Below are 54910 nucleotides of genomic sequence, written 5' to 3'. Positions count from 1 at the left end.
GGAGAACGTCGAGGAGACGCTGAAGACCGAGGTCGACGCGGTCATCGAGCGCCTCGAGGCGGTAAACGAGCGCGTCGACCGCCGCCCCCGCGCCGACGAGGTCGAGGAGGCGGTCGACCAGAGCGTCGGCAAGGTGTCCGAGGACGTCGAGAAGACCGTCGAGGCGAAGGTCGGCGAGGTGACGAAGGACGTCGAGGAGACCGTCGAGAAGGTGTCCGAGGACGTCGAGAAGACGGTCGAGGAGACCGTCGAGGCGACGGTCGGCGAGACGGTAGAAGAAACGGTCGAGGAGACGGTAGAAGAAACGGTCGAAGGGACGGTCGAGGAGAACGTGAAGGAAACTGTCGAGGAGACGGTGGAAGAGACCGTCGAGGAGACCGTCGAGAAAACCGTCGCCTCGACGGTGGACGACACCGTCGAGCAGCGGCTCGACGAAGTCGTAGACGGCGACGCTGATGGCGGCGACGGCGGCGACGATGGCGGCGACGGCGGCGACGGCGACGCTCCCAAATCCGACGACACGAAGTAGGACCGATCGGCGCGGTGTCTATCGTCCGCGTTCGATGTCGTCCGGGACGCCGACTGCGACCGCCGCGACGACCATGAGGAACCCGACCGGCTGAACGACGACGCGTTGTGCGACGACGGATCCGGGTTCGCGCTCGACCGACCGGGTCCAGAACTCGTAGTGGGTCCCGCCGTGGGCGACGACGAGCAACCCGTTCCCGAGCGTGGGGCCCGACGGGTACGACAGCGACTCGGCCCGCTCGTCGGGGTCCTCCACTGTGAACCCGCCATCGGCGGACTCCCGTGCCCGATCGAAGGCCTCGCGGGCGTCCGGGCCGAGGTCGTCCCGCTCGACCACGTCTCCGTCCCCGTAAGAGGGCGTCTCCGGGCCGACCGGCTCGACCGCGTGGGCGTAGGCAGTCGTCGTCTCAGCGGTCGCGACCGGCAGGTACAGCGGGTTCGCCAGCAGCAGGCCGCCGACGGCGAGGAGGACGAGGGCGGTGGCGGGCCGGGACATGGGACGGGTATCGGCGGGCGACGACAAGAGGGTTTCCGACGACGTCGGGCCCGTTCCGCCGCCCCGGAGCGTCGCGGAACGCCTATCCGACCCGAACCCGCGATACGAGACATGACCGTCGACCTCGACACGCCGGTGCTGGACAACCACCTCCACCTCGACCCACGACACGGCCGCGGTATCGACGCCGTCGAGGACTTCGTCCGTCTCGGCGGCACCCACCTCCTCGTCGTCAACAAGCCGTCGTGGCTCCTCGGCGTCGACGTCGAGGAGCCGGACGACTTCCGGGCAGTCTTCGAGGAGACGCTCGACGTCGTCGCCGAGGCGACGGAGGTGCTTCCCGGCCGCGCGTGGCCCGTCCTCGGCGTCCATCCGGGACTCGTGAGTCGGCTGGTCGACGACCGCGGCTTCACCCCCGACGAGGCGCGCGAGTTGATGTGTGGCGGCATCGACGTCGCGAGCGAGTACGTCGGTGACGGCCGGGCGCTGGCGCTGAAGTCGGGCAGGCCCCACTACGACGTGAGCGACGCGGTGTGGGACGCCTCGAACGCGGTGACGCGTCACGCCTTCGAACGGGCTGTTGCGGTCGACTGCGCGGTTCAACTCCACACGGAGGCGAGCGAGGACCTCACCGACCTCGCGGACCTCGCCGAATCGGTCGGGCTCGCCCCGGACAGGGTGGTGAAACACTACGCAGCCGGACGGCTCGCGGGGCCGACCCCGAGCGTGATGAGCGAGAAGGACAGACTCGAACGCGCCGCGGAGTCGGGCGAGCCGTTCCTGATGGAGACGGACTTCGTCGACGACCCCGACAGGCCGGGGATGGTGCTCGGACCGAAGACCGTCCCGCGGCGGGTCCGGTGGCTACTGGAATCGGGATACGGGACGGCCGTCCGGCGCGCACACGTCGAGACGCCCGCCGCGGTGTACGGGATCGACACCGTGGCGACGTTGGACACGTGAGATCGGTTCTCAGCCGAGTGTCACGGCGTCTCTCGGGGGGACAGATAAGAAAGGCCTTTGAGTCGTCCGGGAGAGGTATGGGGTATGACCGAGGACGAGGCGGTTGAGACGTTCTACTCCGAGGAGCGCTGGCAGAACTGGCTCGACAGGCTCGCCGACGAGGAGCTCGATCCGGAAAACGAAGACTCCGCGCGCCTGCTCTTGAACCTCCAGGACGACGCCGCGATCGCGATCGCGAAGGTCCTCGCAGCGCTGGAGGAGGGGCGCATCGACGAGGAGCGCGCCGTCGAGGAGATCCGGGACGTCAGCGACATCGTCCTCGCGGAGGTCTCCTTCGAGGACGAGGACAAGACCATGCTCATCGACGGGGTCCAGACCTCGCTCGTCCCCGTCTTCTACGCTGCGGAGGAGTTCGTCGTCGGTGGCGTCGTCGAGGGCGACGTCGACGAGTTCGTCCACGCGGCCGCCGACGCCGAGGCCGACGAGGACCTCGACGCCGCGTTGGGGTACGTCGTCCAGGCCGGCACGCGCGTCATCGACGGCGAACGGCTCGACATGGCCCTCGTCGACGAGCTGGAGTACGGCCTCGTCTCCGAGTGGGTCAACGGCCTCGACTCGCTCCAGTCCGCCATCGAGGACCCCGAGGTCGTCGAGGAGGACTGAGCCGCCGCCGTTCCCCGGGACTGCCCCCGTCCGATCCCCGCTTCCCGGACCCGTTCGCCGGGCCCGTCTTCCCGGACCCGCGCTCCGGGACCGTCTCGTTTTCCGCCGACCGCCGCCGACCTCGCGGAGCGTCGACGATCCACGACCCTCCGCGTGAGCCACGGCATCACCGTCAGGCGGTGACGGTGAACAGAAGCAGGTTGTGTACGGCCGGACCGAGCCCGACGGCGGCGACGAATCCCAAGAGGAGCAGTCCCTCCGCGGGTTCATCGCGGACGTACGGGACGAAAAGGGAGACGACGGCGCTCGCGACGGCCAGCTTGACGAGGAGGAACAGCCACCCCTCGCCGAGAACCGGCACCGACGGCACGCCGCCCAGCTCGAGGATGACCCGCGAGAGCGGGCTACGCTCGCCGAAGCCGAGCTGGGTCACCCCGATCGCCGTCGAGACGCCGTCGAGTGCGTGTCCGTACACGGCGAGCGCGCCGACGCCACCGGTCACGGCGGTCCCCGGTTCGAGCCGACCGAGCGTCCACCAGACGAGCGCCGCGATCGGAACCGACGCGAGCACCGCGACCGCCGACCACGACGCCCCCGACCCGGAGACGCCGGTGCCGAGCGCGGCCGCGACGGCGGGGACGACGAGGCATGTCCCGACGGCGGCGACGGCGACCGGGACGCGTCCGTCGTCGACGGCCGACCCCACAGCCAGCCAGGTTGCACCCGCGAGCGTTCCAACCGTCAGGTACACCGTTGGCGACCCGCCGAGCGGGGCGAGGAGACCGGGGAGGGCGCCGACGACGTACAGGACGTGGAGCGCGGACCCGAGAACGACCCACGGGGTCAACGCGAGCACGTGTACAGCGGTGACGGTAGGTCGGCTGTGGCGGATCGCGATCGCGACCCCGCCGCCCGCGACGAGGACGACGAGGAGGTACGGGAGCGGGGGGAGCGTCGTCCCCGCCGGGAGGAACGGGAGGTCGACGAGCGTCGCGGGGAGCACGGCCGTCGCCGCCGAACGCGTCGCGATCACACCGAGAGGACCGGCTGGCTCGCGTACAGCAGGACGTACTCCGCGGCCTTCTCGAGCACTTGTCCCGGTTCGCCGGTGACCGGCTCGCGCGGGACGACGATGAAGTCCGACTCGAGCTCCTCGGCGGTGTCGAGGACGACGCTTCCGGGGTGGACAGTCTTCACTTCGGTCGAGAAGCCGTACGCCATGGAGTTGCTGTGGTCGACGCCGGCCTCCTCGGCGCGGTCCGCGACCGACGCGGTGAAGGCCGCGGTGTCCTCGGCGACGTCGCGTTCGTCTACCGCTCCGGACTCCAACGCCCGGACGACCCCCTCGTCGAGCACGTACAGCGCGTGGACGCTCGCGCCGTACTCGCTCGCGATCCCGATCGCGTAATCGACGGCCTCGTGGGACGCCTCGCTGCCGTCGACGGGCACGAGAACGAGATCGATGTCGAGCTTCGTCATACCCGACCCGACGGCGGGGAAGGTCAAAAAGCCCGTCGAATGGCGGACCTCGACTGTTTCGTCGGGTCAGAGGGGGCGTCGGCGGGCGACGGATGGGTCACCGGCCATCGAACGTCGACAACGCGCGCTGTCCGGCGTCACGGCGGGCGGGTTCGGAGACGTTCGTCGCGATCACCTCGTCGACGGCGTCTCGGCCGTCGGCGTCGCTGTTGATCGCGCGGGTCGCGTCCACGGTGTCGACGTGGAACCCGGCCTCGACGTAGCGGTCGTACGTCACGCCGCTGTTCGAGACGAGGACGTTCACGCCCCGGTCGTCGAGCGTTCTCGCGACTTCGAGCAGGCGTTCCTGGTCCTCGCGATCGAACCCGTCCGCGCTGTACGCGGTGAAATCGGCGGTCGGGCTCATCGGCTCGTACGGGGGGTCGAAGTACACCAGATCGCCCGGCTCGGCGGCGTCGAGGACGTACTCGAAGTCGCGGTTGGATACCGCGACGTGCTCGAGCGCCTCGCTCGCCCGTCGGATCCGGCCGCCGTTGACCCAGTTCGGGTCCGCGTACCGGCCGATCGGGACGTTGAACCCGCCGTCGGCGTTCTCACGGTAGAGGCCGTTATAGCAGGTACGGTTCAGGTACACGAAGAGTGCGGCCTCCTCGAGGGGGTCGTACTCGCCGGTGTACGGCCGGTCGTTGAACCGCGCACGCTGCTGGTAGTAGTAGTTCCCCACCTCGCGGCCGCGCTGGGTGGTCTCCGCGTAGGGGAGGTCCGGATCGGGGGCCGACTCGGGGTCCGCGAACTCCTCCAGCCGCTCGATGAGACGGTCGGGCTCGTCGCGGACCCGCTCGTACAGCGAGACCAGTCGGGGGTTCACGTCGTTGATCGTTCCCGACGCGGGTTCGAGGTCGAAGAAGACCGCCCCGCCGCCCACGAAGGGCTCGTGGTACCGGTCGAACGACTCGGGGAACCGCGCGTACAGCGCGTCGAGGAGCTGTCGTTTCCCGCCGGCCCACTTGAGTATCGGCTCGACCATGCGATGTCGACGGTCGGCTCCGGTCGAAAATAAACACCCGGGAACGCTCCCGAGACCATCCACGGGGGATACGTTCATGTCGTTAGAAGACGTTACGGACCTAATGACACGAACGATCAGGTTAAATCGACTCGACGGCGTCCTCTCGGAACTCGAGTACCCCACGGATCCCTCGACGGTCGCAGCGGCGTGTGAGGACGTGACGGTTCGGCTCGCGGACGGCGAAGTCAACCTCGGCGAGACTGTGAGCGGGTCGGACGCGGCCGAGTTCGCGTCCGCAGAGGAACTCAGAACGGAGCTGATGAGTCGGCTTCCCCGACGTGCGGTCGGCGAACCCTTCCAGTCCGACGGGGACGCGTGAGCACCCCCGATCGGGCGGGGGACGACGGCACTCGTCGGATCGTCGACGTCACCGGGACGCGATACGCGATGTGGCGGTGTGGCTCCTGTGGCGAGATGGGTCGTCTTCGCGGACCGCTTCCGTCGACGTGTCCGGGCTGTGACGCCGACACGGAGTCGTTGTTCTACTGGGCGGAAGACTAACCCTCCCGGAGGAAGCTTCGACGGCCCTCAGATCGTCACGACGTTGTCGCCGATGAAGTAGATGTACGCCCACCAGAGGTAGCCGAGGGCGAGAACGATGGCCGTGAGCACCTCGAAGACCGTCACGTAGGTGTCGCCGTGCGTCTCACGGAACTGCTGGATCAACTCGATCCGCTTCCAGACGGGCATGAGCGGTTCCGGAACGATCTCTTCGAGGCCGCCGACCTCCGAGGTGTCGATCTGGTCCTCGGTGGAGTCCTTCGTCGAGCTCATTGGTTCACCCCCGATCCGAACGGCAGGTCCATTCCGCGCACCATCACCTTCTCGCCGACGAAGACGGCGACGAAGACGGCGATCCCGCCGAGCTTCACCGCGAGCATCGGGAACGTCATGATCAGGACGCCGAGCACCGTCAGTCCGACGCGAACGAGCGTGATCCGGCCGATGGACAGCTCGAACGGGTAGTTCAACCCGTAGATGATCGCGATCGCGCCCAGCATCACCAGCGCGCCGAGGAACAGCGTGTTCCCGTCCGGCGACATCGAGATCAGCCCCGGGTTGTAGACGAACGCGACGGGTAACACGAAGAGCGGCGCGGCGATCTTCAGGGCAGCCCCGCAGGTCCGCCAGAAGTTCGCCTCCGCTATCCCGGCCGCGACCACCGCCGCGGTCGCGACCGGTGGCGTGATCCCGGCGAGGATCGCCGCGTAGAACATCGTGTAGTGTGCCGTCTCGCGGGCGATCCCGAAGTCGGCGACGAACGTCGGAACGATGAGGATGGCCACGATGACGTACGCGGCGACCGTCGGCATGCCGACGCCCATTACGATGGCGACCGCCATCCCGAGCAGGACGGCGAAGAGCAGGACGCCGCCCGAGAGGTTGATCATCAGGAGCGCGATCTTCGCGGGGACGCCGGTCGTCGAGAAGAGGTTCACGACGCCGCTCACCACCACGAGGATGATCGCGATCGGCGCGAGGATGATGGCCCCGCGGCGGAACCCGTGGATCGTGTTCTTGACCTGCGCGACGAACTCCGCGCCGGCGGACGTCTCCGAGCCGTCGACGAGCCGCTGTACTGGCGGCATCAGGACGCCGGTGAGGACCATCGCGAAGACGGTGTACATCGCCGAGGTCATCACCGTGTACTGGGCGATGCCGAGGTAGTAGATCAGGACGCCGAACGGGATCCCGAACCTGAGTCCCTCGACGACCTTCTGGCTCGAGGTCATCTCCTCGTCGAAGAACTCGGAGAACTCCATGTCCTGGTCGCTCGCGTCGCTGATCGCGGTGTAGTGGACCGCGATGGCGATGGACGCGACCAGGATGGCCGCGGGAACCATCCCGGCGATCACGATGTCGAGGTACGCCACGCCGAGGTACGACGCCATCACGAACGCGGACGCCCCCATCACCGGCGGGAGCACCTGTCCCGCCGTCGAGGCGACCGCCTCGATGCCGGCCGCCCGATGGCCGGCCATCCCGCTCTCCTTCATCGTCGGGATGGTGAACGAGCCGGTCATGGCGGCGTTGGCCGTGTAGGAGCCGTTGATCGAGCCGATGACCGCCGAGGAGAGCACGGCCGTCTGTGCCACGCCCGACCGGATCCGGCCGGCCGCGACGATCGCGAGCCGGAGGATCAGATCGAACGCGCCGTACGCGAACAACAGCCCGGCGTACAGGAGGAACGGCGCGATCCACGACGCGGTCAGCTGTGTGAGCGACCCGTAGAACCCGTACAGGTCGGTGACGAGCGCCTGGAGTAGCGTCAGTTCGGTCATCCCCGCGTGTCCGAGGACGCCGGGAACGCCGTCACCGAAGATGGCGTACAGCATCACGCCGACGACGAGCCCCAAGAACAGGTTCCCGAACTCGCGCCAGGTGAGGTACAGAAGCGAGACGATGATGAGTCGCGCCAGCATGTACTCGTGTGGCGTGGCGAACCCCTGTCGCAGCAGGTAGACGGTGTCGAAGTTGGCGAAGAAGTACGCCGACGCCGTGATCAACACGCCCGCAGACGGGAGTAACACCGCGGCGTCGACCCAGCTACCGTCCTCGAGCGATTCCCTCGTCTCGTTGAGCGCGTACACCGTCATGATACCGCCGACGAAGATCACGCCGTACCTGACGGTCGACCACGTCTGTGTGTACATCCACCCGAGCGATATCGCCCAAAAGGCGATAGCGGCGAGCGTGACAGTGATATCGAGTCCGCGAAGCCAGCCCGTCGGTCCGGTCGTGTGTTCCGCTTGTGTATCCATTTGTTGTATCGTATAGAAATGTCGTGTCGTTCGTCGGCTACGTCATCGAAGCGGGGCAATCAACTCGGGAGGCGTTACTCGCCTTCCTCGAGGCTGTCGTCCCACGCGTCGTTGTCCTGGTAGTACTGGACCGCGCCGGGGTGAACGGGGATCCGCTCTTGAGCGTATCCGAGCATGTCGGCCGTCGACTCGTAGTCGTTGAACTGCGCTTCCCCCTCGTTCACGACGTCGTTGTGCTCGTCGACGACGCGGCACAGCTCGTAGACGGCGTCGGCGTCGGCCTCCGGGTTGAACGTGTAGAGCACCTCCAGGTCCCAGGTGAACACCTCGTCGGTGCCGATGTCCGTGTCCACGATGGGCCAGTCGTCGTAGCTCGTCGTCGTCGTCCCGGCGCCCGAGAAGGACTCCGCGGACTCGATGAGCGCGTCGGTCGGCTCGACGTAGTGGAGATCGACGCGGGAGGCCATCTCCTGAACGAAGCCGGTGTACCGCACGCCGGGCGTCCCGTAGGCGATGCTGGCGTCGATCGTCCCCTCCTCCATCGCGCCGGGGGCGTCGCCGACGCCCATGTCCTGGATGTTCATCTCCTCGTAGACGTCGGCGGTCGGGTCCTGCGACCAGACGTCGAGGGTGGTTCCCCGGGTCGAGTACCCCGGCTCGGCGGGGTAGACGTTCGCGCCCGCGAGGTCGTCGAACGTCTCGATGTCCGTCCCGTCACGCGCGACGATGTAGATGCTGTACGGGAACGCAGAGAAGCCGTAGTACGGGATCCGCGACACCGACTGTTCGTCGAACTGTCCCTCCTCGTCGAGCGCCTTGTTGAGGGAGTTGTTGTCGGTGATGCCCGCGTTGAACTGCTCCTGGGCCATCCGATAGATGGTCCCGATGTATCCCGGGCTCTCGATCGTCGAGTACTCGAGGGTGTCGCTCTCCTCACTGACCGCCCGCTCAACGGCCAACCCGACGTCCTGGGTCCCGCCGGCGGACGTCCCGACACGAAGCTCCAGGGTCTCGTCGCCGGAGCCGTCGTCACCGGAGCCGTCGTCGCCGGAGCCGTCGTCACCGGAGCCATCGTCGCCGGAGCCGTCGTCACCCGAACCGTCGTCGCCGGAGCCGTCGTCGTCCACGTTCGTCTCCCCGTCGCCGCTACACCCGGCCAGTCCGGTTACCCCCACTGCTGCCGTGCCGTACAGGAACTTGCGTCTGTTTACGTCTTTGTCAGCCATGTTCGAACGTGATCATCACGTGGATACATAATAATGCAACTGTTTGTTCCAATATTAAATAGTTAATTAATAACACAGTGAACTAAACAAACAGTCACTTCCTCTGGTTTTCATTTCATTTCGATCGATTCGACAGCGATAACGGTCCCGCGGGCGCGGACGTCACTCGACGAGCACGACCGTCACGGGACAGTCCGCCGAGAGCATCACCGACTGGGTGGTGCTTCCGAACAGGGCCTTCCCCGTGGGGCTCCGCTTGCGTCCGCCCATCACGATCCCGTCGGCGTCGATCTCGTCGGCGACGGCGAGTATCTCCTCGGTCACCTCGCCGTGTTCGCGGCGCTTCGAAGCGGTCACGCCGGCCGATTCGAGGCGTTCGACGACCGCGTGGACGCTCTCGGGGAAGTTCGCCTCGTCCCAGACGTCCTCGGAGTCCACCTGACCGCCCTCGCCCGTGACGTCGAACTCCTCGAAGACGTTCACCACGACCGCCTCGACCGCCTCGTCGGCGTTCGGGAGGTCGCTCACGGCGTCCGCCGCGGCCATGGACCGTTCCGTGTCGTCGCCGACGGGGATGAGAACCCGGTACATACGCGTGACTGGTGTGGGTTCCCGAATAAAGCTTCCTGCGTGTTCGAGCGACGGTTCCGGGGGGCCGTTCGGACCGCTACCGCGTCACCGGCGCGTCGACCGACCCGATCGACTCCACGACCGCGCGAACGTGATCGCCGGGTTCGATGGGTGCGGCGCCGGGGGTCCCCGTGCTGAACACGTCGCCGGGTTCGAGCGTCATCACGCCGGAGTGGAACGACACGATCTCGGCGGGCGGAAACAGCATGTTCCGGATCTCGTTTTCGGCCTCGACCTCGCCGTTGACCTCGGTCCGTACGGACAGCGACGACAGCTCGAGGGGTTCCTCGGGGACGACGAGGACGGGACCGGGGACGAGGAACGTGTCGAAGCTCTTCGCCCGGGTGAGAAAGCGCGGGTTCCGCTGGAGTACGTCCTCGGCGGTCATGTCGATCACGGGCAGGTAGCCGGCGACGACGTCGTCGACGTCGGCCTCCGCGACGTTCCGGCACGTCCGACCCATCACGACGGCGAGTTCCGCCTCCGCGGTCACCCGTTCGCTCCGGTCGGTCGGCGGCAACCGGATCGGGCCGCCCGGGCCCGTGAGGACCGACGAGGGCTTCATGAAGCTGGCCGGCTCCTCGGGGCGGTCCTCGTCGAGGTCGCCGGCGTGCTCCTCGTAGTTCAAGCCGATCCCCCAGAGCTTGCCGAACCGCTCGAGCGGCGCGGCGAACGTCAGGTTCGCCGCCGGGATCCGGTCGGCGGTCGCGTCGTCGACGTCCCCGAGCGTCCCGACAGCCGCCCGCGGGAGCGCCTGACGGACGCGTTCGAGGTCGGGCTCGACCGAACCGAGCGGCACGAAGCCGTCGTCGTCGCCGAGCAACGGCTCCCCCGTCGAGGTGCGTGCGAGGTACTTCACGCTCACTCCTCGCGGTCCGTCCAGAAGTCGAAGGACCGACCCGGCGCGAACACGTCGAGGCCGACCGCGCGCTCGTCGCCCGTGTTCTCGACGCGGTGGGTCTCGTTCGACTCGAGCAGTACCGAGTCGTTCGGGGCCAGCGTGACCGAGTCGTCCTCCGTCGCCACCGTGAGTTCGCCCTGGAGACAGAGACACACCTGCTCGTTCTCGTGGTCGTGCATCGGCGAGCTGTGTCCCGGCGGCTTCTCGAACCACTCGAAAGAGAACTGGTCGCTCCCCGCCATCGCGACCCGTCGCCACCCGTCGTCGGGCTCGTACGTCTCGGCCTCGTCGAAAGCGACCGGCTTCATCGCGACTCCTCCGTCGGTGCGTCCGCGGTATCTTGCGTCTGTCGACCCATGATAGGGTCGAACACGACCCGGCTGATAACGTTTACCGTCCCGGTGGAGAGCGTCCCGGTGGAGAGCGTCCCGGTGGAGAGCGTCCCGGTGGAGAGTGGTACCGTTTCGTCGACGTCGATCACCGAATCCGTGCGGTTCCGTCCCGGATCCGCGCGGTCCCGTCCTCGAAGGTCACCGCGACGTCGTGGTCCCGTACCGTCGCCGACTCGGGGAGGTCATCGACGACCGCCTCGGAGACGTGGAGCTCGCCGAGGTCCTCGGTGTTCCGGATCCAGACGATCCGGACCGTCTCGGGGTCGTACCCGCCGAGCGCGGCCAGCGCGGTCCGGATCGCGAACTCGTCGTCGGGCGCGACCACCGGGAGCTTCGACTTCGCGAGCGACCCGCTCGTGAGCGCGTTCGCGTACGTCTTCTTCGTGTCGAGCTGGTCGATCGCCGCCTGGCGGGTGAGGTCCGCGAGCCCGATCCCGTTGCCGTTCCCTTTCGTCGCCTCGGTGAGCCCGCGCACGTAGATGAGGTCGATGTCGGGCGTCTCCGGGTCGGGCGCGTTGAGGACTCGGTAGCGGCCGATCACGTTCGTGTCCATCCCCGCGCCGGAGATCTCCTTGCCGATCTCGTCGACGACGAGCAGGTCGACCGCCTCGACCGGGAGCGTCGCCATCTCCTCGTAGGCGCGCTCCAGTAGCTCGGGCTCCCGGTCGAGGAACGACCCCGCCGGGACGGCCTCGACGTGGCCGAGCTCCTCCTCGAAGTTCTCGACCAACGCGAGCCCACCGAGGAGCGACACCTCCGCCTCGATGACGTCGAGTCCGGCCGTCAGCGTCTCGACGTAGCCCTCGGCGATGGCCGTCGAGTGGAACGACTTCGCCCCGCGCTGTTTGCCGAGCCCGACGACGGTCATCTTCGCCAGCCCGCTCTCTATCGGCCCGCTGAAGTTGGTGTGTGCCTTCACGCGATTTATCACGACGACCGCGTCCGCCTCGAGGGCCGCCGTCGAGAAGTACACCGGCACGTCCGTGTCGCCGACGGTCACCGTCGCCAACCGCTCCGCCTCCATTCGGGCGTCGATGGGGGCTCCCACGCCCTCCTCGTCGATCCCGAGCGCCGAGAGCACCTCGCGCTGTCCCTCCGGGGTCGCCCCGCCGTGGCTCCCCATCGCGGGCACGACGACGGGGTCGTATCCCCGAGTCTCCGCCCAGTCGACCGCCACAGCGGCGATCTCGTCGATCCGGTGGATCCCCCGGCTCCCGACGCCGATCGCGACGGTATCGCCCGGTTCCAGGTCGTCGCCGTCGAGCCGGTCGAGTTCCGTGCGGGCCGTGCCGAGGGGGTCCGCGAGGGTCTCGCTCGGGGGGTCGTACTCGACGTGCGCGAACGACGGGAGCGGCTGTGCGTCGATGAGGTGATCGACGTCGCTTCGGTCGGGAAACTCCATGCGTGGGCTCTGGCGGGGACGACACAAATAGTGTTCGTGGACGGACGGTGTTCGTGGACGGACGGTGTTCGTGGACGGACGGTGTTCGTGGACCGACGAGGCCGTCCGACACGGCGCGAGCCGGTCGATTCGGCCGGCTCGGCCACGAAGTTTCTTGCCCATACAACGAGCTATTTACGGGCGGGATTACCGGCTCACGCATGGAGATCACACAGGTCGAGTCGTTCCCGGTCGAGCTCCCGTTGGAGTCACCCGTCTCCTTCTCCAACCGGACGCTCACCTACCGAGACCACGCGATAACGTACGTTCGAACCGCCGACGGTCTCGAGGGAGTCGGCTACTCGCTGGGGTACGAGGGAGCCCACCTCGTCGCGGACGCGGTCGAGTCGATGCTCGAGCCTATCGTGGCCGGCGAGGACCCGCGCGACACCACCCGGCTCTGGCGCGAGATGTACGAGGGCAACGTCCAGATCGGGCGGATGGGCATCATCCTGCGCGCCATCTCCACCGTCGACATGGCGCTGTGGGACCTGAAGGCGAAGGCTGTGGACCAGCCGCTGTACAAACTGCTCGGCGGCAACAGCGAGTCGGTCCCCTCCTACGCCAGCGGGGGATACTACCGCGACGAGAAGGGCCACGAGGCCCTGCGGAGCGAAGTACGCCGCTACGTCGACGAGGGCCACGATGTCGTGAAGATGAAGGTCGGTCGTCTCTCGGTCGACGAGGAGGTCGAGCGCGTCGCAGCCGTCCGCGACGAGGTCGGTCCGGAGACGACGTTGCTCCTCGACGCCAACGGCGTCTGGGAGTCGACGACCGAGGCGGTCCGCGCCTGTCGGGCCTTCGAGCCGTACGACCCGTACTTCATCGAGGAGCCGGTGATGATCGACCGCGTGGAGACGATGGCGGAGGTGAACGACGCCATCGACTACCCGGTCGCCACCGGCGAACTCGAGGGGAGCCGCCACAACTTCGCGCGACTTCACGACACGGGCGCGGCGACGATCCTCCAGCCGGACGTGACCGTCTGCGGCGGGATCACGGAGTGGCTCCGGATCGCGAACTACGCCGTTGCCTACGACGTGCCGATCGCGCCCCACTACAACTGGAACATCCACACGTCGCTGCTCGGGGCGATCGACAACGGCCTCTGGATCGAGTACTTCTACCGCGACATGGACGTGAAGGCGTTCGACGACGTCGTCGCGGAGCCGCTCGCGCCCGACGACGACGGTCGGATCGCGATGCCCGACGAGCCGGGCCACGGCGTGACGCTCGATACGGACGCGCTGGAGGAGTTCCGCGCATGAGGGACTACTCCGATCGGATCGACGTCCGCGACCCGGACCGGGACGTCGAGATCACGAGCATCGACGCCTGCGTCGTCGAGGGCAACTTCGAGTGGAACCTGATCAAAGTCGAGACCGACGCCGGCGTGGTCGGCATCGGCGAGTCGTACCGCGGCGGCGGGATCCCCGAACTCGTCGAGTACACGAACCGCTTCCTGGTCGGCGAGAACCCGCTCGACGTGGAGCGGCTCGTCCGCTATATCTTCCAGGAGATGTCCGGCCACGGCGGCACTACCGGCAAGGTCGTGACCGCCGCCTCCGGCATCGAGGTGGCGCTTCTGGATGCCGCCGGGAAGGTCCTCGGACTCCCGGTGTACCAACTGCTCGGATCGAAGTACCGCGACGAGGTCCGGCTCTACTGTGACTGTCACGCCGGCGAGGCGTACGCCGTCGAGGACGGGGCGACGGCCTACGCGGGAGCCGAGGCGTACTCCCCGGAGGCGTACGCCGCCGAGGCGGCCCGCGTGGCCGACATGGGCTTTCCGGCGCTCAAGTTCGACCTGGACCTGCCCGCCGACAACGAGAACGACCCGTACAACGGGCGGCTGACGAACGCGGCGATCCGCGAGAAACGCGAGATCGTCGAGGCGGTGCGTGAGGAGATCGGCTACGACGTCGACCTCGCGTTCGACTGCCACTGGGACTACTCCGTCGAGAGCGCGAAGCGGCTCGCCTACGAGCTGGAGGAGTTCGACCTGATGTGGCTCGAGGACCTGGTCCCGCCGGAGAACATGGACGCACAGAAGGAGGTCACGAAGGCGACGCGGACGCCGGTCGCGACCGGCGAGAACCGGTTCCGCGTGTTCGAGCTCTCGGAGCTGATCTACGACCACGGCGTCGACGTCGTCACGCCCGACCCGACGACGGTCGGCGGGCTCCACGAGACGATGCGGATCGCCGACCGTGCCGAGGAGAACTACATGCCGATGTCCCCGCACAACGTCTGTAGCCCGGTGGGAACGATGGCCTGCGTCCACCTCGGCGCGGCGACCCCGAACTTCGACCTCCTGGAGTACCACGCGCTCGAGGTCGACTGGTGGGACGACCTGCTGGTCCGCGACGAACCGCTGATCGACGAGGGCCGGATCGCGGTCCCCGAGGAACCCGGGCTGGGGATCGAACTCGACATGGACGTCGTCGACGAGCACCTCCTCGAGGGAACGAGCGGGTTCTGAGGCGCGGGTCGTCGCCCCGTTCCGCTGTCCCCATCGGGGTGTTCCGGCCGGCGGGTCGGCGCGTTCCAGCCGACGGATCGGTGCGTTTCAGTTGGCGAATCGAAACGTCACCACGACCGCGTCGTGACGAGATGTAGGGCATTATTTATTCGTGCGTACGTAATCCCGTACATGATCGATTATTTCGATTTGGAGGCGTCGCTCACCCAGGAGGAACGACTGCTCGTCGACTCCGCGCGCTCGTTCGTGGAGGGAGAAGTCGAGGACATGGGCGAACACTGGATCGAGGGCACCTTCCCGACGGAGATCATCCCGAAGATGGGCGAGATGGGGTTTTACGCGCCGAACCTCGAGGGATACGGTCTGCCGGGCGTCAGCGAGACCTCCTACGGGCTCCTGATGCGCGAGCTGGAGGCGTGCGACTCGGGACTCCGGTCGATGGCGAGCGTCCAGGGCGCGCTCGTGATGTACCCGATCTACACGTTCGGTAGCGACGAACAGAAGGAGGAGTGGCTCCCCGCTCTCGGCGAGGGCGAGGCGGTCGGCTGTTTCGGCCTGACCGAGCCCGAACACGGGTCGAACCCCTCGGCGATGGAGACCCGTGCCGAGAAGGACGGCGACGAGTTCGTCCTCAACGGCTCGAAGACGTGGATCACGAACTCCCCGATCGCGGACGTCGCGGTCGTCTGGGCGAAGGACCACAGCGAGGAGGGGACGCCGGTCCGCGGGTTCCTCGTCGAGACCGATACGGACGGCGTCACGACCAACAAGATCGACGAGAAGATGAGCCTCCGCGCGTCGATCACGGGCGAGATCAGCCTCCAGGACGCGCGGATCCCCGAGGAGAACCGCCTGCCGGGCGTCTCCGGCATGAAGGGGCCGCTGTCGTGTCTGACGCAGGCGCGGTACGGCATCGCGTGGGGCGCGGTCGGCGCGGCACAGGACTGCTTCGAGACCGCCCGCGAGTACGCCACCGACCGCGAGCAGTTCGGGAGGCCCATCGGCGGCTTCCAGCTCCAACAGCGCAAGCTGGCGGAGATGGCGACGCAGATCACGCTCGCTCAACTGCTCGCCCACCGGCTCGCCGAACTCAAAGAGGCGGGCGAGATGCGTCCACAGCACGTCTCGATGGCCAAGCGGAACAACGTGCGGATGGCCCGCGACCAGTCGCGGATCGCCCGCGAGATGCTCGGCGGTAACGGGATCACGGCCGACTACTCCCCGATGCGGCACATGGCAAACATGGAGACCGTCTACACCTACGAGGGGACCCACGACATCCACACGCTCATCCTCGGCGAGGACCTCACGGGCCTCCAGGCGTACCAGTGAGCGCGTAGCCGGCGACTTCAGTTGCCGTCGACCTCAGTCGCCCCCGACGGTGCCTCGGGCGACCCGCTTCAGGAGGTCGTCGTACTCGCCCGTATCGGCCACACGCTCGACGTTCTCGACGAGGACGTCGGCCCGCCGCTCCCAGTACTTTTGGGTGTCTCCGGAGACGTGCGGCGTGAGGAGAACGTGCTCGAATCCCCACTGGTCGTGGCCGGTCGAGAGCGGTTCCGGATCGGTCGAGAGCGCATCGAGTTCGGCCTCGCCGATCATCCCCGAGACGATCCACCGCGATATCGGCGGTGGTCGGCTCCGTGCTGATCGTCCGGGCGTCGACGCTGGGGGGGCAAAGTACCCGCGGTCGCGGCGGGGCAAATCCGGGGACGTCGTGGTGGAGAGTCAAGGACGTCGTGGTGGAGAGATCACCCGTCCAGGCGTATCGGCGGCGCCCGGCTCATCAACACCAGACAGCCGATCCCGACGACCGCGCCGAAGACGCCGGTCGCGACGCCGACGGCGCGGACGGCGGGGACGAACCCGAGCCACGAGCTGGCGACCGCGATCGCCCCGCCCATAAGGATCGGCGTCAGCGTGGCGCTCGCTCGCCCGGTCCCCTCGCTCAGGCTCACCAGCCCGCCGCGCAGTTCCGGCGGGGCCAGATCGGTGACGATGCTCCGGTAGATCGACAACACGATCCCGAATCCCGCCCCCATCAGTATCACGCCGAGCGCAGCGAGCGGGAGCGCGGTCGCGAGGAAGACGAGTCCGATCCCGGCGCCCATCGAAGCGTTCGCCGCGATCAGCGGGTAGAGGCGGTCGTCGAAGACGGCGGAGATCCGCCCCGTCTGGGTCGCCGCGAGCGCGTACGTGAGGCTGGCGAGCGCCGCGAGGACCCCGGCCTGTGCGGGCGTCCCGCCGAGCACGTCGACGACGACGATCGAGTTGTACGTGAGGAAGCCGAACCACGCGAGGTTCGCCGTCCCGCGGGCGACGACGATGGTCCACGCACGCCGATGGGCGACGAGGGAGCGGAGGTCCGCGAGCTGTGTTCGGAGGTCGTCTCCGGACCCACCCTTCGCGTCGTCGTCCATCGGCTCCTCGAATCGGAGGTAGACGACCGCGGCGATCGGGAACGCGATCGCGTACAGCAGGAACGGGTACTGCCAGGCGAAGCCGACGAGGACGCCCGCGATGAGCGGAAAGACCGTCTGTGAGAGGCCCGACCCGGTGAACCGAAGCCCCTGTGCGGTCGCCTCCTTCGTCCCCGAGTAGAGGTCGCCGAGGCTCGTGATGATGATGGGCGTGAGCGCGGCGAACCCGATCCCCTGGAGCAGTCGGAGGACGAGCGCTGTAGTGAACGTGGAGACGAACGCGATCGCCGTCCCGGTCAGCCCGAACCACACCAGCCCGAAGACGAGCACCGGCCGTCGGCCGTACCGGTCCGCGATCACCCCCGCGATCGGGATGACGACCACGGCCGGCCCCGTGAACGCCGACATCAACAGCCCGACGTTCGCAGTCGACGCGCCGAGCGGCTCGACGAGCGACCCCAACACCGGCGAGAGGAGCGCGGTCCCGAGCGGCGGGAGGACGTTGATCAACAACAGGAGCTGGAAGGGCCGCTCCCGGACGATCCCGGACTCGCTTCCCGCTATCGACGGCGTCGAGACCACGGATACTCTCCCGGAAGGCGGTGGGGTACATGGGACTGCGTCTACCGGCAGAGATCGTTGCGACCGACGACGAGCGACACGACCCGACGACGAGCGACACGACCCGAGAACGTACAGCTCGATCGAACCGACCGTCCGACCGTCCGATCGTGTGCCGACCGCGAGTACGAATCTATTTCTCTCCGGCGACTCCACGCGAGGACACGACATGGAGGCTGGCCCGGCACCGCGGGACGTCGCCGATACCACGGACGGTGACGAACGAGCGACGCCCTCCACCGTCGAGGACCTCTTTTCCGCCCTCCGTGACTTGACGGAGGACACGTCCGACGCCGAAACACACGAGGAAGTACGGGACGTCAAACAGCTACTGGCCGAGGCGCACGATCGGGGCCTGATCGATTCGGGAGTGCGAGACCTCGACGTGCGTGACGCCGCCGAAGCGTTCGTCGGGAGCGTCATCTTCGCGTCGCCGCTCCTCGTCGAGGACGGGATCTTCGATATCGCCGAGCACCTCTTCGAGTTCACTATCGCCGGGGTTCCAGTGTTCCTGATAGCGAACACGTTCTTCGTCGTGTTCATGACCTACGCACTGCTCGAGTGGACCGGTCGAAACAAAGAGGAGACACGGACCCTCTTCGGGGTCGTCCCGATACGCGTGTTCATGACCCTGACGGTCTCGTTCGTCGTCGCCGCGGCCCTGATGACCGTGTGGGGACGCGTGGGCGGCTGGGGCTCGCCGATCGAAGCGCTCGCTCGTATCAACGTCATCTGGACGGTCGGGTCGCTCGGGGCAGCGCTCGGAGACATCCTCTCCGACGGCGACCCCGTGCCGGTTGCGATACTGGATGCCCCGGCACAGGACGGCCCGCGCAAGAGAACGGAGGCCGTCGGCACCACGCTGACGGTCGACCGACCGGAGGACGTTCGGAACATACCGGAGGACGTTCGGAGTATGAATGACGGCGCCCTCGTCGAAGCGCTCCGCGAAGGGTTCGACGACCTCGAATCGGTCGTCGACGACACCGCCGGTCAACTCGAAGTGACCCGGCTCAGAGAGGAGACGATCCAGGCGACGATCGACGACGTGTTCGGCGATCGGATCCAGAAGTACACCTCGCGGGACATCGCCGAAGGATTCGTGGGGAGTATCTTCTTCTCGATACCGTTCCTCGTGGAGGACGGCGTCTTCGACGTTGCCGAGTTCTTCCTCTCGTTCCGTGTCGGCGTCTTCCCGATCTACTTCCTCGTCAACACGGCCTTCGTGTTAGTGATGATCCTGTCGCTCGTCTACTGGGCGGGACCGCAGAAGGTGACGGTGTCCCGGCCGATCTTCGGGTTCATCCCGCGCCGATTGGTCGGAACCGCGCTCGTCTCGTTTCTGACCGCGGCGGCGCTCATGACGATGTGGGGACGCGTCGGGAACTGGCAGGACCCGGTCGTGGCGCTGGCCCGGATCAGCGTCGTCTGGACCGTCGCGTCCTTCGGAGCCGCCCTCGGTGACATCCTCCCCGGCGAGAGTTCCGGAGCGGACATCAACGACGACCTCGCCGCCCTCGGCGACCTCGCCGGCGACGAGGACGCCGAACGCTGAGTCCTGCGGACGCCCACTGGCTACGGAACTTCGAGGCGAAAGCCCCGCGGGTCAGCGTGGAGCGGACGTCAACGGAGGTGCTCGTCGAACGCCGATTCGATCCGCTCGAACGTCCGTTCCCACGTCGCCCGTTTCGAGAACACGTGTCCCTCGCCCGGATAGTACTCCGCCTCGAACGTGACGTCCTGCTCGAGAAGGGTGTTGACGACGACGTCCTGCTGTTCGACGTTTACGTACCGATCGTCGGTTCCGTGGAAGCTATACAGCGGGTTCTCGTAGTCGTCCATGTGTGTGACCGGACTCGCGTCGTTCCACCGGTCGGCGTTCTCGAGCGGGTCCCCCATCACGGCCGTCGCACTGGAGCTGACCGCCGGGTACTTCGTTTCCGTCGCCCACTCGTGGTAGTTTCTGACGTCGGCTAGACCGGCGAGATTGACGGTTACGTCGAACACCTTCGGATGCGTTCCGGGGAGCTGTAGTGCCGCGTACCCACCGTAGGACAGCCCCCACATCCCGACCGAATCGGACGTGTACTCGAGTTCCCGGAGGTACTCGGCGCCACGGACGATATCGTTCATTTCGACCCGGCCCCGGTCCCCGCCGATCGCCGCCCGGAACTCGCGGCCGTATCCGATACCGCCACGGTAGTTCACGAACAGCCCGACGTACCCCTTCGAAGCGAGGTACTGTTGGAACGCGTAGGCGAGGCCGTACGCCCGGCTCGGATGAAACCCCTCGCGCATCTGCCGCATCGGTCCGCCGTGGACGTAGACGACGCTCGGGAGGTCGGCTGAATCGTCCGGAACCGCGTCCGTTCGGCGCGGATCGAGGAGGTACCCGTCGATGTGGAGGTCGTCGGAGTCGAACGAGACGTGCTCCGGCCGAACGGGCGGCGACTCCCACCCGTCGACGCCGGACTCCGTCACCCGTGAGCGGGCCGACGACCCGAGACGGTCGTCGTCGAGGCCACATACGCGTATCTCGGGCGATCGGTCGGCGCTCGCGTGGAGGTAGGCGAGGCGCCGGCCGTCGGGGGACGGCCGCGGTTCGACGTTCGTTCCGGGCGTTTCGACGACCGGTGAAACCTCGCCGTCGACCGACACCCGGTAGATCCGTCGCTGGCCGGAGTCGCTTCGGTTCGACGCGAACACGAGCCGCTCGTCGTCGATCCACCGCGGCGAGGAATCCGCGAGGCCCTTGTCCTCGAACCGGCCCTCGGTGAGTTGCGTCCGTTCGCCGGTGGCGACGTCGATCACGTGGACGTGTTCGTATCCATCGATCGGGAGCGTCGCGGCCAGACGCGTTCCGTCCGGCGAGAGTTGCGGCGAGCCGCTGGAGAGGGCGCCCGTGTCCCGGTCTTCCTCCCGGAACAGCACGGTTTCCGCCCCCCGTTCGGCGACGTCGATCGCGACGAACTCCCTCACGGTCCCGTCGTCCCGTCGTCGCTCGAACAGGAGCCGTCCGTCGGAGAGCCATAGCGGGGAGTTCGACGCCGCGTCCGTGCGGGTTCGTCGGACCAACTCCCCCGTATCGAGGTCGATGACGCCCACGCACTTCGTTTCCCGTTCCACGAATTCGTACGCGAGGAGGCGACGGTGGTCGTCCTCCCGCCAGGCGAAGGCCCGCTCCCCCCCGAGAAACGGTCCGCGCTGAGGGGCGTCGAAGAGCCGTTCGGCCCCGTCGGAGACGGATCGGATACACGGTTTCCCCTCCCGGTAGTACGCGAGCTTCGAGCCGTCCGGCGACCACGTCAGCGATGAGTCGCCGTCGGGTACCCGAGCCAGTTCCGTGACTGATCGGTCGTCGGGGTCGGCGAGAACGGTCGCCCCGTCCTCCGTCGTGTAGACGAGCTCGCTCGTCCTCGATGACCACGAGAACTCCGCCACGTGCGTCCCGTCCCGCCCGATCCGCCACGTCTCACCGTCGGGTCGTCCGATCAACAGCGCGTTTCCATCGTTCTCGTAGATCGGTACGGCGAGATATTCGCCGTCGGGCGACCACTCCGGAACGCCGGGCCACTCGATGTCGAGTACATCGTCGATCGTGAGCATACCACGCGGTTACGGCGGACGATGATGAATCGTCGGGCGGCGGCAATCGGCCGAACTCGTCTCACACGTTGGTAAGTTCGCTAAGATGTGACCTCCTCCTCGCTGTAAACGGTGAGGCTTCCCACGGCACCGCACCGCTGGGTTGGGATATTTGCTGGTTGACGACTCGTCGGCGTGACGAGCCGATGGCGGGGCCACACCGCCGTTACTCCTCTCGCCCGACAGGGGGACTCGGAGTTATCTTGACCGAGACACCACAGCGGTTCGAGAGGGTGTCTCGAACGTTCTGGATCTCGGAGTCCCGATATTGCGCAGTTGGGTGGGCGGTGAAACCGTCTCGGTGTCTGTTATGGTACGATGTGACGCCAAATAAATATCCCCATCAGCGTCAGAACGTGGTCTGTGGAAGGCTTGTCGGATTCACTCCCGGCGTAAACGCCGGGATTCTCTCCTCGTAGAAAGATAGCCGATACGATGATTCTGAACGCACGTACATGTGTGTACGCACAGATGTACACATCCGATATCGGAAAAGGCGGTTACGGCCAATCGCTGGCCGGCGCACGGCCTCTGATCCGACTGACGCGGTTGCCCTCACGCCGGACAGCCCGACCGTGCGCGATCCCACCTGGAGCGCACCGTGACGGCGCAACGCTGTCCAGTGCCTTTCTACCCATCCTACAGCCCAACCACCACCCCGACCGGTTCACCCTCACGGGTCGGCCGTCGTCGCCGTCCGAGCCTTAGAACGCGTCGTGGTCCCGAAACTCCTCGACCGCCGCCGAGTGGACGATCGTCACCAGGTCGACCAGCTCCTGCGCCAACGCAACGATCTCGACGTCGCCGACACCAACTTCCAGTTCCCTTTCGACGACAGACATCCCACTGGCGTAGTTCTCGGTCAACGAGTACCCGTCCAACTGCTCGGCCTGGTCTCGGAGGAACTCCCGAAGCACAGTGTCTTGCTCGGATTCGGCCTGCCATAGGTCGAGTTTGTAGTGGACGAGCCCCTCTTCCTCGATTTGTGGGTCCATCGTGTACTTGAGCGGCTTCGGGTGGTCCGGATGATTCGATCCGAAGAAGATCGTCCGCTTCGTCGACTGGCTGGCGATGTCAGTTCGGTCTTCCAACCGTAGCTCGTCTTTGAGCTGCGGATACGCGTGATCCCGGACACGAACAAGCAAGTCGGAGTAATCGACGGTGTCGTCCTCGGGCTGAACCCTCGAACGCGGATAGTCGACGACTGTAGACGAGCCCAGGACAGCGTACTCCTCGGCGGCTGTGTTCATATCGTCGTCTGGTGGGGCGAACCACTGTACCGAGACGCACTGTACGTTGAGTCCCTGTTCGAGAAGATAGCGGGCGTAGATTCAGTTCGTCGAGTGATCTGCTCCGCGAGGATTACCAACCGCTGGTGTTGATTATACGCCGACTCGTCGACCTCGATCCCGAACGTCGTCTTGTGGGCTTTCGCCAGCGACTCCTCGATGACCTCCGCATCACCAGGATCCCACTCACCGTCCCGAACTTTCGCCTTCAGCTCGTCGTAGACGGCGTCCAACTCGTCGTACCCGTACCCGCTGAGTGACTGCGCGTACTCCTGCGGCTGCGAAAGGATGCTTCCCTCGCTGGCACTTCCGGTCCCGCTTTGCCCCCTCTTGATCTCGATGACGACGACGTTCCCCCACCGGTCGAGTGCGAGCAAATCGGGAAATCCGGAGTCAAGGCTGTACTGTCGCCCGAAAATCAACAACCGTTCGTCGAGAATCACCTCAGGATTTGCCAACAGCCACGATTCGAGTTGCCACTCGCTTTCGACTGAGCAGCGTTCCAGCTCTTTCGTATCAGGTGGCTGCCTATCGGAGGCTAAATCGAAGAGACGCATACCGACTGCGATGTAACCGACTGTATTGGATTTTTGGCTCTGCTGAAATCTTCAGCGGCTGATACAAACGGCCTGCTGAATAGAGAGCGCGAGTCTTGTACGGGGAGTCAGTCTGTGTATGACCGCTTCGATCGGTCGATACACGGGGTGGGTGTAGCGGCTTATGTGACCGGAATTCTCCAATACACATGGACCTGTCCCCGTTCCCAGACAGACACTGCGGTCCCCGCGTGCTTCTGCCGAAACGTTTGATACGATAGCACGCATCCCTCTATTAGTGGATCAAATGACATTTGAAACCGATCTCAGTGAGGAACTGGCCGACGGTATCGTCAGTGCCGCTCGAACGAGCCTCGGAGATACCCTCCGGGCCGTGGTGTATTTCACCCCGTCATCGTTTGATCTCCTCTACAGACGGCAGGATCTCTACGATTCGATCGAGACTGCTAGAGAGGCCAAGTCGCAACTCGTCGAGTTCGAACGCACCGGGTTTGCGGAGCGACCGATCCGGACAGCCATCGCCCGCATGGGAGGCGGGCCGGATATCGGACCGTATGAATTCACCGTCCGATTTCACACAAACGGGTTCGTCATCCGAATCCTTCAGGGTGATGCAGGTGTCCTCTTTACCGCAGATAGCATGGACGTCAACGCCTTTGAGGACGCGGCTAGCGCGATCTCCAAGCTACTGGCCGAGGAGTGACCCGAATGTGAACTACCCCACCCTGCTCGGCCTGACGGTCTCGCTGAGGGCGGGGCTTCCTGCTTCCATGACGCGCTTTACAGATACAGATGTATCCACTGGGAGTACAGTCTCCACAGGCGTTTCTTCGGAGTGTCCCACTCCTAGTTCTCGACGGGGTGATTCCGTGGGAGAACGCACGCTTCTTGTCGCGTTTGAACGCTATCCGTGTCCGTCAGCCTCGCAAGGAGCGAGTCGTTCCGAATGGAACGACGAGCGAATCGAAGCCGACAGGTCGGAACGCCCATCTTAATTCCTCATTCGGCGTTCGACAATATAAGTGCTTGCGTGGGCAGGCGAACATGCCGACACACTGTGTACGACCAGATGATGACGGCGTTGACGAGACGCTCCGCGTCTCGTTCGCACACCAGAAATCTTCGATTTCTGGGGACGCTGTATCCCCTCCCTACTGCGCGCTTGTCCGCTAGCGCGGACTGCGGTGCTCCTTGAGGGAGGGGGCTTAGCGCCTGTATTCAGCTAAAGTGCCGAATTCGGGCGTTAGAAGCCTAGGTCAGGGTGCGAGAATCGACCCCGATTGCGAGACTCGCTAACGCTCGTCTCGCGTGGTTCGATCTCGCTGTCCGGCTTTCTTCGTCACTACGTTCCTCAGAAAGTCCGGGTGCGAGAATCGAACCCGCGTCTCAGCCTCCACAAGGCTGAAGGATAGTCCACTACCCTAACCCGGACACGCACCCTCACGTATCCCGTTTCGACTGATAACCGTTACGACTCGGGACAGGCCGTGTGACGGAGTCGCGCGCAGCTACTCGGCGTCGTCGGTCCCGTCTTCCTGGCGGATCCGGACCGTGGAGACGCGGGCGCCGTCGACCGCCAGCACCTCGATCGCGTAGCCGTCCTCGGAGACGACGTCGCCGACCTCGGGCGGGCGACCGAGCCGGTCGAACACCAGGCCGCCGAGGGTGTCGAAGCCGACGCCCTCGAAGTCGCTACCGAGCGTGTCGTTGACCGTCGAGAGGGGGACGCCGCCGTCGATCTCGTATCCGACGTCGCCGTGCCGGCGGATCGAGGGCTCTCCCCCCTCGATGTCGAAGCCGTCGCGGAGGTCGCCGACGATCGTCTCGACGGCGTCCTCGACGGTGACGAGCCCCTCGAACGCGCCCCACTCGTCGATCACGACCGCCAGCTGGCGCCGTTCGTCCTGGAAGCGGACGAGCAGCTCCGCGACCGTCGTCGTCTCGGGGACGACGAGCACCTCGCGCGCGAGGTCGCCGGCGGTCGCGGTCCCGCCGCCGTCCGGATCGACGGCCTCGAGGACGTCCTTGGTGTCGAGGAAGCCCACCACGCGTCCTTCGTCGTCGGACTCGACGACCGGGTAGCGCGTGTGTCCGGCCTCGTGGATCGTCGCCCTGATCGCCGACAGGGGGGCGTCAGTCGGGACGCTCACCACGTCCGGGCCGGGGACCATGACCTCGGTGACGTTCGTGTCGTCGGTCTCGAAGACGCGCTCTATCATGTCCACCTCCGCCCCGGCGATGTGGCCGACCTCGCCCGCCCGCGCCAACACCCGTCGGATCTCGCGTTCGTCCAGCGTCTCGTCGGTCTCGGAGGCCGGCGGGATGCCGATGAGGCTGGTGAACGCGTTGGCCGTCCCGTTGAACACGACGAGCCCGGGGTAAAACAACAGATAACAGAGCTTCATCGGGGGCGCGACGAAAAGCGAGAGCCGCTCGGCCTCCGCGATGGCGATCGTCTTCGGCGCGAGTTCGCCGAAGACGACGTGGAGGAACGTGATGAAGCTGAACCCGATCGCGAACGCGACGAGGTGGATCAGGTTCGCCGGGAGCAACGGCTCCAGGGCGGGTTCGATGAGCGACGCGACCGCGGGCTCGCCGGCCCACCCCAGACCGAGCGACGCGAGGGTGATCCCGAGCTGTGTCACCGCGAGGTAGTTGTCGAGGTTCGCCATTACCTCCTCGAGGGTCTCCGCGCCCGGACGCCCCTCCTCGACGAGTTGCTCGACCGACGTCGACCGGATCCGGACGAACGCGAACTCGGAGGCGACGAAGAACCCGTTCAGGACGACCAACACGAACGCGAGCAGGAGCCGCGACCCGGAGACGACGAGGTCCGTCATCGTCGCCTCCGCGCCGCGTCACCGTTCGATCGAGCCGTGACCATGCCGGTACGTCACCGCGGGGGCATAAAACGGTGACCACGGGTTCGGGGCACGATCGGGCGGGCCGAGACTGCGAGCGAGACCGATCCCACCGGGTTGCGACGCGTCGCCCGAGGGCTTTATCGATCGTCGCTCGCGAACGGTGGACGATGACCGCACGCGATCCACCGACACGCGGTGACGGCGAACGGGATACAACCCCGAACGCGGCGACGATCGGGGAGCGACCGGCTCCGAACCGATCGACGACGACTGCTCGGGTGATGGCCAATGAGTGAGGGGTCGGCCGCGGAGCGTTCGGCGGAGCTCGAGGGGTTGGCCCGCGACCTCGTGCGGATCCCCACGGAGAACCCGCCCGGGAACGAGGGGGCGGCCGCCGAGTTCGTGTACGACTGGTTCCACGAGGAGGGAATTGACGCGACGCTACTCGAGGAGCCGGATCCCGACCGGACCCAGGTCGGCGCTCGCGTGGGTGACGACGGACCGACGGTCGTGTTGAACGGCCACCTCGACGTGGTTCCCGCCGGCGACCCCGACGCGTGGTCCGACGATCCCTACGCGGGCGTCATCGAGGACGGCCGGCTCTACGGCAGGGGGAGCGCGGACATGAAGACGGGCGTCGCGCTCGCGATGCTCGTCGCCCGTGATCTGGCGCCCGAGATCCGCTCTGGCGAGCTGTCGGGCTCCGTCGTCGTCCACGCAGCGATGGGCGAGGAGACCGCGGACCCCGGCACGCGAACCCTCCTCGAACGCGGGTTCGACGGCGACTACGGGATCGTCCTCGAACCCACGGACTTCCGCGTGGCGACGAGCACCAAGGGACTCTCGGTCTACCGCGTCGCCGTCGAGGGCGTGGCGACGCACGCGAGCCAGCCCGATTCCGGCACGAACGCGATCGACGAGGCACGGCCGTTGCTCGACGCGATAGACGGGTACGACGCCGAACTCCGCGACCGCGAGGGGTCGCTCTGTGGCGGCGGGTTCGCGACGGTGACGGAGATCGAGGCGGGGACCGACTCCAACCTCGCTGTGATCCCGGACCGCGCCGAGCTCGTCCTCGACAGGCGGGTGCTTCCCGGGGAGGACCCGGACGCGGTCGACGCCGAGGTCGAGGCGGTACTCGATCGAGTACGGGAGGAACATGGCGTCGAGACGGAGTGGACACGGATCCAGACGTACGCTTCCTCGTCGATCCCGGTCGATCACCAGCTGGCGACGAGCCTCCGTACCCGGTCGGTCGAGGCGGTCGGGAGGGACGGCGGCGTCGGCGACCCGTGGGGGATCGAGGCCGCCACCGACGCGCGGAACTTCGTCAACGACACCGGGATCCCGGCGGTGACGTGGGGCCCGGGGGATCTCGATCAGGCGCACACGATCGACGAGTCGATCGACCTCGCGGACGCGGCCGTCGCGAGGGACGTCCTCGAGGACGTGGTTCGGGAGTTCATCGAGTGAGGACGGGCGGTCACGTAACGGTTGAGTGTAGCGCCGACTAACGGACCGTCGATGTCCGTGACCAGCACTGACCGACGTCATGACCTCGTCGTGTGGGGCGCAACGGGATTCGTCGGCCGCCTCGTTGCCGAATACCTCACCGAACGGTACGACCCCTCGGAGCTCTCCCTCGCGATCGGCGGCCGCAGCGAGTCACGGCTCGAGGAACTGGAGGCGACGCTCGTCGCCGAGCGTCCCGGGTGGGACGCGATCCCGCTCGTGGTCGGCGATGCGACCGATCTCGACCGTCTCCGATCGATCGCCGGGGACACCCGCGTCGTCTGTACGACGGTCGGCCCGTACACGAAATACGGAACGAAACTCGTGGAGGCGTGTATCGCCGCCGGCACGGACTACTGTGATCTGACCGGCGAGATCACCTGGGTGCGGGAGATGGTCGACCGGTATCACGAGGAGGCCCTCGAGGCCGGCACCCGGATCGTCCACAGCTGTGGGTTCGATTCCGTTCCCGCCGACGTCGGAACGCTGCTGGTTCAGTCGTTCGCGATCGAGGAGTTCGGAACGCCCTGTGACGTCGCTCGGATCTACGTGGAGGAGGGCCGGGGCGGCGTGAGCGGCGGGACCATGGCGAGTTTCACCGAACTGTTCCGAGCCGCGGCCGAGGACCCGGTCGCTCGACAGACGCTTCGGAACCCGTACTCGCTCGCGCCGAAGGGCGAGCGCCACGGCGGTGATCCGGGCGCACAGACGACCGTACGGACCGATCCACTCCGATCGACGTGGACGGCCCCGTCGCCGATGGCGCAGGTCAACGAGCGGGTGATCCGCCGGAGCAACGCGCTACGCGGCTATCCGTGGGACCGAGAGTTCGAGTGTACCGAGGTCGTACCGACGGGTGGCGGGATCGGGGGACTCGTGCGCGCCGGTGCGATCGCCGCCGGCACGAGGGCCGCTACCGCCGCCATGAAGTTCGGCCCGACGCGGGAGGGCCTGTCCCGGTTCGTGTTTCCGGACCCCGGCGAGGGCCCGACGAGGGAACGGATCGAGGACGGGTACTTCACCGTGCGGGTCCTCGGCCGCGGGACTGCCACGGAGGGTCCGTTCGTGGTTCAAAGCCGGATCGGTGCCGACCTCGATCCGGGCTACGGTGCGACCGCACGCATGGTCGGTGAGGCGGCGATGTGTCTCGTTTACGGACGGATCGACTCGCCGGTCGCGGGTGGAATACTCACCCCGGCATCGGGGATCGGAGCACCCCTCGCCGACCGGCTTCGGGAGGCGGGATTCACGATCGACGTCGGAACGCGGGACCGGCGACCCGTATGAAAATGACGAACGCGCCGACCGCCTCGTCGACGTCCCGGAAACCGCATCCGGGGAGGCCTCGATCCGCGGTGTGCGCCGGAACCCTTCGAGCGGTTCCCGCTCGCGTTCTGGGACGTCGCGAGGGCTCGCCCGGGCCGTACACACCGTGGTGACCGCCGCCGGAGGGTCCCCGCTATCGAGCGGGCCGGAGTACCCGGAGGCGATACCCCTCGAGCGCGGTCTCGTCGGGGACCCGGCCTGCCTCGGAGGCGACGTCCAGCAGTTCGGCGACGAACTCCTTCGGAACCTCGACGCCGATGAAGTCCGTCCCGTCCCGCCCCGTGGTCAATCGTGCCATCGTCCGAGCGGTACCGTCGTCGTTGTAGATGCTCCCGACCCGGGTGCCGTCCCGGACGAACCGGAGGGTCACGTCCGTCGGTTCGATCGTGTCGAAGCTCACCTCGAACACCCGGTCGTCGTCCTCGAGCCGGGCGAGCATCCGTTCGTCGTGTTCGACTATCGTCGTCTCCATACCGTCTCTACGGCTTCGACACGTATGACATCCTCCCCGTGGTAAACGACGGGGTTTCCTCTCCGTCATGGGAGTCTCGGCTATGCTGATTCCCCGGAGGCAATATTCCCGTTACGGTGGACGGTACTCGGGTCTGTGCGCTGTTCTTTGGGACGGTGAGAGCGTGGTGGCTCCGACCATCGGTGGTCGTCCCACTCGAACCGCACGGGCCGTGCCATCGGCCTGACTGCCTTCTCTGTCTGCCGTCTCAGGAACGTCTCTGACGCTGTAAGGTCGGAGTGGCCCTCGAACCCACACGGACAGGTGAGCGTATCCTGATGCCGTATCGTTCGATCTGTCGAACCGCACTGCGGGCACTCTTGGCTAGTCCACGCTTCCGACCGGACTTCGACCGAAATCCCGTATTCTTCAGCGGTACACGCCAGTCGCTCGGTGAACTGCTTGAACGCCCAGAAGTTGTGGGTCTTGGTGTTGGTTTCGACCGACCAGTGCGTATCCAACACGTCGGTTAACCCACCGATATACACTGTGTCTACGCCCTCGGCGTACAGCCGTTCAAGCAGGTCACGACACAGTGCTTCTTGGGCGTGGTCGCGGCGACGAGTCCGTTTCCGGTACAGTCGCCGGATACGCTCGCTACAGTATCGACCTTCCCGTAGCTTGGACTGTAATCGTGCGATTTCTCGCGTTGTCTCGCGGAATCGCTGGAACAACTTTCGGCCTTCGTACAGGTATTGTTCGCCGGTCGTTGTGGTAAAAGATCACGCCGAAGCAAACGACTTGGAACTTTCAGAAGCGTATGTAGAAGTATTGGAAGCGGGTCTTGAAGCGTTGGAGACTCAAGACCAGCAGTAACGCGGCGGTTTCTCAACAGAGCTTACGCGATTCACGCCCGCCGTGAACGGCGGGATTTTCTCGCTGTATCAAGATAGTCACTGCATCAGGCGCTGTGGGTCGTCGGCGTCGTAGAACTGTCCGTGGAACCCCGCCGGGAGACGGTGGGGGAGGACCGCCCGCGCTCGCTCGGTCAGCGTCGCGGCATCGAGACAGAACAACACCGACCGCTCGGCACGCGAGTCGAGCGCCAACGAGAGGAGAACGCCGTCGTCCTCGGCGTCGCCGTTCGGGTCGGGAACGAACAGCGGTTCGCCGGGATGAACGCCGAAGCGTGACCACCTGCGCGTCTCCGTCGTCCCCGGACGCACCTTCGCGATCGCGGTCGGGAGACTTCCCCTGTCGATGGACGCGAGGTACGCGTACTCGTAGCGTCGTCCGTTGACCGCGGCGTAGTTGATCGTCGGGAACTCCGCAGGCCCGGGGTACACGGTTTCCCGTTCGGCGCGACCCCCGCTCAACGGTAGCCGGTATCGGACGAAGTCACCCCGGGGAACGTCCGGGTCGTCGCTGCGAAGGTTCTCGACCGTCAACCCCGTAATGGCGCCGAGGTCGCCGTACACGACACAGTCGAGGACGATCGTCCCGTCGGCCTCGAAGGCGTTGGCGAAGTGGTACACGAAGAACGGCTCCGTCGGGACCGCGGCGGTCCGAGCGCCCGTCTCCCGGTCGATCACGTGGAACCGGGGCGTCGCCTCGCGCCGCTCGAACGCGTCGAGGAACGTGCGCCCCCACGGAACGCCGCGTAGGAGGTCCCCGAAGTCGACGCCGAACGACCCCTCGGGGACGACCGCGTACCGCTCCGTCAGCGCGAACGCGTGGACGTATGGGGGGTGCGAGCCGAACCGCAACCGGGTGAGCGCCTCCGGCGGTTCGTTCGGTTCGCGTCGAAACAGCGTGTACGCCGACTTCCGACCGAAAGACGGCGCCAGGCCCCACTGGACCCCCTCCTCGACGTGCGTATGTCCGAGCGTGGCGTCCGCGTCGAGCCCGGCAGTCAGGTCACGTCGCCCGACCGTATGAAACGTGTGTGGGTCGATCTCGATCCCGATGGGGCTCTCCGTCACCGCGTACATCGAGTCGTCGAGCCGGACGACGCCGATCGAAGGGTTGTCCTGAAACCCCCCGGCGAGGCTCAAATACAGCCGCCGAAGCGCCGATCCGCTGGCGGGCGTTCCCGGCAACGCCCGCCGGACCCGACCCTCCCGGCTCGCGACGCGAAAGTCCTCGCTCCTGACTAGCCGGTTGGTGTATCGGATCGCGTCCCCCCGGATCCGGAAGCCCCTGAGCATCGCGAGCGCGTCGAACCAGTGGTTCACCGTCCGGTCACCGACCTCGAACACCCCGGGTCCGTTCACGACCAACGTTCCGTCGAGCCACGACGGAAACGACCCCTCCACCGGGAGACGCTCGTCGGACACCTCCTCGTGTTGGCTTTCGAGCCCCTGCTTCCACGTGTTCCGCATATCGGATCGTTCGTGTCATACGGGCATGACTGTTGGCACGCCGTGCGGACCGTTTTGTTCGTCGGGCGCTTACGACCCGACATGACCGAACCGCGGGACACGCGTGCGGACGTCGGGGACGGCGACCGCGCCCGGAAGCGAGCGCTCGCGACGGCGTCGACGACCGAGTCCGGCCGAGCAACCCCGTCCGCGGCCGCCTGGGTCCGGGTCGGCGCGACGCCGGACGGTCCGCTCGACGGGCCCGCCGAACGCGCGGTCGACGGCTGACGTCCATGGCTCACGATCGCATCCACGCACGACAGCCGAGCCATCACGTCGATCGATGGTCGGTCGGCAGGATCGAGTCGATCGGGCCGCGGGACGGTCACTGCGTCGTTGCGGTCCGGCCGCCCGACGGCGACCCGGTCGAACTCGTCGTCACGCTCGCCGTTCGCGACCTGTTTCTCAGTCGGCTGGAAACCGACGACGGCGGATCGCCGGTGGGCGAGCGGGTCTGGTATCGGAAACGTGGCGAGGGACCGTAGGCGAGGGACCGTAGGGGGCCACTGGGAGGGGGCCACTGGGAGGGGTGACGACTGCCGGCGAACGGCGTCACCTCCCGGAACCGTCGGAGCCGGCGCGGCCGACGAGCGCGTAGAAGGGATCGCCCGGTCCGCGTTCGACCCTTCGATCGGCCACGGTCATGCCCCCAGCATGGAAGTACGCCGTGACCAGATCGACCCGTTCCTCCATCGACGCCTCTCGCCACGCGCCGATCGCCTTCGTCGGAAACATCCGGTCGGAGAAGCTCACCACGACCGCGCCATCGTCGTCGCGAACTCGGTCGAATTCGCTGAAGACCGCCGCCGGGTACTGTAGGTACTGGACGGACAACGCACAGCAGACGACATCGACCGCGTCGTCAGCCAGCGGGAGCGTCTGCTCCCGGTTGAGGTCCTGGACGAACCACTCGTCGTAGCGCTCGTTCGAGCGCAACTCCGCCTCGTTGAGGCCGTGACCGATCGCCCGCTCGAGCGTCGTATCCGGGAAGTGTGACACCCAACTGCCCATGGCGTCGAAGACGCGGTCGCCGGGTTCGAACACGTCGTCGTACAGCCGTGTGAGACGGTCACGGAACGCCTCGTCCGCGTGCGTGACGTACCGCGGCGTGTCGTAGAACCGTCGGTCGTCAGTCGGGTCCACCTTTCGACGGTCATCGTCGGATAAGGGTCCCATCGTGCCGGATAGGGGCTCGACACACTTGATCCTCCCGCGCCTAAGGACGCGGGAACCAACACGCCCGATCCGACCGTCGGGTCGTCGAGGTCGCGTGTGAGTCCCCACGCCGCTCGGTTCGTTGCGGGTGTCGTGTGGCCCCGGAGCGTTGCGGGTGTTGGGTGGCTCCGCCGTCGGCGCGCGCGCACGCGCGCGAGGGTTGATATGCGTCCAGCACGCATCTACGTACATGGAAGAGAACCGCAGTTGGACCCGTAACGGTGGCCGGTCGACGCCAGACTACAGAGAGATCGACCTCTCGGTGCTCGTGATCGGCGCGGGAGCGGCCGGCGCTCGAACGGCCATCGAACTCGCCGAGCGTGGCGTCGATGACGTCCTCGTGCTCGGGAAACGGGGACACGGCGACGCGCACACGACGTGGGCTCGCGGCGGGATCAACGGCGCGCTCGGAACGCACGACCCCGAGGACGACTGGGCGATCCACGCGGCGGACACGCTCAACGAGGGCCACTTCCTCAACGACCCCGAGAAGGTGGAGACGGTCACGAAGCAGATGCCGGACCGACTCCGCGAGCTGGACGAGTGGGGGATGGCGTTCTCTCGGACCGACGGCGGCGAGATCGACCAGCGGTACTTCGGCGCACAGTCGTTCCGACGCACCGCCTTCGCGGGCGACCACACCGGCGAGTCCTTGCTCGACACGCTCGTCGAAAGGGCACAGGAGCTCGACGTCTCGTACCGGGAGAACGTGATGATAACGAAGCTGCTTTCGGACGGCGACCGGGCGTACGGGGCCGCCGGGTTCGACATGGACACCGGCGAGTTCGTGCTGTTCAACGCCGGCTGCGTCGTGCTCGCGGCCGGCGGATACGCCGCGGTGTACAACCGCCACACCTCCAGAGACGACGAGAACAACGGCGACGGACCCGCCCTGGCGTACGACGCCGGGGCGACGCTCATGGACATGGAGTTCGTCCAGTTCCATCCGACCGGGATGGCCGTCGACGACGACGACCCGGAGTGGGCGCCGTGGAGCGGCCGTCTGGTCACGGAGGCCGTTCGTGGCGAGGGGGGACGACTGTACAACGCCGACGGTGAGCGGTTCATGGAGCGGTACTCGCCGGACCAGATGGAACTCGACGCACGGGACGTCGTCGCCCGCGCGATCGCGAAGGAGATCGCCGAGGGACGGGGTACCGAATCCGGTGGCGTCTACCTCGACGTCTCGCATCGCGACGCCGAGTTCATCGCGGAGCGACTCCCCCGCATGTACGAGCGGTTCATGGATCTGGGTGTCGACATGGCCGAGGAGCCGGTCGAAGTCGCGCCGACCGCACACTACGGGATGGGCGGCGTCCGCGTCGACGCTCACGGCGAATCCGACGTCGAGGGGTTGTTCGCCATCGGCGAGACGATGGCCGGCGTCCACGGCGCCAACCGGCTCGGAGGGAACTCGCTCGCCGAGACGGTCGCCTACGGCGTCGTCACGGGCGAGCGGATCGCGGACCGGGTCGACGGCGCGGGAACCGTGCCGGACGAGGTTTTGCGGACGGTCTTCGAACCGCACGTCGCCAGTCTCGCCGCCTCCACGGGTCGGAACGGTACCTACGAGGTCGAACACGTTCTCGCCGAACTCCGCGACCTCATGTGGAACCACGCGGGGATCCTCAGGGACGACGCCTCCCTCCGGGAGGGACTCGATCGCCTCGAGGCCGTCCGGGAGAAGTCGAGTGACGTCCGGATCGGCGAGGTCACTGACCGGTCGTTCGAGTTCGCGATCGATCTCGACTTCATGCTGACGACGGCAGAGACCGTGCTCCGCGGCGCGCTCGAACGGACAGAGTCCCGCGGTGCCCACTACCGGACCGACTATCCGGATACGGATCCGGACTGGCGACGTAACGTGTGCTTCGAACGGGCCGACATCGGTGGAACGCGCCCCTACACCGTCCCCGTCGGAGAGCCGGGCGACGACGTCCGGTCCGCCCTCGATGCGGGCCACGAGCTGGACTACCACCAGCTCGAGTGACCGGCGGACGACTCGAGTGACCGACGGACGCGGGCTCGCGTCCTCGGCACGGGTTTTTATTCGCTTGCGACCTAGTATGCGGGTGGACCCGTTCGACGCCGTGCTCTTCGATCTCGACGGTACGCTCTGTCGCCGCACACAGGACACACAAGCGATGTACGATCGGATGTTCGATCGCGTCGGCGAACCCCGCTTCGGCGATCCCGAGGACCTCTGGGCGACGCTCGATGGCCCGCCCGACCACGACGATCCGGTCGGATACTTCGCTGTGGGGTTCACCAGGCTCGCTGCCCAACACGACCGGTCGAACGTCGACCCGATCGCGTTGAGTCGTGCGCTTCTCACCGTCATCGACGATAGCGCGGTCGAGTTCCTGCCGGGTGCCGAGGAGGCTGTCACGCGCGCGGCGGCGACCGGCGCGGTCGGCGTCGTCACGAACGGCCCCGAAGACCGCCAGCGGACGAAACTCGACGCGCTGGGAGTCACCGATCGGTTCGACGTGCTCGTTTACGGCGCCGAGCTCCCGCGATCGAAACCGCACGCCCTGCCCTTCGACCGCGCGATCGATGCGCTCGGCGTCGATGCCGGTAGGACGCTGTACGTCGGTAATTCGCTCGAGTACGACGTTGCGGGCGCACAGAACGCCGGGCTGTCGACGGTGTGGCTTCGCGACGGCGGGAACGCGGGGGCCTACGAGCCGGACCACGTGGTCGACTCGCTCGTCGAACTCCCGGCGATCCTGGCGGGCGATCGATGACGGACCCGTGGCGGGCGACGCCGTTCGACGGTGGCCCGTTCCGCGCGGCAGCCGAGGCAGGGCTCGCCGAGATCGACGTGTCCCCGATCGAGGTCGAACCGCTCGACCGTGGCAACCGCAAACGAACGGCGATCGCGAGGGTCGAGGGGCTCAGCCCGGTCGTGATCCAGGTCTGTCCCGAATCGACGTGGCTCCGTACCGAAGCCTCACTGTTGCGGAAGCTCCGCCAGCGCACCTTCGTGCCGGTCCCGCCGGTGCTGGCCGCCGGCACGCACGGGGGAGTCGCGTACATCCTCACCGCCTACGTCCCCGGAGACGACCTCCACGAGCGGTTCGTAACGCTCGACGCGGACGTCCAGCGTGACCTCGCCCGCTGGTTCGGGAGGGCCCTCGCGCGCATCCACGACACCTTCGCGTTCGACGGATTCGGACCGCTGGTACTCTCGGGGGACCGGTTCACTACGGCACGAGCCGACTGGGGGGCGTGGTTTCGGGAGTACGCACGGGAGGTCGTCGACCGGCTTCCGGGCGCGTTCGATCCCATCCGAGACGACCTCGACGCGACGGTCGCGAACGCGCCGACCACTGCCCCCGACGCACGGCTCTTCCCGTGGGACTTCCGCCCCGGCAACGCGCTGGTGGCCGACGGGTCCGTCACCGCGGTGTTGGACTGGGAAGCGCCGCTCTCAGCGGCACCCGCCCTCTCGGTGGCGAAATCCGAATATCTCGTCGCCGATTGGTACGTCGCCGATCCGGAATCGCTCCGCCGGGCGTTTCGGGCGGGGTACGCCAGCATCAGACCGTACCCCTCGATCGCCCCCGCGTATCGCGTCGCTGCCATCGCCGAGAGCGCGGTCGATTCCTCGGGCACCGTGACGAACCCCCGATATCCGCCCGTCGGACGGGAGGAGTCGGTGGCGTTCCATCGGGACGCGTTGCTCGGCTGGCTGGACTGACGTCCGTGCCCGCCGCACGGCGTGAGGTACCCGCGATCGGTCCTATCGGCTCCCCTCCGGGCGGGGCATTCGATACGTGAGACCGATCACGACCACCAGGATCACCGCGAGGGCGACGTACCCCTCGTCGAAGAAGCCGCGGTCCGCGACGACGCCGAACACGACCGGTCCGGTCGCGCCCACCATCGCTGCCAGCGTTCGAACGGCGCCGAGCCCGGTTCCCTGTATCTCCGCGGGGAACTGCTCCGCGACGAACGACTGCGTGACCGCTCCGTTGCCGAGCATCGTGCTGATCGCCAGCGTCACGACGAGTATGGCTTCGAAACTGTCGACTATCGGAAGCAGGAGGAGCCCCGCGACCGGGCCGACGAGCACGGCGATGAGCGCCCATCGCATTCCGATCCGATCGTAGGCCATTCCGGCGACCGGTTTCACGACCGCACCCGCAGCGAAGAACGCCCCGAAGAGGAGACCCGCCGTCGACGTCGAGATCCCCTTTTCGACGACCAAGTACGTCGGGAAGAACGACGTGAACGCCTGCCAGAAGAAGAAAAACAGGACGAGAATGAAACTCACGAAGACCATCGTCGGACGGCGCCACTCGGCTAGGACGTACCGAGCCGTGTCCACGGAGAGCGTTTCGGTCGTGTCGTCCGCCCGCGGACTCCGGGGAACGAGGAACCACACCCCGACTCCCCCGACGATCAGAAGCGGGATCACGAAGCCGAGTCCCGCTTGCCAGACGAAAAGCGCTGCGAGCGCTCCCGCAATCGGTGGTGTGAGCGTTTGGCCGACGTCACCCGACGCCATCGTCAGCCCGAGGGCGCTTCCGAGCCGCTCCGGATATATCTCGGAGAGGACCGTGATCCGTGCGATCGGGTACAGGGACGTGGCGAGCCCCCAAAGCAGCACCGCGACGAACAACGTCGCCGCGTTCGGCGCGAGAACGACGAACGTGAGAGCGATCGCCACCACCCCCACGCCGACGGTCATGATCAGGCCTTCGTTGTATTCGTCCGCGAGGACCCCTCCCGGCAACTGCCCGACCGCTCCCCCGAACCAGAGCAACGTCACCAGGAACCCGACGACGGACAGACTCAGCCCGAACTCGGACCGTATATACGGAAGGAGCACCGGAAGTGCCATACGCGACCCTAACAGGAGCGCCCACGGGAAGGCGACGGCAACCAGTATCTTCCCCCGCCCGTTTCGTCGGAGCGCCCGGACTTCGTTTCTCCCCGATTCGAGCAACGTTGCCAGCGAGATGGTGGTCACTTCCCGTATCGGTTTAATGAACCTTTCCAAAGACGTACTCTCCGAACCGACGTCCTCTCCACGTTCCGTCGACCCGGTCGGCCCTATTCGACGTCACGCGGGTCGGCCACTCGATCCCGGCATGTCGTCGTCAGGAGTCGGAAGCCGACCGCTTCACGATTCTCGTCCGGCTCGGGAGATCTCACCTGGACCGAACGGTACTATCGACTCCCGTGTCGGCAACGCACCTTTGTCCGTGGGCCGCTTCCCGGAGGTATGACCGGATCAAACCTCGAATCTATGGTTGGACGGCTGTACGAACACCTCGTTGCGACCCGAGAACGTCCGATCGAGCGGGAAGCGAGCCGGTGGATCGGTGAAGCGGATGCTATCGCCGGCGATCTGGTCGGCGCGGGGGTGAGTGACCTCGATACGGCCGTGGTCGAAGAACGGGTCGGACACGTCGCGGAGTTGCTCTCGAACGTCGAGACGACCGGCGATCCGACTGCCGACGAACACGTCGAGACGGCCCGCGATCTCGCCGACACGATCTCGGAGCCGAACACGGGCTCCGAGTGAGTCTCTCGTGTTCCGCTGTCGTGTGCCGTTGAATTCACAGAGGACGTCTGTAGGGTCTCGATTCGGTCTGTTCAACTGTGCCCCTCGATCGGGACCGGCTCGTACGGTTCCGCCAACCAGTCGAGCTCGGACGTGGACAAGTCGATCTCGAGTGCTTCCACGGCGTCGACGACGTACTCCGGCTTTCGTGCACCGAGGATCGGCGCGTCGACGGCGTCCTGATGGAGGAGCCACGCCAACGCGATCTGCGCCATGTTCACGCCTTTTTCGGACGCGAGTTCCTCGACGCGCTCGTTGACCTCCCGACCGCCCTTTGTGGCGTACGCCCGCAACCGTTCGTGGAGGTACTGGTCGGTCTCGCCGCGGACGGTCGTCTCCAGTTCGTCATGTGGACGGGTGAGGAACCCGCGCGCGAGCGGACTCCACGGTATCAGCCCGACGTCGTTCTTCTCACAGAAGGGAACCATCTCGCGTTCCTCCTCCCGGTACGCGAGGTTGTAGTGGTTCTGCATCGTGACGAACGGTTCGTGACCGCCCGATTCGGCCGTATACCGCGCTTCCGCCAACTGGTGTGCCCACATCGACGACGCGCCGAGATGTCGCACGTCACCCCGTCGGACGGCGTCGCTGAGCGTTCGGAGCGTCTCACCGATCGGAGTGTCGTCGTCCCAGCGGTGGATCTGGTAGAGATCGATCGTCTCCATCCCGAGCCGGTCGAGACTGTTCTGTAACTCCTGTTCGATCGCCTTTCGCGAGAGGCCACCGGAGTTCGGGTCGCTGTCGTCCATCCGGGAGTACACCTTCGTCGCGACGACCTGCCGATCCCGGTCGTAGCCCTCGAGCGCCGAGCCGAGGACTCGTTCGCTCTCGCCGCCGTTGTACGCGTTCGCGGTATCGAAGAGGTTGATCCCGTGGTCGATCGCCGTGTCGACGACCGCTTGGGCCTCCTCGGCGGACAGGTGCCAGTCCGCGTCCCCGCCGAACGTGTTCGTCCCGATCCCGATCCGACTTACCTTCGTCCCGGAGTTACCGAGCGTCGTATACTCCATACGGTGAGCACGCACGGCGGGGTGGAATGTGTTCGGGTCGATCGGTTCGATCGACCCGGTCGTTCGAAGAACGAACAATCGAAAATCGACCGCATCACCGTCTCGTGTGTCCCGCACCGAGCACGCGTGAGTTCACATGACGCGGGACTGCTCGCAGTCGTGTCTCCACCCCGAACACTGGACGATCCTTCCCGAACCGGGTGTTCAAGTACGATGGTGGGATAGAAATCGTATGAGTCAAGTGACGAGGTGGATCGTGCGGGAACTACACGACGAGCCACATCTCGAAGGCCGACGGATCACCGTTCAGTTCATCAAGACGCAGGTCGAGGACCGCGGCCTCGAACCGCGGACCGTCGCCGACCGTCACGACATCGACGTGGCCGACGTCTATCGAGCGCTCACGTACTACCACGATCACCCGGAAGAGATGCGCGCCGTCGAACGCCGGCGCGAGTCGGTAGTCGAGGACCACGAGCACCTGACCACCGACCCTGACGACGTCCGCGACTGATGCCGTACCGAATCCTCACCGACGAGAACGTCGAGCGAGCGACGCGTAACTACCTGCGAAAACTCGGCCACGATGTGGAGCGTCTCGACGATGTGAAGACGAGTCGATCGCCCAGTACGCCCGCGAACACGGTCGTCTGATTCTCACGCAGGACGACGATTTCAGCACCGAACTACACGTCGAGGACACCGCTGGCGTTCTCTTTCAGCGAGACCAGACCCTGTCTACGCGCGAGGTTGGAGACGCAGTTCACGAAATATCACAGTATCTCGACCAGTCCGACATCGTCCTCGAATACGTCAGCAGGAACTGGTTGTGAGCCTGTTCGCAGTCCCAATTCTGACACAGAACCGTTACTAGAGTGCCTTATCGTGGAGAATATCCGGGGGACATCGTACGACAGTACCCCGGAAGACGGTGCGTCTGTGAAACGCACGTATCAGGCCGGAATTAGATGACGCGGTTCTGGAGGTAATCGAGGTGTTTCGCGTTGTAGACGATCCTGACCTCGTCGGCGGCGGGACTGCCGATACAGGTCAGTCTGACGTTCTTCTCTTCGACCTCCTCGTCGGAGAGGATCTGTTGCATGTCCATCTCGATCTCGCCCTCCTTGACGATGGACGCGCAGTTCGCACACGCGCCGGCACGACAGGAGAAGGGCCAGTCGTAGCCCTGCGCCTCGGCCGCTTCGAGGATGTACTCGCCCTGGTTGACCTCGAGGGACCCGTAGTCCTCGGCGTCGAGATCCGCGTCGGCGGCCGCCTCGAAGAGGTCGTCGTCGTCCATGGACCAACCGTGGTCGTCGAGCACTTCGTAGTTGAGGTATTCTACAGTGGGCATCACCCGTGAGTTTATTCCCCACCTCATTAGGCTTTGCTGTTCCTCCCCCGACGCCGCGTGATCGGGCTGGCCGACCGACGAGACGGCACCCCCCGACCGTTCCGATGACGCGGTCGAAGCCGTATCAGTCCTGAGAGCCCGCGGGTAAGCCTAAAGACGACGCCCGCCAAGTTCCGCTCGATGGAGGAGTCGGTGGTGGCCGATTTCGTCGGGCGGGTACACACGCCCGACGTCGAAAGCGGCGATCCCGTTCGCGGACGGGTGTTGTTGAGCCAGCGGCGGCTCGTGCTCGCGTCGACGGACGCGCGGACGACCGTTCCGCTCTCGCGGGTGTTCGACGTGGTCGTCGGGACCGTCCCAGGGGACCTCCAGTCGTTCTTCAGCGACAGTGTGACCGTCGCCTACGAGCGCGCAGGGACACGGTCGACCGCCCTCGTCGAGGGCGAGCCGGACGACATGGAGCGATTCACCCGCGTCCTGTTCAAGGCACTGTTGCGGAACGTGACGGTGACGGTCCGGCACCCGGCGAAGGTCGGCGGCCGGGTCACGGACGCGACCGACCGAACCGCGACGGTGTCGCTGTCGTCTGGGGCGATCGGGTTCGTCGACGTCGACGAGCCGTTCTCGGTGGACCTCTCGACAGTGATCGACTACGACCGAACGAACCGGACGCTCGCCGGAAAACGGCGACCGGCGCTCGTCTTCCGGCACGTTCCGGAGAACCGGACGGTCACGTCGATCGTCACGGTCCCCGACGAGCGATCGCTCAACGTGCTCGGCCGGTACATCAGACTCGAGTACGAGGAGGTACGGACGGAAGTCGAGGAGCTCGACCCGACGGAGGACGAACTGGAGGTGCTCGTATCGATCTACTCCGCCGGCGGCGAGGCGTCGGTCTCACAGGTCGTCACCGGCGACGCCACGCGAACGTCGATGATACTCGAGTCGCTCCGGGAGTCGGGGCTCGTGGTCGACGGCGAGACGGGCGCGACGCTCACCCGGAAAGGCCGGATGGTCGTCACGGCGTACCTCGAGTCGGTCAACTCCTGACCCGCGTCTCTCTCATGGAACGGCGTTCGATCGACCGGTTCTCCGTGACTTCCGTTGTATCAGCGTTGTCGGATTCACTCCCGGCGTAAACGCCGGGATTCTCTCCTCGTAGAAAGGTAGGTATTTCCGACATAACGGCGTCAGAACTCATAACATGGATACGTCACGCTCTCCCGGCCGGACCCCAGTTCCGTTCGAGCGCGACGCCCCGATCCCGATCGCGTTCTCCGTCTCCGGCGGGCTCCTCCTCCTCGTCGGGGTGTTGTTGGCGGCCGTGGCGCTCCGTGACGGCGAATCCGTCCTGGTCGCGCTCCTCGATATCGTCTTCTTCTGGATCCCGGGTGTCTCCTTCGTCTACGCCGGGTACTGGCTGTCGCGTTCCGATCTCCCCAACCGCTCTCACCCGCGGATCGTCGCGTGGACGGGCGGTGGCGTGGTCGTGATGTACGGGTTCATCGCGCTTCGGGACCTCCACCCGGGGGTCACGGTCGAGTGGTCGATCGGAACCCAGGCGATCGGATTGGCGCTCGGCGCCGTGATCGGGCTCGTGATGGGTATCCAGCGATCGCGGGCGACGATCCGCACGGCGACGCTGGAGGATCGAACCCGTGAACTCGAGGCGAACGAGCGCGAACTCGAACGCCGGAACGACCAGCTGGAGCGGTTCGCGAGCGTCGTCAGCCACGACCTCCGGAACCCGCTCTCGGTCGCACGCGGAAACCTCGAACTGGTCCGCGACGACCGTGACTCCGACCGGCTGACAGCGATCGCCGACGCTCACGCCCGAATGGAGACGCTCATCGACGACCTGCTGACGCTCGCGCGACAAGGGGAGACGATCGACTCGACGGAGTCGATCGATCTCACGGAGGTAAGCCGTGTCTGCTGGGAGCTGGTCTCGACCGGCGACGCGACCCTCTCGATCGAGGACGTCCCGCCGATCGTGGCCGACCGGGACCGACTCCGACAGCTGCTCGAGAACCTGTTCCGGAACGCGGTCGAGCACGGCGGTCCCCACGTGACGATCCGCGTCGGCCCCCTCGACGATGCCGGCGGCTTCTACGTCGCCGACGACGGTCCCGGGATCCCCGGCGACGAGCGCGACCGCGTCTTCGAGAGCGGCTACTCGACCGCAGAGTCGGGGACGGGGTTCGGGCTCGCGATCGTCGCGGGTATCGCGGCCGCACACGGCTGGGACGTCCGCGCCGTCGAGAGCGCGACCGGCGGTGCCCGCATCGAGGTCACCGGTGTCGAGTTCGCCTGAGCGACGCGGCCGTCGATCGACCGAGGATCGCCCCCCTTGAAACGCCCGCGTCCCGACGAACGAACATGGACCGTATCTACGCCCCCTGGCGGATCGAGTGGGTGGAACGCGACGCGGACCCGATCGACGGCTGTCCGTTCTGCGTCCTGCCGGACCGCGCGAACGCCCGAAAAGCTCGCGTCGTCGCGCGCAGCGACCACAACTACGTGCTGTTGAACAACGCGCCGTACAACCCCGGACACGCGATGGTGATCCCCGACGCCCACGTCGACGACTGGACCGACCTCGACGACGAGACGATGCTGGATCACGCCCGGCTGAAGGCAGCGACGCTCTCGGCCTCTCGCCGTGGGATCGACCCCGACGGGTTCAACACCGGACTCAACCTCGGCAGGGGAGCCGCCGGCGGCTCCGTCGACCACCTCCACACCCACGTCGTCCCGCGGTGGAGCGGCGACACCAACTTCATGCCGATCGTCGGCGACACGAAGGTGATCGTGGAGGCGGTCGACCGGAGCTACGAGCACCTCCACGAGGCGTTCGCCGCCGGCGACGACGTCGTCGATCCCGGCGACCTCGAGGCGGGCGAGGCGGTCCGACTCTCGTTCGAGTCGGCGTGATCGGCCGTCACGTCACTCGCGACCGTCGCGTCACTCGTCGCCGAGTTTCGTCTCGCCGACCGCGTCGTGGCCCTCGATGAGTTCGATACCGCCCATGTACGGCCGGAGCACCTCCGGAACGGTCACGGTGCCGTCGTCGTTCTGGTAGTACTCCAAGATCGCGACGACGATCCGCGGGACCGCGAGCCCGGACCCGTTGAGCGTGTGGAGGTACTCGGCGGACTCGTGGTGCTCCTCGCGGAAGCGGATCCCGGCGCGCCGCGCTTGGAAGTCCTCGAAGTTCGAGACGGAGGAGACCTCCAGCCACCTGCCTCCCTCGTCGGGTCCCTCCGCCATCTCGTCGGCGGGGGCCCACACCTCGAGGTCGTACTTCTTCGCCTGCGTGAACCCGAGGTCGCCGGTACACATCTCCAGAACCCGGTAGGGGAGTTCGAGCCGGCGGAGCACCTCCTCGGCCTCGTCGACGAGCCCGTCGAACCGGTCGTAGCTCTCCTCGGGCCGCACGAAGTTCACCATCTCGACCTTGTTGAACTGGTGGACGCGGACGATGCCCCGGGTCTCGGTACCGTGTTCGCCGGCCTCCTGTCGGAAGTTCGGCGTGTACGCCTGGTACTTCAGCGGGAGGTCCTCGCCGAGCAGGATCTCCTCGCGGTGGAGGTTCGTGACGGGGACTTCCGCGGTCGGTAGCAGCCAGAGGTCCTCGTCGTCGTACGGTTCGGCGTTGTCCCCCTCGAGCCGATAGGCGTCCTCGGTGAACTTGGGGAACTGTCCGGTACCCCGCATCGACGCGGAGTTGACCGGGATCGGCGGGAACACGTCCGTGTACCCCTGCTCGCGGTGGACGTCGAGCATGAACTGGATCAGCGCGTGCTCCAGGCGTGCGCCGTCGCCCTTCGCGACGTAGAAGCCACCGCCGGCGACCTTCGCGCCGCGCTCGAAGTCGAGGATCTCCAGGTCCTCACCCAGGTCGTAGTGGGGCTCGACCTCGTCCGGGAGGTCCCGCAGGTCGTCGAACCCCTCCCGACGGACCTCCTCGTTTTCGGACTCGTCCCCGCCGACCGGCACCGACTCGTGGGGGATCTGCGGCAGTTCGAGCAGCGACTCCTCGAGTTCGGCCTCCAACGCCTCGGCGCGGTCCTCGACGTCCTGGAGCTCCGATTTGAGCTTCCCGGAGCGTTCGATGGCTTCCTGAGCCGCCTCCTCGTCGCCGGCCTGTTTCAGGTCGCCGATCCGCGAGGAGGTCTCGTTGCGCTCGTGACGCAGGTCGTCGCCGCGCCGTTTGAGCGCGCGCCACTCCTCGTCGACCTCGAGTATCCGGTCGAGGTCCACGTCGACGCCCTTGTTCTCGAGCGCCTCGCGGACGGTCTCGGGGTTCTCCCGGACGAACTGTCGGGAAAGCATTTACCGGCCGTTCCGCGGGACGACTCAAAACCGTATCGGAGCGTCGTCGTCAGCCGGGCCGGAGGTCCGACCGGGACGGGTCGTCCGATCGGTCCGGTGCGTCCGGCCGGGGCGGATCGTCCGATCTGAAGCGGTCGTCGCCGACACCGGCCGATCCCTCCCGTCGCTTCGATTTTCCGTAACCACTATCCCCGGGCTCGGCGAAGCGGTGCGTATGGACTGGCCACACGACCCCGACGGCGAACAGGGGAGCGAGGGAATGCGGCAGTACGGCCACGCGGTGCTCGCGAAGAAGATCGACGAGGCGGAGGACTTCCCGCTCTCGGCGGCCGACTACGTCGAGGAGTACGGGGATCACCCCGTCCGGATCGACTACGAGACGGTCGTCTCCGTCGAGGAGATCTTCGAGGGCGTCGAGAAGGAGGAGTTCGCGGACTTCGTCGAGTTCCACCAGGAGCTCGGCCGGGCGATGCGCGAGAACGGCTACTGGTTCTACGAGGGCGCGGATCGGTTCGTCGGCGGATCGGCGTGATCGGTCCATCGTTCCGGCTCCGTCCGATTTAAGCCACCCCGGGGTGACCGACTCGCCATGAGTAGCGAACGGATAGTCGTTCTCGCCCACGAGAAGTTCCCGGACGAAGCGAAGACCGCACTCGGCGTGATGCGCTACGGCGACCAGTCGGTCGAGGCGGTCCTCGACCGCGACCGCGCCGGCGACCGTGTCGCCGACCACGAGCCCGACCTGGCCGACGCGCCGATCGTCGACTCCTTCGAGGAGGCGCTCGCCGCGGCCGAGGGCGACGTCGACGCCCTCTACATCGGTATCGCGCCGATCGGCGGCGGCTTCGACGAGAGCTGGCGCGACGACGTCCGCGCCGCGATCGCGGCGGGCTGTGACGTCGTCAGCGGGCTCCACTACTTCCTCAACGAGGACGAGGAGTTCGCGGAGCTGGCGGCCGAACACGGCGTCGAACTGCGGGACGTTCGGGAGCCACACGAGGACCTGAGCGTCGCGACCGGCCGATCCGCCGACATCGACGCCGACGTCGTGCTCACGGTCGGCACGGACTGCTCGGTGGGGAAGATGACCGCGTCGCTCGAGATCGTCGAGACTGCCCGCGAGCGCGGGATCGACGTCGCGTTCGTCCCCACCGGCCAGACCGGGATCATGATCGCCGGCTGGGGGAACCCGATCGACCGCGTGATCTCCGATTTCACCGCGGGCGCGGTCGAGGAGATGCTCCTCGAGATCGGCGACGACCACGACCTGCTCGTCGTCGAGGGGCAGGGGACCATCGTCCACCCCGCCTACTCGGCGGTCACTTGCGGGATCCTCCACGGGTCGATGGCCGACGGGCTCGTGCTCTGTCACGCCGCCGGCCGCGAGGCGATCCACGGCTACGAGTCGGTCGCGCTCCCGCCGTTTGCCGACTACGTCGACCTCTACGAGGACCTCGCGGAGCCGGTCCACGAGACGGCGGTCGTCGCCGGCGCGGTCAACACGAAGGACGTCGCGGACGACGACGCGGCCGGCGAGATCGTCGACGCGTTCGGCGAGGAGGTGGGCGTTCCAGCCGCCGACCCCGTCCGCCACGGGGCCGACCGGATCGTCGACGGGATCGTCGAGGAGGTGCTCGAGGGATGAGTCTCGACGCCTCCTTCGAGCGGGTCGCGATGGAGCTCGAGGAACCGTTCACGATCTCCCGGGGAACGCAGACCGAGGCCGAGAACCTGATCGTCCGCGTGACCGACGACGACGGGACGACGGGCGTCGGCGGCGCGGCTCCCGCGAGACACTACGGCGAGACCGCGGACACGGTCACAGCGGTGTTGCCCGAGCTCCTCGACGTCGTCGAGGAGGTGGGCGACCCGCACGCGCTGACGACGATCGAAGCGCGGATGACGGAGGTCGTCCACGACAACCCGGCCGCCCGCTGTGCGGTCTCGATCGCGCTCCACGATCTGACTGCGAAGCGGCTCGACGTCCCGTTGTACAGGCTATGGGGGCTCGACGCCTCGTCGACGCCGGACACCTCCTTCACCGTCGGGATCGACACCACGGAGCGGATCCGCGAGAAGGCTGAGGACGCGGCCGATGCCGGCTACCCGATCCTGAAGGTGAAACTCGGGGGCGACCGCGACCGGGAGATCGTCGAGACGGTTCGGGAGGCCGCGCCCGACGCGACGATCCGCGTCGACGCCAACGAGGCGTGGACGCCCCGCGAGACGGTCGAGAAGAGCGAGTGGCTCGCGGACCTGGGCGTGGAGTTCATCGAACAGCCGGTTCCGGCCGAGGAGCCCGAGGGACTGAAGTTCGCCTACGAACGCTCGGCGCTACCGATCGCCGCCGACGAGTCCTGCGTCACTTCGGCGGACATCCCGCGGATCGCCGACCGGTGTGACATCGCGAACCTGAAGCTGATGAAGACGGGCGGACTGCTCGAGGCACGGCGCGCGGTCGCGACCGCGCGCTCACACGGGTTGGAGGTCATGCTCGGCTGTATGGTCGAGTCGAACGCCTCGATCGCCGCCGGAGCCCACCTCGCGCCGCTCCTGGATTACGCCGACCTCGACGGCTCGCTCCTGCTCGCCGAGGACCCCTTCGAGGGGCCGGACCTCGCAGGTGGGTCGATCCCGCTCGCCGACGTCGACCGCGCCGGCACCGGTGCGGTCGAGCGGTGAGCTACCGCAGGAACTCGACCGCGGCCCCCTGTCCGAACCCGACACACAGCGTCGCGAGCCCGCGCTCCGCGTCCCGCTTCTCCATCTCGTGGAGCAGGGTGACGGGCAGCCGGGCGCCGGAGGCTCCGAGGGGATGGCCGATCGCGATCGCGCCGCCGTTGACGTTGTAGACGTCCTCGTCGACCCCGAGTTCGCGGCGGGCGTACTCACACTGGGAGGCGAACGCCTCGTTGAGCTCGACGAGGTCGTAGTCGTCCACCGTCGTCCCCGCGCGGTCGAGCAGGTTCCGGGTCGCGGGGACCGGTCCGATCCCCATCACGGTTGGGTCGACGCCGGCGACCGCGTTCGTCCCCACCTCCGCGAGCACGTCCAGCCCGTGGTCCTCGGCGAACGCGCGGCTCGTGACGACCGTCAGCGCCGCGCCGTCGGAGATCTGCGAGGCGTTCCCGGCGGTGACCGTCCCGTCGCCCGTGAACGCGGGCGGCAGGTCGGCGAGCTTCTCGGCCGTCGTGTCCGGCCTGATCCCCTCGTCCTCCTCGACGAGCCCGTCGTCGGTCTCCACGGGGACGATCTCGTCGTCGAAGCGACCGGACTCGGTCGCCTCGGCGGCGCGCTGATGGCTCCGGGCCGCGTACTCGTCCTGCGCCTCGCGGCTCACCCCGTACTCCTCGGCCACCTTCTCCGCGGTCATCCCCATCTGGAGCTGGAAGACGTTGTACTTCTCCGAGAGCTCCGGGTGGAGGTGCTGGTAGGCGTCGCCGTCCATCGGGACGCGGCTCATGTTCTCGACGCCGCCGGCGACGACGCAGTCGCGGTTGCCGGCGGCGACCGCGTCGGCCGCGGAGATCACCGCCTGCATCGAGGAGGCACACCAGCGGTTGATCGAGGTCGCCGGTACCGACTCGCCGAGATCGGAGAGGAGCGCGATCACCCGGGCCACGTTGTTGTCCTGTTCGGTTCGTTGCTGGGCGACCCCCCACATCAGGTCGTCGACGTGGTCGTTGGAGAGCCCCGTCTCCGCGAGCGCGTGGTCGATGAGCCGCGTCGAGAGGTCCTCGCTCCTGACGTCCGCGAAGACGCCCCCGTCTCTCCCCTGTGGCGTTCGGTACGCGGCCGCGATCACCGGCGTCGTGACGTCGGTCATGTCGGAACCGAGGCCCGTGACGGGCTTAAATTGGCGTGGAACCGCGAAGAATCCTCCCGCAGTTTACGGTTTACCGATCGATCGGCCCGAGCAGGCTCTCGCCGGTCATCTCCGCCGGCCGGTCGAGGTCCATGAGCTCCAACACGGTCGGGGCGACGTCACAGAGCGAGCCGCCCGCCCGAACCGCACGGCCGCCGTCGTCGCCCCCGGGCGGCAGGTAGACGAACGGGACCGGGTTGTACGTGTGTGCGGTGTGGGGGTTCTCGGGGGTCCCCATGTCGTCGGCGTTGCCGTGATCGGCGGTGACGACCGCGTGGCCGCCGGCGTCGGCGACCGCATCGAGCAGTCGGGAGAGCTGTGTGTCGACCGTCTCGACCGCCTCGATGGCGGCCTCGAAGTCGCCGGTGTGGCCCACCATGTCCGGGTTCGCGTAGTTCAACACGATCAGGTCGGGGTCGTCCGTCCCGATAATCCGGATCGCCTCGTCGGTCACCTCCCGCGCCGACATCTCCGGTTCGAGGTCGTAGGTCGGCACGTCCGGGCTCTCGACGATCGAGCGCAACTCGCCGGGGAACGCGACCTCCCGACCGCCGTTGAGGAAGTAGGTGACGTGCGGGTACTTCTCCGATTCGGCGATCCGGAGCTGGGTGCCGTCGGCCGCGGAGACGACCTCGCCGATCGTGTTCGTCGGGGTCTCGGGCGGAAACGCCACGGGGAACTCGAACGTCTCGTCGTACTCCGTCATCGTCACCAACTCGATGTCGGGTCGGTCCAGATCGAAGCCCCACTCCGGTCCGGTCCCGGTGAGCAGTCGGACCAGTTGGCGCGCCCGGTCCGCGCGGAAGTTGAAGAAGACGACGGCGTCGCCGTCGGCGAGGGCGGGTTCGTCGGCGACGAGGGTCGGCTCGACGAACTCGTCGGTCTCGCCGCGGGCGTGGGCCTCGCGGGCGGCGGCGACCGCCGACCCCGCCACGTGGGGGGCCTCGCGGTTCACGATCGCGTCGTAGGCGCGCCGGGTGCGCTCCCAGTTCTCGTCGCGATCCATGGCGTGATACCGGCCGATGACGGTCGCGACCGCGCCGGTACCCTGCTCGTCAGCGTGCTCGGCCACCGACGCGAGGAACTCGTCGGCGATCTCCGGGGCCGTGTCGCGGCCGTCGGTGAACGCGTGGGTCGTCGCCGGCACGCCCGCCTCGGCGGCCGCGTCGATGAGCGCCGCGAGGTGCGAGACGTGCGAGTGGACGCCGCCGTCGGAGACGAGCCCCATGAAGTGGACCCGGCCGCCGGTCGCCTCGACGTGTTCGAACGCCGACCGGAGCGCGTCGTTGTCGGCGAACGTCCCCGCCGTGAGCGCGTCCGTGATCCGAGTGTACGCCTGCTTGACGACTCGACCCGCACCGATGTTGAGGTGGCCGACCTCCGAGTTTCCCATCTGCCCCTCGGGGAGCCCCACGCGCCGGCCGTGAACGACGAGCGACCCGTACGCCCCCCGCTCGGCCGCAGCGTCGAACGTCGGGGTGTCGGCGGCCTCGACCGCGTCTCGACCCTGTGAGTCCGGGACGGTGGGGTCGTCCGGCTCGAGGCCGGTCCGGTGTTCGGAGTCGGCTCCGAGGCCCCAACCGTCGAGTACGACGAGTGCTGTCCGCATACCTCTCCCTCCCCGTCGCGAGGTAATTACCCTTCGTTCCGAACACGGCGACTACCCCTCCTCCGGACACGGCGACTACCCCTCCTCCGGACACGGCGACATCGCGACGGCTCCGCGGCGGCCCGAGTCGGTCCATCGGTGCCGTTCGACCCGTCTCGACCCGTCTCGACCCGGCGATCGCGGGAAGCCAACCTTTTGTCCGTCCGACGCTAACTATACGTTAATGGACTCCGCGGTACTGCTCGATCTCCTCGGGAACGAGAACCGGCGACGCATCCTCCGGCTACTCGCCCAGAAGCCCTGCTACGTCACGGAGATCTCGGAGTACCTCGGCGTGAGCCCGAAGGCCGTCATCGACCACCTCCGCAAGCTCGAGGAGGCCGGGCTGATCGAGTCGACGACGGACGACCAGCGGCGAAAGTACTTCCGTATCATCCGGAGCCTGCGGCTCGAGGTGAGCGTCTCCCCCTACGGGTTCGGCGCGAAGAGCGCGTACCCCGCCAGCAAGGGGCTCGACATGTCCGGCCGGTGTCCGCACCTCTCGATCGAGGTTCCGGACGGGGGCGAACACGCCGACGAGATCGCCGACCTCGCCGCCGAGTACGGTCGTCTCCGCGAGCTCGACCGGGAGCTGTCGGTGGCCAAGCGGTGGGTCCACGGCCGCGTCGAGGACGCGCTCGCGGAGATCGACGAGCGGCTCGGCACCGAGGCGGACAGCCGGTTTTACGCCGCCGTGCTCGCCGCGCTGGCCGAGACCGACGGCTCCGTCGAGGCCGTCGTCGACGAGGTCGGCGCCCCGGAGCGCGCCGTCGTCGACGCCCTCGGGCGACTCGCCGACGTCGGCGTCGTCACCCGCGAGGACGATCGGTTCCGGATCCGGTCAGTATCCCGCGACTGAAGCCGTGGGCTTCTCCCTTGTTCCGCTGTGAGACGTCACCGCCCGAGACGGTCCGGCCCGGCAGCCGGCGGCGCCGGCCGCTTTCGGAAGCTTTTGCCCGGCGGGTGATCCACGTCCGACGTGAGCCGTTATCGAAACCTCTCGTTGTTCCTCCTCCTCGCTGCCGTGTGGGGCTCGGCGTTCATGGCGATAAACGCCGGGCTGGCGTACTTCCCGCCCGTGCTGTTCGCCGCCATCCGCTACGACGTCGCCGGCGTGGTGATGCTCGGCTACGCGGCCTACGTCGTCGACGACCCGGTCCCCCGCGGCCGCGGCGAGTGGAAGCTCGTGGCCGTCGGCGCGGTCCTCCTCATCGCGGCCTACCACGCCTTCCTGTTCGTCGGCCAGACCGACCCCGAGGTGACGAGCGCGGTCGCATCCGTCACGGTCGGCCTCTCGCCGGTGTTGACGACGGTGTTCGCGCGGGCCTTCCTCCCCTCGGAGCGGTTGACCGCCCTCGGCGTCGTCGGCCTCCTCATCGGACTCGCCGGCGCGGGCGTGCTGGCCGCGCCCGATCCCTCCAACCTCGCTGCGGGCGGGACCGTCGCGAAGTTCCTCGTGTTCCTCGCAGCCGCGTCGTTCGCGCTCGGCTCGGTGCTCACCCGTGCGCTCGACGTGGGCATGGAGATAGAGACCATGGAGGCGTGGTCGATGCTGTTCGGCGCCGTGATCATGCACGTCGTCGCGTTCGGGCTCGGCGAGTCGACGGCCGAGGTCGCCTGGACGACCGAGGCGCTGCTCGCGCTCGGCTACCTCGCGGTGGTCGCCAGCGGTTTCGGCTACCTCGTCTACTTCCACCTCCTCGACCGGCTCGGCCCGATCGAGATCAACCTCGTCTCCTACGTCGCGCCGGTGTTCGCGGCGCTCTCCGGCTGGCTCGTGTTGAACGAGGGGCTCACCCCGAACACGGTCGTCGGCTTCCTGCTGGTCTGTTGTGGCTTCGCGCTCGTCAAGCGGACGGCGATCCGTGACGAGCTCCGGCGGCGCGTCGCGGCGTAGTCGCCTCGGACGGACGACCGGGCGGGATCCCCTCCGAATCCAGCAGGCCTTTGTCGCGCCCACACGAGTCGCCGGTATGAACCGACGGGAACTCGCAGCCCGGATCGACCACACCGTGCTCGGCCCGACGACGACGTTCGAGGACGTCGAACGCGTCCTCACGGAGGCCGACACCCACGGGATGAACGCCTGTATCCCGCCGTGTTACCTCGCGGAGGCGGCCGATCACGACACGGCCCCGGACACGATCGCGACCGTCGTGGGGTTCCCGCACGGGCAGTCGTCGACGGCCAGCAAGCGCGAGGAGGCGGTCACCGCCTGGGACGACGGGGCCGACGAGATCGACCTCGTGATCAACGTCGGCCGGCTGAAGGCCGGCGAGGACGACGCGGTCACGGCCGAGCTCGCCGAGGTCGTCGCGGCCGTCCCGGTCCCGGTGAAGGTCATCATCGAGACCGCGCTGTTGACCGACGCGGAGAAACGCCGGGCCTGTGAGGCCGCCGTCGACGCCGACGCCGACATGGTGAAGACGTCGACCGGCTTCGCCGACGGCGGCGCGACGGTCCCGGACGTGACGCTGATGAGCGAGTACCTCCCGGTGAAAGCCTCCGGCGGCGTCGGCTCCTACGAGGAGGCGATGGCGATGTTCGAGGCCGGCGCGGAGCGGATCGGCGCCTCCGCCGGGGTCGCGATCGTCGAGGGCGCACCGGAGAACGTGGGAGAACGGAACGGTTAGCGGCCGTCGCGGTCGTCGCGGTCGTCGTCGCGGTCGTCGTCGCGGTCGTCGTCGCGGTCGTCGTCGCGGTCGCTGTCGTCGCTGCCCGTCGCCCCCTCGACCGGGGGCGTGTTCGGCTCGGGTTCCACGCCGACCTCCGCGTACGCGTCGTCGAGGTCGCGGGAGCCGGACCCGAACAGCCGGGCGAGGAGGCCGCGTTCGTGGCGTTTCTCCGCGAGCAGGACCGAACACTCGACGTCGTAGAGCACCTGGAGCACGAGCGAGCCGCGGACCAGCCGCGAGAGCAGTCCCTTCTCCGTCGCGCCGATCACGAGCAGGGTCGCCTCGCGGGCTGCCTCGGCGATCCGCGACTCCACGTCGCCCGACTCGACGCGGAGCTCCGCGTCGTCGAGGCCGTTCTCGGCCGCCCACGACTCGAGGAAGGCCTTCCCCTCCGCCGGGTCGTCGGCCACGTGAAGCAGCGTCACCTCGGAGCCGAACTCCGCTTTGAGGGTCCGCGCCACCGCCGCCGACAGCTCCGAGTCGGGGCCGCCGGCGGTCGGGAGGAGGATCCGGGAGGCGTCGAAGCCGCGGTCCCGGAACACGAGGAAGTCACACGGCAGCGAGTGGGCGAGTTCGTCGACCGCGGACTCGGCCCGGCCGGGCGCGCCGTGGGAGTTCTCGCCCCAGCCCATCACCGTCAGGTCCGCGCCGTAGGTCCGCGCGGCGTCGAACACCTCCTCGAACACGCGGTGTGAGAGGACGACGTGGGTCTCCACGTCGACGCCGAACGTCTCGGCGTCCTCGCGGGCTCGGTCCAACAGGCCGTGTGCCGCCTCGTGGGCGCCGCGCTCGCGGGCGGCCTCCAGCGAGGTCTGGTCCGGCACGTTCGCGATGTTGACGGCGACGACGGTGCCGTCGCGTTGCTTGGCGATCGCGGACGCCAGCGTGATCAGGTGCTCCTCCGTCCGCGGGTTCGCGATCGGCACCATCACCCGGTAGTCGCCGCCGCTCGGCTGAACCGAGGTCGCCGCCGACACCGCGGGCTTGGGTAGCTCCTCCGAGCGGTCGAGCACCCACGACCCCAGCACGCCCCGTTGCTCGGTCTCGCTGCGCGCGTACACGAAGTACCACGCGACGGCCGCGACGACGAACCCGG

The 54910-nt window shown here is 67.2% G+C and carries 57 protein-coding genes, 1 tRNA gene and 1 pseudogene (1 of these 59 cut by a window edge); 30 read left to right on the top strand and 29 right to left on the bottom strand.

Going from position 1 to position 54910, the window contains the following annotated elements; genetic code table 11:
• Positions 1 to 529, top strand: partial view of a hypothetical protein gene (locus DQW50_RS08985; RefSeq protein WP_112078946.1) — the 3' portion only. The gene continues 194 nt to the left of window position 1, outside the view; the window shows 529 of its 723 coding nt (coding positions 195–723); the start codon falls outside the window, past its left edge; its stop codon occupies positions 527 to 529.
• A gap of 18 nt (positions 530 to 547) precedes the next feature.
• Here DQW50_RS08985 and DQW50_RS08980 read toward each other — a convergent pair whose 3' ends face one another.
• Positions 548 to 1024, bottom strand: coding sequence for a hypothetical protein (locus DQW50_RS08980; RefSeq protein ID WP_112078945.1), 477 nt, complete (start codon positions 1022 to 1024; stop codon positions 548 to 550).
• Positions 1025 to 1135: 111 nt separating this feature from the next.
• Here DQW50_RS08980 and DQW50_RS08975 point away from each other — a divergent pair, with 111 nt between their 5' ends.
• Positions 1136 to 1987, top strand: coding sequence for a TatD family hydrolase (locus DQW50_RS08975; protein ID WP_112078944.1), 852 nt, complete (start codon positions 1136 to 1138; stop codon positions 1985 to 1987).
• An 84-nt stretch (positions 1988 to 2071) separates the two neighbouring features.
• A complete protein-coding gene (locus tag DQW50_RS08970; RefSeq protein ID WP_112078943.1) occupies positions 2072 to 2650 on the top strand; it encodes a DUF2150 family protein in 579 nt (192 codons plus the stop codon).
• Between the two features lie 172 nt (positions 2651 to 2822).
• On the opposite strand, the gene DQW50_RS08965 is transcribed toward DQW50_RS08970, so the two are convergent.
• The 3 genes from DQW50_RS08965 to DQW50_RS08955 all read right to left on the bottom strand — a co-directional run bounded on the left by DQW50_RS08965 (position 2823) and on the right by DQW50_RS08955 (position 5156).
• Positions 2823 to 3680 carry a DUF63 family protein gene (locus DQW50_RS08965; RefSeq protein WP_112078994.1) on the bottom strand — a complete coding sequence of 286 codons (858 nt, stop codon included), beginning with the start codon at positions 3678 to 3680 and terminating at the stop codon, positions 2823 to 2825.
• A complete protein-coding gene (locus DQW50_RS08960) occupies positions 3680 to 4129 on the bottom strand; it encodes a universal stress protein (protein ID WP_112078942.1) in 450 nt (149 codons plus the stop codon). The genes DQW50_RS08965 and DQW50_RS08960 overlap by 1 nt, the downstream gene beginning before the upstream one ends.
• Positions 4130 to 4226: 97 nt before the next feature.
• Positions 4227 to 5156 carry a DNA adenine methylase gene (locus DQW50_RS08955; RefSeq protein WP_112078941.1) on the bottom strand — a complete coding sequence of 310 codons (930 nt, stop codon included), beginning with the start codon at positions 5154 to 5156 and terminating at the stop codon, positions 4227 to 4229.
• Positions 5157 to 5259: 103 nt separating this feature from the next.
• On the opposite strand from DQW50_RS08955, the gene DQW50_RS08950 reads away from it, so the two are divergent.
• Both DQW50_RS08950 and DQW50_RS08945 read left to right on the top strand, forming a co-directional pair.
• A complete protein-coding gene (locus tag DQW50_RS08950; protein WP_112078940.1) occupies positions 5260 to 5517 on the top strand; it encodes a hypothetical protein in 258 nt (85 codons plus the stop codon).
• Positions 5514 to 5699 (top strand): hypothetical protein, encoded by a 186-nt coding sequence (locus DQW50_RS08945; protein ID WP_112078939.1) that lies wholly within the window; start codon positions 5514 to 5516, stop codon positions 5697 to 5699. Before DQW50_RS08950 ends, DQW50_RS08945 begins: the two co-directional genes overlap by 4 nt.
• Positions 5700 to 5726: 27 nt before the next feature.
• Here DQW50_RS08945 and DQW50_RS08940 read toward each other — a convergent pair whose 3' ends face one another.
• The 7 genes from DQW50_RS08940 to DQW50_RS08910 all read right to left on the bottom strand — a co-directional run bounded on the left by DQW50_RS08940 (position 5727) and on the right by DQW50_RS08910 (position 12511).
• Positions 5727 to 5972: a hypothetical protein gene (locus tag DQW50_RS08940; RefSeq protein ID WP_112078938.1), complete on the bottom strand. Its 246-nt coding sequence runs from the start codon at positions 5970 to 5972 to the stop codon at positions 5727 to 5729.
• The gene (locus DQW50_RS08935; protein WP_112078937.1) at positions 5969 to 7960 is read right to left on the bottom strand and encodes a TRAP transporter fused permease subunit; all 1992 of its coding nucleotides are present in this window, start codon (positions 7958 to 7960) and stop codon (positions 5969 to 5971) included. Before DQW50_RS08935 ends, DQW50_RS08940 begins: the two co-directional genes overlap by 4 nt.
• 74 nt (positions 7961 to 8034) lie before the next feature.
• On the bottom strand, positions 8035 to 9186 hold the full coding sequence (locus DQW50_RS08930; RefSeq protein ID WP_112078936.1) for a TAXI family TRAP transporter solute-binding subunit: 1152 nt from the start codon (positions 9184 to 9186) through the stop codon (positions 8035 to 8037).
• A gap of 162 nt (positions 9187 to 9348) precedes the next feature.
• On the bottom strand, positions 9349 to 9777 hold the full coding sequence (locus tag DQW50_RS08925; RefSeq protein ID WP_112078935.1) for a universal stress protein: 429 nt from the start codon (positions 9775 to 9777) through the stop codon (positions 9349 to 9351).
• A gap of 76 nt (positions 9778 to 9853) precedes the next feature.
• Positions 9854 to 10675, bottom strand: a complete 822-nt coding sequence (locus DQW50_RS08920; protein ID WP_112078934.1) for a fumarylacetoacetate hydrolase family protein — start codon at positions 10673 to 10675, stop codon at positions 9854 to 9856.
• A 2-nt stretch (positions 10676 to 10677) separates the two neighbouring features.
• A complete protein-coding gene (locus DQW50_RS08915) occupies positions 10678 to 11025 on the bottom strand; it encodes a cupin domain-containing protein (protein ID WP_112078933.1) in 348 nt (115 codons plus the stop codon).
• 169 nt (positions 11026 to 11194) lie between these two features.
• On the bottom strand, positions 11195 to 12511 hold the full coding sequence (locus tag DQW50_RS08910; protein ID WP_112078932.1) for a DUF362 domain-containing protein: 1317 nt from the start codon (positions 12509 to 12511) through the stop codon (positions 11195 to 11197).
• 200 nt (positions 12512 to 12711) lie between these two features.
• Between DQW50_RS08910 and DQW50_RS08905 the strand changes: the two genes are divergently transcribed.
• The 3 genes from DQW50_RS08905 (at position 12712) to DQW50_RS08895 (ending at position 16364) form a co-directional block, all read left to right on the top strand.
• Positions 12712 to 13818 carry a mandelate racemase/muconate lactonizing enzyme family protein gene (locus tag DQW50_RS08905; protein ID WP_112078931.1) on the top strand — a complete coding sequence of 369 codons (1107 nt, stop codon included), beginning with the start codon at positions 12712 to 12714 and terminating at the stop codon, positions 13816 to 13818.
• Positions 13815 to 15032, top strand: a complete 1218-nt coding sequence (locus DQW50_RS08900; protein WP_112078930.1) for a mandelate racemase/muconate lactonizing enzyme family protein — start codon at positions 13815 to 13817, stop codon at positions 15030 to 15032. Before DQW50_RS08905 ends, DQW50_RS08900 begins: the two co-directional genes overlap by 4 nt.
• Positions 15033 to 15203: 171 nt before the next feature.
• On the top strand, positions 15204 to 16364 hold the full coding sequence (locus DQW50_RS08895) for an acyl-CoA dehydrogenase family protein (RefSeq protein ID WP_112078929.1): 1161 nt from the start codon (positions 15204 to 15206) through the stop codon (positions 16362 to 16364).
• A 33-nt stretch (positions 16365 to 16397) separates the two neighbouring features.
• On the opposite strand, the gene DQW50_RS08890 is transcribed toward DQW50_RS08895, so the two are convergent.
• Together DQW50_RS08890 and DQW50_RS08885 are read right to left on the bottom strand one after the other, a co-directional pair.
• Positions 16398 to 16634, bottom strand: a complete 237-nt coding sequence (locus tag DQW50_RS08890; protein WP_241964382.1) for a hypothetical protein — start codon at positions 16632 to 16634, stop codon at positions 16398 to 16400.
• A gap of 149 nt (positions 16635 to 16783) precedes the next feature.
• Complete coding sequence (locus tag DQW50_RS08885; protein WP_112078928.1) at positions 16784 to 18034, bottom strand: MFS transporter; 1251 nt, start codon at positions 18032 to 18034, stop codon at positions 16784 to 16786.
• A gap of 208 nt (positions 18035 to 18242) precedes the next feature.
• On the opposite strand from DQW50_RS08885, the gene DQW50_RS08880 reads away from it, so the two are divergent.
• Positions 18243 to 19628, top strand: a complete 1386-nt coding sequence (locus DQW50_RS08880; RefSeq protein ID WP_112078927.1) for a hypothetical protein — start codon at positions 18243 to 18245, stop codon at positions 19626 to 19628.
• Positions 19629 to 19696: 68 nt separating this feature from the next.
• On the opposite strand, the gene DQW50_RS08875 is transcribed toward DQW50_RS08880, so the two are convergent.
• The 3 genes from DQW50_RS08875 to DQW50_RS08865 form a co-directional block, all read right to left on the bottom strand.
• On the bottom strand, positions 19697 to 21679 hold the full coding sequence (locus DQW50_RS08875) for a prolyl oligopeptidase family serine peptidase (RefSeq protein WP_112078926.1): 1983 nt from the start codon (positions 21677 to 21679) through the stop codon (positions 19697 to 19699).
• Positions 21680 to 22422: 743 nt separating this feature from the next.
• The gene (locus DQW50_RS08870; RefSeq protein ID WP_112078925.1) at positions 22423 to 22968 is read right to left on the bottom strand and encodes a hypothetical protein; all 546 of its coding nucleotides are present in this window, start codon (positions 22966 to 22968) and stop codon (positions 22423 to 22425) included.
• The gene (locus tag DQW50_RS08865; RefSeq protein WP_112078924.1) at positions 22965 to 23564 is read right to left on the bottom strand and encodes an endonuclease NucS domain-containing protein; all 600 of its coding nucleotides are present in this window, start codon (positions 23562 to 23564) and stop codon (positions 22965 to 22967) included. Before DQW50_RS08865 ends, DQW50_RS08870 begins: the two co-directional genes overlap by 4 nt.
• Before the next feature lie 286 nt (positions 23565 to 23850).
• Between DQW50_RS08865 and DQW50_RS08860 the strand changes: the two genes are divergently transcribed.
• Entirely contained in the window at positions 23851 to 24267 is a 417-nt protein-coding gene (locus DQW50_RS08860; RefSeq protein ID WP_112078993.1) for a hypothetical protein, read from the top strand.
• Between the two features lie 655 nt (positions 24268 to 24922).
• Here DQW50_RS08860 and DQW50_RS08850 read toward each other — a convergent pair.
• Positions 24923 to 24995, bottom strand: a tRNA-His gene (locus DQW50_RS08850).
• A gap of 77 nt (positions 24996 to 25072) precedes the next feature.
• Positions 25073 to 26404 (bottom strand): hemolysin family protein, encoded by a 1332-nt coding sequence (locus DQW50_RS08845; protein WP_112078923.1) that lies wholly within the window; start codon positions 26402 to 26404, stop codon positions 25073 to 25075.
• Positions 26405 to 26716: 312 nt separating this feature from the next.
• On the opposite strand from DQW50_RS08845, the gene DQW50_RS08840 reads away from it, so the two are divergent.
• Together DQW50_RS08840 and DQW50_RS08835 are read left to right on the top strand one after the other, a co-directional pair.
• Positions 26717 to 27901: a M20 family metallopeptidase gene (locus DQW50_RS08840; RefSeq protein WP_112078922.1), complete on the top strand. Its 1185-nt coding sequence runs from the start codon at positions 26717 to 26719 to the stop codon at positions 27899 to 27901.
• 57 nt (positions 27902 to 27958) lie between these two features.
• Entirely contained in the window at positions 27959 to 29227 is a 1269-nt protein-coding gene (locus tag DQW50_RS08835; protein ID WP_112078992.1) for a trans-acting enoyl reductase family protein, read from the top strand.
• 172 nt (positions 29228 to 29399) lie between these two features.
• Here the strand turns inward: DQW50_RS08835 and DQW50_RS08830 are convergent, their stop codons facing one another.
• From DQW50_RS08830 to DQW50_RS08820, 3 genes and pseudogenes are all read right to left on the bottom strand, one after another.
• Positions 29400 to 29738: a hypothetical protein gene (locus DQW50_RS08830; protein WP_112078921.1), complete on the bottom strand. Its 339-nt coding sequence runs from the start codon at positions 29736 to 29738 to the stop codon at positions 29400 to 29402.
• Between the two features lie 80 nt (positions 29739 to 29818).
• Positions 29819 to 30493 (bottom strand): annotated as a pseudogene (locus DQW50_RS08825) (transposase); the annotation flags it as partial.
• A 177-nt stretch (positions 30494 to 30670) separates the two neighbouring features.
• Positions 30671 to 32098 carry a carotenoid oxygenase family protein gene (locus tag DQW50_RS08820; RefSeq protein ID WP_112078920.1) on the bottom strand — a complete coding sequence of 476 codons (1428 nt, stop codon included), beginning with the start codon at positions 32096 to 32098 and terminating at the stop codon, positions 30671 to 30673.
• Between the two features lie 81 nt (positions 32099 to 32179).
• Here DQW50_RS08820 and DQW50_RS08815 point away from each other — a divergent pair, with 81 nt between their 5' ends.
• Both DQW50_RS08815 and DQW50_RS08810 read left to right on the top strand, forming a co-directional pair.
• Positions 32180 to 32365: a hypothetical protein gene (locus DQW50_RS08815; protein ID WP_112078919.1), complete on the top strand. Its 186-nt coding sequence runs from the start codon at positions 32180 to 32182 to the stop codon at positions 32363 to 32365.
• 5 nt (positions 32366 to 32370) lie between these two features.
• The gene (locus DQW50_RS08810; RefSeq protein WP_112078918.1) at positions 32371 to 32622 is read left to right on the top strand and encodes a hypothetical protein; all 252 of its coding nucleotides are present in this window, start codon (positions 32371 to 32373) and stop codon (positions 32620 to 32622) included.
• 67 nt (positions 32623 to 32689) lie between these two features.
• Here the strand turns inward: DQW50_RS08810 and DQW50_RS08805 are convergent, their stop codons facing one another.
• On the bottom strand, positions 32690 to 33313 hold the full coding sequence (locus DQW50_RS08805; RefSeq protein WP_112078917.1) for a methyltransferase domain-containing protein: 624 nt from the start codon (positions 33311 to 33313) through the stop codon (positions 32690 to 32692).
• Positions 33314 to 33542: 229 nt separating this feature from the next.
• On the opposite strand from DQW50_RS08805, the gene DQW50_RS08800 reads away from it, so the two are divergent.
• The 3 genes from DQW50_RS08800 (at position 33543) to DQW50_RS08790 (ending at position 37055) form a co-directional block, all read left to right on the top strand.
• Positions 33543 to 35342, top strand: a complete 1800-nt coding sequence (locus DQW50_RS08800; protein WP_112078916.1) for an L-aspartate oxidase — start codon at positions 33543 to 33545, stop codon at positions 35340 to 35342.
• A 76-nt stretch (positions 35343 to 35418) separates the two neighbouring features.
• Positions 35419 to 36099: an HAD family hydrolase gene (locus tag DQW50_RS08795; protein ID WP_321169396.1), complete on the top strand. Its 681-nt coding sequence runs from the start codon at positions 35419 to 35421 to the stop codon at positions 36097 to 36099.
• Entirely contained in the window at positions 36096 to 37055 is a 960-nt protein-coding gene (locus DQW50_RS08790; RefSeq protein ID WP_112078914.1) for a phosphotransferase family protein, read from the top strand. The genes DQW50_RS08795 and DQW50_RS08790 overlap by 4 nt, the downstream gene beginning before the upstream one ends.
• A 42-nt stretch (positions 37056 to 37097) precedes the next feature.
• On the opposite strand, the gene DQW50_RS08785 is transcribed toward DQW50_RS08790, so the two are convergent.
• Complete coding sequence (locus DQW50_RS08785) at positions 37098 to 38201, bottom strand: MFS transporter (RefSeq protein WP_112078991.1); 1104 nt, start codon at positions 38199 to 38201, stop codon at positions 37098 to 37100.
• Positions 38202 to 38585: 384 nt separating this feature from the next.
• On the opposite strand from DQW50_RS08785, the gene DQW50_RS08780 reads away from it, so the two are divergent.
• Positions 38586 to 38888, top strand: coding sequence for a hypothetical protein (locus DQW50_RS08780; protein ID WP_112078913.1), 303 nt, complete (start codon positions 38586 to 38588; stop codon positions 38886 to 38888).
• A gap of 71 nt (positions 38889 to 38959) precedes the next feature.
• Here DQW50_RS08780 and DQW50_RS08775 read toward each other — a convergent pair whose 3' ends face one another.
• Positions 38960 to 39937, bottom strand: coding sequence for an aldo/keto reductase (locus tag DQW50_RS08775; protein WP_112078990.1), 978 nt, complete (start codon positions 39935 to 39937; stop codon positions 38960 to 38962).
• Positions 39938 to 40169: 232 nt separating this feature from the next.
• Between DQW50_RS08775 and DQW50_RS08770 the strand changes: the two genes are divergently transcribed.
• The 3 genes from DQW50_RS08770 to DQW50_RS18450 are packed head-to-tail and all read left to right on the top strand — an operon-like array spanning position 40170 to position 40770.
• Complete coding sequence (locus DQW50_RS08770) at positions 40170 to 40451, top strand: DUF433 domain-containing protein (protein WP_112078912.1); 282 nt, start codon at positions 40170 to 40172, stop codon at positions 40449 to 40451.
• Positions 40451 to 40591: a hypothetical protein gene (locus DQW50_RS18455; protein ID WP_241964381.1), complete on the top strand. Its 141-nt coding sequence runs from the start codon at positions 40451 to 40453 to the stop codon at positions 40589 to 40591. Before DQW50_RS08770 ends, DQW50_RS18455 begins: the two co-directional genes overlap by 1 nt.
• Positions 40558 to 40770 (top strand): DUF5615 family PIN-like protein, encoded by a 213-nt coding sequence (locus tag DQW50_RS18450; protein ID WP_321169398.1) that lies wholly within the window; start codon positions 40558 to 40560, stop codon positions 40768 to 40770. Before DQW50_RS18455 ends, DQW50_RS18450 begins: the two co-directional genes overlap by 34 nt.
• A 131-nt stretch (positions 40771 to 40901) precedes the next feature.
• Here DQW50_RS18450 and fer read toward each other — a convergent pair whose 3' ends face one another.
• Positions 40902 to 41291, bottom strand: coding sequence for a ferredoxin Fer (gene fer / locus DQW50_RS08760; RefSeq protein WP_112078911.1), 390 nt, complete (start codon positions 41289 to 41291; stop codon positions 40902 to 40904).
• Between the two features lie 180 nt (positions 41292 to 41471).
• Between fer and DQW50_RS08755 the strand changes: the two genes are divergently transcribed.
• The 3 genes from DQW50_RS08755 (at position 41472) to DQW50_RS08745 (ending at position 44225) form a co-directional block, all read left to right on the top strand.
• Positions 41472 to 42341, top strand: coding sequence for a CheF family chemotaxis protein (locus DQW50_RS08755; RefSeq protein WP_112078910.1), 870 nt, complete (start codon positions 41472 to 41474; stop codon positions 42339 to 42341).
• Positions 42342 to 42495: 154 nt separating this feature from the next.
• On the top strand, positions 42496 to 43605 hold the full coding sequence (locus DQW50_RS08750) for a HAMP domain-containing sensor histidine kinase (protein WP_112078909.1): 1110 nt from the start codon (positions 42496 to 42498) through the stop codon (positions 43603 to 43605).
• A gap of 65 nt (positions 43606 to 43670) precedes the next feature.
• Positions 43671 to 44225, top strand: coding sequence for an HIT domain-containing protein (locus DQW50_RS08745; protein ID WP_112078908.1), 555 nt, complete (start codon positions 43671 to 43673; stop codon positions 44223 to 44225).
• 30 nt (positions 44226 to 44255) lie between these two features.
• On the opposite strand, the gene serS is transcribed toward DQW50_RS08745, so the two are convergent.
• Positions 44256 to 45626, bottom strand: coding sequence for a serine--tRNA ligase (gene serS, locus DQW50_RS08740; RefSeq protein ID WP_112078907.1), 1371 nt, complete (start codon positions 45624 to 45626; stop codon positions 44256 to 44258).
• A 214-nt stretch (positions 45627 to 45840) separates the two neighbouring features.
• Between serS and DQW50_RS08735 the strand changes: the two genes are divergently transcribed.
• From DQW50_RS08735 to DQW50_RS08725, 3 genes are read left to right on the top strand one after another with little or no spacing between them, the layout of a single operon-like run.
• Positions 45841 to 46158 carry a DUF5785 family protein gene (locus tag DQW50_RS08735; protein ID WP_112078906.1) on the top strand — a complete coding sequence of 106 codons (318 nt, stop codon included), beginning with the start codon at positions 45841 to 45843 and terminating at the stop codon, positions 46156 to 46158.
• Between the two features lie 57 nt (positions 46159 to 46215).
• Complete coding sequence (locus tag DQW50_RS08730) at positions 46216 to 47271, top strand: DUF1611 domain-containing protein (RefSeq protein ID WP_112078905.1); 1056 nt, start codon at positions 46216 to 46218, stop codon at positions 47269 to 47271.
• Positions 47268 to 48308 carry a dipeptide epimerase gene (locus DQW50_RS08725; RefSeq protein WP_112078904.1) on the top strand — a complete coding sequence of 347 codons (1041 nt, stop codon included), beginning with the start codon at positions 47268 to 47270 and terminating at the stop codon, positions 48306 to 48308. The genes DQW50_RS08730 and DQW50_RS08725 overlap by 4 nt, the downstream gene beginning before the upstream one ends.
• Before the next feature lies 1 nt (position 48309).
• On the opposite strand, the gene DQW50_RS08720 is transcribed toward DQW50_RS08725, so the two are convergent.
• Together DQW50_RS08720 and gpmI are read right to left on the bottom strand one after the other, a co-directional pair.
• Positions 48310 to 49452 carry a thiolase family protein gene (locus tag DQW50_RS08720; protein WP_112078903.1) on the bottom strand — a complete coding sequence of 381 codons (1143 nt, stop codon included), beginning with the start codon at positions 49450 to 49452 and terminating at the stop codon, positions 48310 to 48312.
• A 70-nt stretch (positions 49453 to 49522) separates the two neighbouring features.
• On the bottom strand, positions 49523 to 51100 hold the full coding sequence (gpmI, locus tag DQW50_RS08715) for a 2,3-bisphosphoglycerate-independent phosphoglycerate mutase (protein WP_112078902.1): 1578 nt from the start codon (positions 51098 to 51100) through the stop codon (positions 49523 to 49525).
• A gap of 223 nt (positions 51101 to 51323) precedes the next feature.
• Here gpmI and DQW50_RS08710 point away from each other — a divergent pair, with 223 nt between their 5' ends.
• The 3 genes from DQW50_RS08710 (at position 51324) to deoC (ending at position 53772) form a co-directional block, all read left to right on the top strand.
• The gene (locus DQW50_RS08710; protein ID WP_112078901.1) at positions 51324 to 51998 is read left to right on the top strand and encodes an ArsR family transcriptional regulator; all 675 of its coding nucleotides are present in this window, start codon (positions 51324 to 51326) and stop codon (positions 51996 to 51998) included.
• Between the two features lie 120 nt (positions 51999 to 52118).
• Complete coding sequence (locus DQW50_RS08705) at positions 52119 to 53036, top strand: DMT family transporter (RefSeq protein WP_112078900.1); 918 nt, start codon at positions 52119 to 52121, stop codon at positions 53034 to 53036.
• Positions 53037 to 53112: 76 nt separating this feature from the next.
• A complete protein-coding gene (gene deoC / locus DQW50_RS08700; protein ID WP_112078899.1) occupies positions 53113 to 53772 on the top strand; it encodes a deoxyribose-phosphate aldolase in 660 nt (219 codons plus the stop codon).
• Here the strand turns inward: deoC and DQW50_RS08695 are convergent.
• The coding region (locus DQW50_RS08695; protein WP_198664645.1) for a universal stress protein at positions 53769 to 54910 on the bottom strand (1142 nt) is incomplete at its 5' end. The two genes, deoC and DQW50_RS08695, sit on opposite strands and share 4 nt — an antisense overlap.

The sequence above is a fragment of the Halorubrum sp. 48-1-W genome (assembly GCF_003287355.1).
GTDB lineage: Archaea > Halobacteriota > Halobacteria > Halobacteriales > Haloferacaceae > Halorubrum.
The sequence above is the reverse complement of the archived record's forward strand: the minus strand, read 5'-3'. Positions and strand labels throughout refer to the sequence as shown.

Bases quoted from the DNA above. Each gene is read 5' to 3' on its own strand.
- DQW50_RS08980 (WP_112078945.1), bottom strand. From the start codon at position 1,024: ATGTCCCGGCCCGCCACCGCCCTCGTCCTCCTCGCCGTCGGCGGCCTG.
- DQW50_RS08975 (WP_112078944.1), top strand. From the start codon at position 1,136: ATGACCGTCGACCTCGACACGCCGGTGCTGGACAACCACCTCCACCTC.
- DQW50_RS08970 (WP_112078943.1), top strand. From the start codon at position 2,072: ATGACCGAGGACGAGGCGGTTGAGACGTTCTACTCCGAGGAGCGCTGG.
- DQW50_RS08960 (WP_112078942.1), bottom strand. From the start codon at position 4,129: ATGACGAAGCTCGACATCGATCTCGTTCTCGTGCCCGTCGACGGCAGC.
- DQW50_RS08955 (WP_112078941.1), bottom strand. From the start codon at position 5,156: ATGGTCGAGCCGATACTCAAGTGGGCCGGCGGGAAACGACAGCTCCTC.
- DQW50_RS08950 (WP_112078940.1), top strand. From the start codon at position 5,260: ATGACACGAACGATCAGGTTAAATCGACTCGACGGCGTCCTCTCGGAA.
- DQW50_RS08940 (WP_112078938.1), bottom strand. From the start codon at position 5,972: ATGAGCTCGACGAAGGACTCCACCGAGGACCAGATCGACACCTCGGAG.
- DQW50_RS08935 (WP_112078937.1), bottom strand. From the start codon at position 7,960: ATGGATACACAAGCGGAACACACGACCGGACCGACGGGCTGGCTTCGC.
- DQW50_RS08930 (WP_112078936.1), bottom strand. From the start codon at position 9,186: ATGGCTGACAAAGACGTAAACAGACGCAAGTTCCTGTACGGCACGGCA.
- DQW50_RS08925 (WP_112078935.1), bottom strand. From the start codon at position 9,777: ATGTACCGGGTTCTCATCCCCGTCGGCGACGACACGGAACGGTCCATG.
- DQW50_RS08915 (WP_112078933.1), bottom strand. From the start codon at position 11,025: ATGAAGCCGGTCGCTTTCGACGAGGCCGAGACGTACGAGCCCGACGAC.
- DQW50_RS08910 (WP_112078932.1), bottom strand. From the start codon at position 12,511: ATGGAGTTTCCCGACCGAAGCGACGTCGATCACCTCATCGACGCACAG.
- DQW50_RS08905 (WP_112078931.1), top strand. From the start codon at position 12,712: ATGGAGATCACACAGGTCGAGTCGTTCCCGGTCGAGCTCCCGTTGGAG.
- DQW50_RS08900 (WP_112078930.1), top strand. From the start codon at position 13,815: ATGAGGGACTACTCCGATCGGATCGACGTCCGCGACCCGGACCGGGAC.
- DQW50_RS08895 (WP_112078929.1), top strand. From the start codon at position 15,204: ATGATCGATTATTTCGATTTGGAGGCGTCGCTCACCCAGGAGGAACGA.
- DQW50_RS08890 (WP_241964382.1), bottom strand. From the start codon at position 16,634: ATGATCGGCGAGGCCGAACTCGATGCGCTCTCGACCGATCCGGAACCG.
- DQW50_RS08880 (WP_112078927.1), top strand. From the start codon at position 18,243: ATGGAGGCTGGCCCGGCACCGCGGGACGTCGCCGATACCACGGACGGT.
- DQW50_RS08875 (WP_112078926.1), bottom strand. From the start codon at position 21,679: ATGCTCACGATCGACGATGTACTCGACATCGAGTGGCCCGGCGTTCCG.
- DQW50_RS08870 (WP_112078925.1), bottom strand. From the start codon at position 22,968: ATGAACACAGCCGCCGAGGAGTACGCTGTCCTGGGCTCGTCTACAGTC.
- DQW50_RS08865 (WP_112078924.1), bottom strand. From the start codon at position 23,564: ATGCGTCTCTTCGATTTAGCCTCCGATAGGCAGCCACCTGATACGAAA.
- DQW50_RS08860 (WP_112078993.1), top strand. From the start codon at position 23,851: ATGACATTTGAAACCGATCTCAGTGAGGAACTGGCCGACGGTATCGTC.
- DQW50_RS08845 (WP_112078923.1), bottom strand. From the start codon at position 26,404: ATGACGGACCTCGTCGTCTCCGGGTCGCGGCTCCTGCTCGCGTTCGTG.
- DQW50_RS08840 (WP_112078922.1), top strand. From the start codon at position 26,717: ATGAGTGAGGGGTCGGCCGCGGAGCGTTCGGCGGAGCTCGAGGGGTTG.
- DQW50_RS08830 (WP_112078921.1), bottom strand. From the start codon at position 29,738: ATGGAGACGACGATAGTCGAACACGACGAACGGATGCTCGCCCGGCTC.
- DQW50_RS08820 (WP_112078920.1), bottom strand. From the start codon at position 32,098: ATGCGGAACACGTGGAAGCAGGGGCTCGAAAGCCAACACGAGGAGGTG.
- DQW50_RS08815 (WP_112078919.1), top strand. From the start codon at position 32,180: ATGACCGAACCGCGGGACACGCGTGCGGACGTCGGGGACGGCGACCGC.
- DQW50_RS08810 (WP_112078918.1), top strand. From the start codon at position 32,371: ATGGCTCACGATCGCATCCACGCACGACAGCCGAGCCATCACGTCGAT.
- DQW50_RS08805 (WP_112078917.1), bottom strand. From the start codon at position 33,313: ATGGGACCCTTATCCGACGATGACCGTCGAAAGGTGGACCCGACTGAC.
- DQW50_RS08800 (WP_112078916.1), top strand. From the start codon at position 33,543: ATGGAAGAGAACCGCAGTTGGACCCGTAACGGTGGCCGGTCGACGCCA.
- DQW50_RS08795 (WP_321169396.1), top strand. From the start codon at position 35,419: ATGCGGGTGGACCCGTTCGACGCCGTGCTCTTCGATCTCGACGGTACG.
- DQW50_RS08790 (WP_112078914.1), top strand. From the start codon at position 36,096: ATGACGGACCCGTGGCGGGCGACGCCGTTCGACGGTGGCCCGTTCCGC.
- DQW50_RS08785 (WP_112078991.1), bottom strand. From the start codon at position 38,201: ATGGCACTTCCGGTGCTCCTTCCGTATATACGGTCCGAGTTCGGGCTG.
- DQW50_RS08780 (WP_112078913.1), top strand. From the start codon at position 38,586: ATGACCGGATCAAACCTCGAATCTATGGTTGGACGGCTGTACGAACAC.
- DQW50_RS08775 (WP_112078990.1), bottom strand. From the start codon at position 39,937: ATGGAGTATACGACGCTCGGTAACTCCGGGACGAAGGTAAGTCGGATC.
- DQW50_RS08770 (WP_112078912.1), top strand. From the start codon at position 40,170: ATGAGTCAAGTGACGAGGTGGATCGTGCGGGAACTACACGACGAGCCA.
- DQW50_RS18455 (WP_241964381.1), top strand. From the start codon at position 40,451: ATGCCGTACCGAATCCTCACCGACGAGAACGTCGAGCGAGCGACGCGT.
- fer (WP_112078911.1), bottom strand. From the start codon at position 41,291: ATGCCCACTGTAGAATACCTCAACTACGAAGTGCTCGACGACCACGGT.
- DQW50_RS08755 (WP_112078910.1), top strand. From the start codon at position 41,472: ATGGAGGAGTCGGTGGTGGCCGATTTCGTCGGGCGGGTACACACGCCC.
- DQW50_RS08750 (WP_112078909.1), top strand. From the start codon at position 42,496: ATGGATACGTCACGCTCTCCCGGCCGGACCCCAGTTCCGTTCGAGCGC.
- DQW50_RS08745 (WP_112078908.1), top strand. From the start codon at position 43,671: ATGGACCGTATCTACGCCCCCTGGCGGATCGAGTGGGTGGAACGCGAC.
- serS (WP_112078907.1), bottom strand. From the start codon at position 45,626: ATGCTTTCCCGACAGTTCGTCCGGGAGAACCCCGAGACCGTCCGCGAG.
- DQW50_RS08735 (WP_112078906.1), top strand. From the start codon at position 45,841: ATGGACTGGCCACACGACCCCGACGGCGAACAGGGGAGCGAGGGAATG.
- DQW50_RS08730 (WP_112078905.1), top strand. From the start codon at position 46,216: ATGAGTAGCGAACGGATAGTCGTTCTCGCCCACGAGAAGTTCCCGGAC.
- DQW50_RS08725 (WP_112078904.1), top strand. From the start codon at position 47,268: ATGAGTCTCGACGCCTCCTTCGAGCGGGTCGCGATGGAGCTCGAGGAA.
- DQW50_RS08720 (WP_112078903.1), bottom strand. From the start codon at position 49,452: ATGACCGACGTCACGACGCCGGTGATCGCGGCCGCGTACCGAACGCCA.
- gpmI (WP_112078902.1), bottom strand. From the start codon at position 51,100: ATGCGGACAGCACTCGTCGTACTCGACGGTTGGGGCCTCGGAGCCGAC.
- DQW50_RS08710 (WP_112078901.1), top strand. From the start codon at position 51,324: ATGGACTCCGCGGTACTGCTCGATCTCCTCGGGAACGAGAACCGGCGA.
- deoC (WP_112078899.1), top strand. From the start codon at position 53,113: ATGAACCGACGGGAACTCGCAGCCCGGATCGACCACACCGTGCTCGGC.